Below are 44,512 nucleotides of genomic sequence, written 5' to 3'. Positions count from 1 at the left end.
GGCAGAAGCCCAATCGAATACCGTAAAAGCCTCGGCCTTATGCCGTGAAAACAGTCCAAGTTTTTGTCCGCACCCCCGAAGCCCAATCGAATACCGTAAAAGCCTCGGCCTTATGCTGTGAAAACAGTCCAAGTTTTTGTCCGCACCCCCCATGCAAAACCAACCACCGGCCCTCACTTCGGTTCTATGAAAACGTGATCGCTTGCGGACTCGTGTCGAGCCAATTCTGCGTATGCCGCCCCGGCAGCCGCACTTCTCCGGTCACCCCTGAAAGCGACCGACAGCGGGTCTTTCCGATCCTGCGTTGTTGCGCTTTGCTTTGCAGGGGCCGCTTCCTACGAATTTCTGCCCTTGCTGGAGGACGTTGTAATAGTCTTTCGGCACATAATTTTACCTCTACGGGCGTCCAAATGACCCTCTTTCGTGCGCAAGGATAGCTGGCCCGAAGCGGTGTAGCCACCACACAGCGCAGCTGTATTGGGCCAGCGGCGGCTCGTTTATTCGCGAGTCTTGAAGCACCAGCTTTCGTTGCCGGTTTCGACGATGTGACGGTGATGGGTAAGGCGATCAAGCCGCGCAGTGGTCATCTTGGCGTCGATCAGGATAATTGTTGTGTGGTTCATGTCGTATATGCAACGCTGTTAGTGGGGGAGGCTCACTATGGCGGTTGAGAATGCCGAAGAAAGGAAACAGCTTGACGCAGCAGAGCTTGGGGCGATTGCGCACCTGTATCGCGGCGAGGTCTACAGATCGACACTCTGGCGGACGCGGCTCGACACAACTACGAACTGGGCAGTCGTAACGCTGGGGATCGCACTATCGATTGCCTTTTCGTCGCCTGCCGCATCCCCCCTGCCTTTGATACTTGTGGGCGTATTGATCTTCTTCTTTTTGATGTTGGAGGCGCGTCGGTATCGATATTTCAATGTTTGGCGTGCGCGTTGCAGATGGATGGAAGTTCATTTCTTTGCGCCAATGCTGCACGACGGCAATCTGCATATGGAAGAGGGCTGGCAACGCGTTCTAGCCGAAGATTATTGGAGACCGACGCACCATGTTTCTATGGCCGTCGCAATCGGGCGGCGCATTCGGCGAAATTACTTCTGGATACTGCTCATTCAAAGCATCGCTTATGTCGGAAAACTTTTGGTGCATCCCGAACCTTTGACTTCAGCTTCGCAATTGATAGACCGCGCGACTATCGGGCCCGTGCAAGGGCAATATGTTCTTGGTCTGGGCGCAATGTACTGCCTTACTTGGGGGGCGATATCCCTTTTGAGCTGGCGAGACGATAGAAACCGAGCAAAGACGCACCCTGCTCGCTCAGGTATGGGGTGAAGCATTGCTCGATATAGGCATGTGAATTTCGCTATTCTCCCAGCCAGAACAGATAATCCGAAAACGCCAGTTTCAAACAGTCTAGTGTTCAGGCGGAAGGGGGCTTTCAACGACACCCCATCGATCACAATCGTAAAGTTAGACAGGCGGGCGTTCTTTCTGGCGACAGCGAGTATGGCGCTGTTCGTATCCTGTACCCGTTGCTAAACCGACAGCGTCATTCGTGGCGCAGAAGGAGCCGTCTTCTTCTGAAAGCTGTCAAGCCAATCGCACAGCGCGTCGATGGTTGGCGGGAGTGCTTGTGCGTAACCTTCGGCGAAGCGGGCGAATGCGGCCTCGTTCAGCCCGTTCAGGCCGGTCAAAACCGGAATGCCCAACGCGACCGCCTCGGCCATCACCGTGCGAAATCCGCGGCCCTCGGCCTCCATCTTGCCGAATTTGTTGATGATCAGAAGATCGGCCCCCTCAAGACCATCTGCGACCGCGTGCACGGCTGTTTCCAGCGCCGCCGGATCAAGGCGGCAGCCCCGCGACCCAGCGCCAAGGGCTTGAGATATCCGCAGCACCGGCCCGTCGGGCAGCACTTGGATATCCATATCGCAAGCATGTGATTTTGCGCGCTCAGTATTGACCTGAACCGTGCCACAAACCCGCAACCCGGCAGCTATCGCGCGTTGCGCGAACCGGCCCAGCAACAGATCGGCGTCGCCTCTACCGGGGCAGCTTACGGTTGCGACCGGAAACATCAGCAGTGTCCTTTTCTCTTACGCTTGTCTTGCTCCCGTGCTCCTCCGCCCAAGAGCGGTTGCGTGCAAACGGGTCGCTGATCATCCCTCACCCCGCGCGCAGGTCGGCGCCCGACACCTCGGCTGTAGCCGCAAGTTCCGCGATGAAATCACGCGCGCCTGCGGTCCAAGCCGCTTTTTCCATCGCCTCGGCAATATGCGGGCGCACCGCATCATAGGGCAGCGGTGCCCCTTCGGCCGTGGCATCAAGGCGGATAATATGCCAGCCAAACCGGCTCAGCACCGGCTCGGCAGTGATTTCTCCCTCGCTAAGGCGGCGCAATACGGCCTCAAACTCGGGCACGGTATCGCCCGGCCCGAGTTGCCCTAGAAAACCGCCTTCGCCGCGCGAAGAACAATCGCTGTTTTCCTTGGCCACATGGGCAAAGCTTTTCGGTTTGGCGATGACTTTTGCCGCCAAATCGCGTGAACGTTTCTCGGCTGCGGCGCGCATGTCTTCTTGGCGCGGATCGCAGGCCACCAAGATATGGGCGGCCTCCCACAGCGGAGGGGCGCGAAAGCGCGTTGGGTCGCGCTCCCACTCGGTGCGGATCGCGTCCTCACCGGGGGCGGGCACGTCGATTGCCGTCTCCAGAAGGCCGCGGATCAGCGCCTCATCCTCGGTTTCGGTCTGACCGGGGGCGACTTCTTGAGGCTCGGGTGTAAGCCCGCGCCGCGCCGCCTCTTGCAGCAGAAGCGCGCGCACCGCCAGCGCATTGGCCGCTTTGCGCCACGCGATGCCCGGCTTGTCGCGCGGGCCTTCGTGGTTCTGGGTTTCAGCGGCAATCGCGGTGGATGGAATGATCTGACCATTCACCACGACATCAGGAAACAGGGGCTTGTTCATCGCGTTACTCCGCTGCTGTGGGCCGTTTGGCCGCCGCAATCCGTGCTTTTGCCACATCAGAGTCAGTGCGCGGCGGCAGCGGTTTGCTGCGACGAGACCGCACGAGTTGATACCCCGGACGCAAGAACAAATAGCGCAGCGGTGCAAAGAACCCTGAGGCGATATGAACAAGCCGCGTAAACGGAACCAGCAGGAAGATCGTCAGCCCCAAGAAGATATGCAGCTTGAAGATAATCGAGACGCTTGCGATCTGATCGACAGGAACGGGGCGAAAAATCACGATGCCCTGCGCCCAATGCATGAACTTTACCATTTCTTCGCCATCAAGATGCTGTGCCGAGATGAAGATCGTGAACAGCCCCAATAGCAGCTGCGCGAGCAACAGACCCAAGATGGCGATGTCGGCAAACGAAGAGTTGATGCGAATGCGCGGATCGGTCCAGCGACGGTGAAATAGGATCGCACCGCCGACAATCGCAGCGAGGCCCGCAACGCCCCCAACAACCATCGCGAGGATCTGTTTGGCCTCGTGGCCAATGCCCATTGCGGCAAGCAATGGCAGCGGCGTGAAAAGCCCTACGAGGTGGCCAAAAAAGATCGTCAGGATGCCGACATGGAACAAGATCGAGCCGATCCGGAACTGTGTGGTGCGCAACAACTGGCTGGACGAACTTTTCCAAGTGAAAGGGTCGCGGTCATAGCGCGCGATCGAGCCGAGAAACAGCACCGACAACGCAATATAGGGATAGATCAAGAAGAGAAACGTATTCATCTGAGCCTCCGTTATTCAGCCGCGGTGTCGGCCGGGCGAGAATTGGGTGTGTCCATTTGCGCGAGCATGTCGCGCACCTGTGGGCAGCCGGAATTCGGGTCGGGGCCAAAGGTGACTTCGGTCTCTTCCCAAATCTTGTCGAGCGCCTCCAGATCGGTCGGGTCTGGATCAGGCCGCGCAAGGATTTCCGCGACCGCGTCTTCATCGACCTCGGCCTTGGCGAGTTGCACCAATGCCGCAAAGACTCCGGCATAGATGCTTTGCCGTTGCTCAAGGCGCTGCGCCACCGCGGCTAAGATATGGGCCGCGTCTGCCAGCATATCGCGCGCCTCATCTGCGGGGCGGGTCGCAAGAAATTCCAGCAGCACCGGCAAGTGATCTGGCAGCTCCGTTGTTGCCGGCTCAAATCCAGCGGCGCGGTAGGTCTCAAGCAGATCGACCATCGCGCCGCCGCGATCACGGCTTTCGCCATGGACATGTTCAAAAAGGTTAAGCGACAGGCTTTTCGAGCGATCGAACAGCATGACGAACTCTTCCTCGAGATCAATTAGGGTGCGCGTTCTCAACGCATCCACCAGCGGGCGCAAATCCCGGCGCGCCGCTGCGGTCAGGCGTGTCTCGGCGGCCAGAACGCCGCCGATTTCCGACATCGCGCCCTGCAATTCCGCCGTGGGGTAGCACAGCAGCAGCGACAGCGCCTTGAGTGAGCGATCTTGTAAAACGGCTTCCATCATTGCGCCTCCTGCGGCATTTTGAGCGGTCGTTTCTGGCCACCAAACAGCGAGGCTTTCGACATCCCCGTCGAGCAGCTATTGCAATCGGTAAAGCCCTCGCCGGTGCGAATGTCATAGGCGACCTCGACCTGTTCGCGGTGCGTCGTCGGGATCACGAAACGGTCCTCGTAATCGGCCAGCGCCATGATTTTATACATGTCCTCGATCATCGCCGGAGACAGGCCGACACGTTTGGCGATGCCTTCGTCAATCACCCCGTCCACGGTTTTGGCGCGCATATAAGCCCGCATCGCCAGCATCCGTTCCAGCGCGGTGGCAATCGGCGCCTCATCGCCTGCTGTCAGCATGTTAGCGAGATAACGCAGCGGGATGCGCAGGTTGCGCACATCGGGCATCGCGCCATCCATGCCGATCGCCCCGGCCTCGGCGGCGTTCTGGATCGGCGAGAGCGGCGGGATATACCACACCATCGGCAGCGTCCGGTATTCGGGATGCAGCGGGAAGGCGACCTTCCAGTCCATCGCCATCTTCCAGATCGGGCTGGCTTGGGCGGATTTGATCCAATCCTCGGGCACGCCATCCGCGCGCGCGGCTTCGATCACAACCGGATCGCTGGGATCAAGGAAAACCCCAAGCTGTGCGTTGTAAAGCTGGCTCTCTTCGGGTGCGTTCGCCGCCTCTTCGATCTTGTCGGCGTCATACAGCATCACGCCGATATAGCGGATGCGCCCGACGCAGGTTTCCGAGCACACGGTCGGGTTGCCAGATTCAATGCGCGGATAGCACAGGGTGCATTTCTCAGATTTGCCGGTGGACCAGTTGTAATAGACCTTTTTGTAGGGGCAGCCGGATACGCACATCCGCCAGCCGCGACATTTCTCTTGGTCGATCAGCACGATGCCGTCTTCCTCGCGCTTGTAGATGGCGCCTGAAGGACAGGACGCCGCGCACGCGGGGTTGAGGCAATGCTCGCACAGGCGCGGCAAATACATCATGAAAGTGTTTTCGTATTCGCCGTAGATCTCTTTCTGGATGCCCTCAAAGTTGTAATCCGCCGAGCGTTTCGAGAATTCACCGCCGAGGATTTCCTCCCAGTTCGGGCCCTTCTCGATTTTCTCAATCCGCTCGCCGGTGATCTTGGAGCGCGGACGCGCGGTCGGGAACGCATTCATTTCCGGCGCGTTCGCAAGGTGTTCATGGTCGAAATCGAACGGCTCGTAGTAGTCGTCGATCTGGGGCAGGTCGGGGTTGGCAAAGATATTCGCCACGATCCGCCATTTCGAACCCTGCCGTGGGATCAACTTGCCGCCACGGGTGCGTTTCCAGCCGCCATTCCAGCGTTTCTGGTTCTCCCAATCGGTCGGATAGCCAAGGCCGGGCTTGGTTTCGACGTTGTTGAACCATGCGTATTCAACGCCGTCGCGGCTGGTCCAGACGTTCTTGCAGGTGACGGAACAGGTGTGGCACCCGATGCATTTATCGAGGTTCAGCACCATGCCGATTTGTGCGCGTACTCTCATTGAGCTGCCTCCTGGGTAGCGGGCGTGTCGAGCCAGTCGATCTTTTTCATCTTGCGGATGATGACGAATTCGTCGCGGTTCGCACCGACAGTGCCGTAATAGTTGAAGCCGTAGGCAAGCTGCGCGTAGCCGCCGATCATGTGGGTCGGTTTAAGCACAGTGCGGGTAACCGAGTTGTGGATCCCGCCCCGATTGCCGGTCTTTTCCGAACCGGGCGTGTTTATGATCTTCTCTTGCGCGTGATACATGAAGGTCGTCCCCTCCTTGATCCGCTGCGAGACCACCGCGCGCGCCGTCAGCGCCCCGTTGGCGTTGTAGGCCTCGATCCAGTCGTTATCGACAATCCCGGCTTTCTTTGCATCGACCTCGGAGATCCAGACAACCGGCCCGCCACGGTTGAGCGTGAGCATCAACAGGTTGTCGGTGTAGGTCGAGTGGATGCCCCACTTCTGGTGCGGCGTGATGAAGTTCAGCACGACGTGCTTTTCATCACCGTCGATCACGTCCTTGGTCACCGTTTTCAAATCAACCGGCGGGCGATACGATACAAACCCCTCGCCAAAGGCGCGCATCCACAGGTGATCTTGGTAAAGCTGCTGGCGGCCCGACAGGGTACGCCACGGGATCAGCTCATGGACGTTGGTATAACCCGCATTATAGCAGACTTCCTCACTTTCGATGCCCGACCAAGTCGGTGACGAGATGATCTTACGCGGCTGCGCTGCGATGTCGCGGAACCGGATTTTGACGTGTTCCTGCCCCTCGGCAAGGTGGGCATGTTCGCGCCCCGTCGGCTTTTCAAGTTCATGCCAAGCCTTGACGGCAACGTGGCCGTTGGTCTCGGGCGCGAGCATCAAGATCATCTCGGCGGCATCAATGTCGGTGACGATTTTGGCGCAGCCTTTGGCGGGGCCATCCTCCCAGACGCCGTTGAGTTTACGCAGTTCTTCGACCTCGTGCTTGGTGTCCCAACCGATGCCTTTGCCGCCATTGCCGAGCTTGTCGAGCAATGGACCAACGGCCATGTAGCGATCATAAATTGCGGTGTAGTCGCGCTCGACCGTGACATAGCTTGGCGCCGTTTTGCCGGGCACCAGATCACATTCGCCCTTTTTCCAATCCAGCACATCGGGTTGGGCCAATTCGCCCGCAGTGTCATGCAGGATCGGGGCCTGAACGATGTCGGTTTCAACACCCAGCACACCCTTGGAAACCTCTTGGAATTTCTTTGCGATCGCCTTGAAGATTTCCCAATCCGATTTTGACTCATAAGCTGGGTCTACCGCCGCCTGAAGCGGGTGGATGAACGGGTGCATGTCGCTCGTGTTGAGATCGTTTTTCTCATACCAGCTTGCGGTGGGCAGTACGACATCGGAATAGACCGCCGTAGTGGACATCCGGAAATCGATGCAGACCAGCAGGTCCAGTTTGCCCTCGGGGGCCTTGTCATGCCAGACGACCTCTTTGGGTTTGGCGCGGCCTTCTTCGCCCAGATCCTTGCCCATGACGCCGTTATCGGTGCCCAGCAGGTGTTTCACGAAATACTCGTGCCCTTTCCCCGAAGACCCCAGAAGATTCGAGCGCCAGACATAGAGGTTGCGCATCCAGTTTTCGGGCGCATCCGGGTCTTCGCACGACATCTGCAACTCGCCCGATTTCAGCTTGTCGACCACATAGTCCTTGGGATCGACACCCGCCGCTTTCGCGGCCTTTGCGACCTCTAGCGGGTTGGCGTTGAACTGAGGTGCCGAGGGCAGCCAGCCCATGCGTTCGGCCCGCACGTTGTAGTCGATCAGCGAGATGTTCCAGTCGCCTTCAGGCGCGGTCGGTGACAGGATTTCACTCGCGCTCAGTGTCTCGTAGCGCCACTGATCGGAATGGGCGTAAAACGCCGAGGTGCCGTTCATCTGGCGCGGCGGGCGCGTCCAATCAAGCGCAAAGGTCAGCGGCAACCAACCCGTTTGCGGGCGCAGCTTTTCCTGACCGACATAGTGGCTCCAGCCGCCGCCCTCTTGGCCGACACAGCCGCACATCACCAGCATGTTGATGATGCCGCGATAGGCCATGTCCATGTGATACCAGTGGTTGATACCCGCCCCAAGAATGACCATCGACTTGCCTTTGGTCTTCTCGGCATTGCCCGCGAATTCGCGCGCCACGGCGATGATCTTTTCGGCCTTCACACCGGTGATTTTCTCGGCCCATTTCGGGGTGTAGGGAACGTCGTCATTGAAGTCATGGCTGACCCACTTGCCGCCCAAACCACGGTCCAAGCCGTAATTGGCGCACAGCAGGTCAAACACCGTGGCCACCATCGCCTCGCTGCCATCGGCCAGCGTGACACGACGCACGGGCACATTGCGGGTCAACACCTCGGGGTGTTCGCATTTGACAAAGTTCTCGCTTGCCGCACCGCCGAAATAGGGGAAGTCGACGCCGACAACAGCATCATGCTGGCCCTCAAGAATTTGGCTGAGGCGCAGCTTGACGTCTGCCTTGCCTGCGCGTTCCTCAAGGTTCCACTTGCCTTCTTCGCCCCAGCGGAACCCGACCGAACCATTGGGCGCGACCATCTCGCCGGTGGCCTCGTCATAGGCGACCGTTTTCCATTCGGGGTTGTTCGCCTCGCCCAGAGCATCGCTCAGATCAGAGGCACGCAACTGTTTGCCGGGGATAAGCTGATCGCCTTTTTTATCAAGCACCACCAGCATAGGCATGTCGGAATAGCGCCGGATATAGTCCTCGAAATACTCGGCCTGACGATCAAGGTGATACTCGCGCAAGATGACATGGCCCATCGCCATCGCCATCGCGCTATCTGTGCCCTGTTTCGGGTTCAGCCAGATATCGCCGAATTTCGACGCCTCGGAATAGTCCGGACAGATCACCGCTGACTTGGTGCCGCGATAGCGCGCCTCGGTGTAGAAATGCGCGTCGGGCGTGCGGGTTTGGGGCACGTTCGACCCCCAGATTAGCAAATAGCCCGCGTTGAACCAATCGGCTGATTCCGGCACGTCGGTCTGCTCGCCCCAGGTCTGCGGGCTGGCGGGCGGCAGGTCGCAATACCAGTCATAAAACGACAAGATCGAGCCGCCCATCAGTGAAAGATAGCGCGCGCCTGCGGCGTAAGACACCATCGACATTGCCGGGATCGGCGAGAAGCCAAACACCCGGTCAGGACCGTATTTCTTGGCCGTATAGGCGTTGGCGGCGGCGGCGATCTCGGTCGCCTCGTCCCAGCTGGCGCGCACAAAGCCCCCCTTGCCGCGGGTCTTGGTGTATTCGGCGCGCAGGGCCGGATCAGATTGGATCGCCTCCCACGCTGCGACCGGGGCCAATGTCTTGCGCTTTTCGCGCCACATTCGCATCAGGCGGCCGCGCACCATTGGGTGCTTGAGTCGCGCCGCGCTATAAAGATACCAGCTATAGCTTGCCCCGCGCGAACAACCGCGCGGTTCATGGTTGGGCAGGCCGGGGCGGGTGCGCGGATAATCGGTCTGCTGCGTTTCCCAAGTGACAATCCCGGATTTGACATAGATCTTCCAGCTACACGACCCGGTGCAGTTCACCCCATGCGTCGAGCGCACGATTTTGTCGTGCCGCCAGCGGTTGCGATAGGTCTCCTCCCAGTCCCGGTTTTCGCGGGTGACCTGGCCGTGACCATCGGAAAATTGCTCCAGTTTGTTAGACTGGAAGAAGTTCAATCTATCGAGCAGGTTGCTCATATCTCGTCTCCTTGGGAACAGGGAAGGGCGCGCGCCACCGGGTCGCCGGGGCGCGCGTCACAGGATTTCAGCAGGGAACCGGGGCACCCTTGCGGCTATAAAAGAACCAGGTCACCACCACGCAGATCGCGTAGAAGATCAAAAAGCCCCACAGCGCGGCAGTTGGTGCGCCGGTGAAGTCAATCGAGGTGCCGTAAGCTTTCGGGATGAAGAAGGCCCCATAAGCCGCGATGGCACTTGTAAAGGCGATAATTGCCGCGCTTTCGCGTTCGGCCTGCCGACGGCTGGCTTGCGCGTCGAGGTCCGGCATCAGGCGCGGAATCTCGCGGGCCATGATCGCGGGGATCATCTGGAAGGTAGAAGCATTGCCGACCCCGGTCAGGAAGAACAGCGCCATGAACGAGGCGAAGAAGCCCCAGAACGCGCCCGGCTGTTCCTTGATGCCAAGGAAGAAGATCACCCCGAACACCGCCACGATCATGCCAACGAAGGTCCAGAACGTAACCCGTCCGCCGCCAAAGCGGTCGCTGACCCAGCCGGTTCCGGCGCGACTTAGCGCCCCGACAAGCGGGCCAAGGAACACGAATTGCAGCGCGTTTACTTCTGGGAACATCAGCTTGGTCAGAAGCGGGAAGCCCGCGGAATAGCCGATGAAACTGCCAAACGTGCCGGTGTACAGGATGCACATGATCCAGTTATGCGTGCGCGAGAAGATGATCGCCTGCTCAGAGAAGCTGGCCTTTGCATCAGCAATGTCATCCATGCCGATCCAAGCCGCGATGGTAGAGATCGCAATAAACGGCACCCAGACAAAGCCTGCGTTTTGCATCCACAACTGACTGCCCGCGCTAAGTTCCTGCGGGGCGCCGCCCATCGCGCCAAAGACGCCAGCGGTGATGACGATCGGCACCAAGAACTGCATGACGGACACGCCAAGGTTGCCCAGACCTGCATTCAGTGCCAACGCGTTGCCCTTTTCGGCCTTCGGGAAGAAGAAGGCGATATTGGCCATCGACGAGGCAAAGTTGCCCCCGCCAAGCCCGCAGAGCAGGGCAAGAACAAGGAAGATGAAATAGGGCGTTTCAGGGTTTTGCACCGCATAGCCGATGCCCATTGCAGGCAGCAGCAGCGAAGCGGTCGAAAGCGTTGTCCACAGCCGGCCCCCAAAGATTGGCACCATGAAGCTGTAGAATATCCGCAGAGTCGCGCCCGAAAGCCCCGGGAGTGCTGCGAGCCAGAACAGCTGCTCGGGTGTGAAGTTGAACCCGATCGAGGACAGCTTGGCTACCACGACCGACCACACCATCCAGACCGAGAAGGCCAGAAGCAGTGCGGGGATCGACAGCCAGAGGTTCCTCCGCGCGACTTTGCGCCCCTTGGTCTGCCAGAACTCCTCGTCTTCGGGGTGCCAATCTTGCAGCGTTTTCGGGGACAACACGCCTTCTGGCAACGGCATTCCCTGCATCTCGGGAAGCTCGGGCAAGGTATCAAGCGAGGCGCCATGTGTCGCCCGCTCCATAGAGCGAACCGCCAAGGTCATCCAAAGCAGCGACGCCCCCACCAGCAAGAACAGCAGTGCGAAAGCCGAGGTGAAGATACCGGTTAGATCAAGCACGGCACCGAAGATAATCGGCAAGACAAATCCGCCGAGACCGCCGATCATGCCGACAAGGCCGCCGACCGCGCCGACATGTTTAGGGTAGTAAACCGGGATATGCTTGAACACCGCCGCTTTGCCGAGGCTCATGAAAAAGCCAAGCGCGAACAGGATGATGACGAAGGGCCAGAAATCCAACCGGGTCGAAAAGGCGATCGGGCCGTTCTTGCCTTGAATCACATAGTCGGTCGCCGGATAGGACAGCATGAACAGCAGGATGGTAGAAAATCCCAAGCTCCAATACATCACCAAACGGGCGCCAAAGCGGTCGGAAAGATGGCCGCCATAGGCACGAAACACCGAGGCGGACAGACCGAACGCCGCTGCCGCCATCCCCGCCGTGCGAATGTCGACATGGTAGACATCCATCAGGTAATGCGGCGTCCAAAGCGCGATCGCCACGAACCCGCCAAAGACAAAGAAATAATAGAGAGAAAAGCGCCAAACCTGGAGGTTCTTCAAGGGCGCGAATTGCTCGGCAAGAGAGGGCGCATGAACGCCTTTTTTGCGTCGCTCGATCAATTCGGGGTCGTCCTTGGCAAACAGGAAAAACATCACCGCCATCAGCGCCAACGCCGTTGCCCAAACTTGGGCCACGCCATGCCAGCCATAGGCGACCATTACGAACGGGGCTACAAAGGTCGTTACTGCGGCCCCCACGTTGCCTGCGCCGAAAATGCCAAGCGCAGTGCCCTGCTTGCTTGAATCATACCAGCGCGAAACATAGGCAACGCCGATGATAAACGAACCGCCCGCAAGGCCGATGCCCAACGCCGCAACTAGAAACATTGTGTAGCTAGACACCCAGGTCAGCATCCATGTCGCCGCTGCGGTCAGCAACATTTGCAAGGCGAACACGATCCGACCGCCGTATTTCTCGGTCAAAACGCCCAAGAACAGCCGCGTCAGCGATCCGGTCAAAACCGGGGTCGCGACGAGCAGGCCGAATTGAAATTCGCTCAGGCCGAGTTCCTGTTTGATCCGCACGCCAATGATCGAAAAAATTGTCCAGACGGCGAAGCAGATGGTGAAGGCGAAAGTGCTGAGTCCCAAGGCCCGGTTTTGATCCGAGTGTGTGACGCCATCGAGTGTGTGCATAGTGCCTCTCCAGGAATTGGACCGACCGCAGGCCGGCTAAGTCCCGCCGACATCAACAGGGTTGCCCGACCGAAATAGTTGACGCAAATCAAAAACTCTCGCGAAATTATATAAATAAATCATCGGCTTACATTTATCATCTTATGACGCGCCTTGGATCAAGCTAGCTCAGGTCGTATGTCCATCGCGCGCTTGACATTTGTTTGGTCGGCGGCGTCTAATTTCAACCGGAGGTATAGGATGGTTATTCATACAAGTGATTTCGAATCGGAAGAAATCCGCTCGCTCGCCCTGTTCTCAAGCCTTGATGACGCCCGCTTTTCGATGTTGATGCGTGGGGCTTATGTACAGAATTTACCGCCGATGATCGACTTGATCACTGAGGGCGATAAAAGCGATTTTCTGCATGTTCTGATCTCTGGCTCTGTCGAGCTGTTTGCTAATTGGAATGACCATGAAACGACGATGGCCGTGCTTCGTCCGACCTCGACATTTATCCTTGCTGCGACAATTCGGCAGGCGCGCTACCTCATGTCCGCCCGCACGCTTGAGAAATCCCGCATTGTTCTGGTGCCTTCAGAAGACGTCAGCGCGATGTTCGATCTTGCCCCGGATTTCGCCCGCGCGGTCGTTACGGAACTGGCTATATGCTACCGCGCCAACATTATGACGACGAAGAACCTGAAGCTGCGCAGCTCGCTTGAACGTCTGGCGAACCATCTTTTGGCTGAGCGTAAGCTTGCCGGAGATACCCAAAGCTTCGAACTCGGGATCGAAAAACGCCGCCTTGCCTCAAGCCTTGGAATGACGCCCGAAAACCTGAGCCGCGCGTTCCGACAGCTTAAACCCTACGGTGTCGCTATTGATGGAAGTCGTGTGATTATCGCAGACCCAAGTGACCTGGAAGGTCTGGCCAAGCCCGCGGATTTGATCGACGAACCCTGCCTAAAGTAAGCACCAAACTGTCGTGTTATGTCTCTTGACAGACTCATTTCGTCCCCATAAGTAAGCGATCACTTACTAACTTACGAGGGCGCCAATGCGCAAATCTGCTCAAGATCGCAAAGCCGAGATAGTGACGACCGTCCTTGATCTGGCCGACCGTATCGGACCCGATCGGGTGACGACGGGGGCGGTTGCTTCGGCTGTGGGCGTCACGCAGGCGGCGCTGTTTCGTCACTTCCCAACCAAATCTGAGATGTGGGAAGCTGTCGCCGATCATGTCGCCGATCAGTTGACGACCGCTTGGGAGGCCGCGCTGGCAAATCACCGCGCGCCGCTTGCCCGCTTAACCGCGCTTGTCGGCGCGCAATTTGATAAAATCGCCGAAACCCCTGCGATGCCAATGCTGCTGTTTTCGCGTGAGTTGAACGTCGAGAACGACAAGCTGCGATTGGCCTTTCGCGGACGGCTTGTGGCCTTTCAGGCGCTTTTGGTGGCCGAAATATCCAATGCACAAAACGATGGCGCGCTGCGGCGCGATCTGGAGGCACCAGACATCGCCATTCTGATCACGTCACTGGTGCAGGGGGTGGCGATCCGCTGGTCACTGGGGGCGCGCGATTTCGCATTGCGTGACGAAGGGATGCGCATTTTCAACGTACAGATGCGGCTGTTAACCGCGCAGGAGGTCTAAGCCATGCGGCGAATCTGGATTTATGGGCTGGTGGCGGTTGTCGCGATTGGCGCGGGGGTGGCGTTTCTTCGCACGCGCCCGCTGAGCGTCACGGTCGCACAGCCTGAAAACGATGTAGCGTTGCGGATCTACGGGCTTGGCAGCGTCGAAGCGCGCGTTCTAAGCCGCGTTGGTTTCGAGGTTGGCGCGACGCTGACGACGCTGTCTGCCGATGCGGGCGATCACGTCACGAAGGGTCAGGAGTTGGCGACATTGCACCCCGCCGAGCAAGAGGCCCGCGTCGCGCGTGCCCACGCCGTGCTTGACGCCAATGCTGCCAACCTTGCCAAGGCCGCCGCCGCAGTCGATGCCGCACGCGTCATGCTTGCACAGCGCGCAGCGGCAAATTTACGTCAGCAAAATCTCGCAAAGCAAAACATCGCCTCGGTGCAGCGCGCTGAAGAAACCCAGCGCGACGAAGACGTTGCGCGCGCTGATCTGGCAGTGGCCGAGGCCGAGCAAGCCGTGATCAAAGCGCAGGGCGAGGATGCGGCGGCAGCCTTGCGTCTGGAGCAGACTTTATTGGCCAATCACCGTCTCACCGCGCCCTATGACGCGATTGTCGTGGCACGCCATGCCGAGGTCGGCACCGTGGTCAAGGCGGGCGATACGATTTTCACCCTGATCGACCCGACAACTGTCTGGATTCAGGCCTATATCGACGAAGAGCGCGCGGGCCAGTTGGCGCTTGGCCAACCCGGCACGATCCGGCTGCGCTCCAAACCGGCATCCGAGTTTCACGGCAATATTGCGCGCATCGGTCTGGAAAGCGACCGCGTGAACGAGGAACGCCAAGTTTGGCTGACCTGTTCGGATTGCCCGCAGCCGATGTATCTGGGCGAGCAGGCGGATGTGCGCATCACCACCGGCCATCGCGACACTGCCCTAATGGTGCCAGAGATCGCGATTTCGGGCTTTGACGGCCATCTGGGACAGGTTTGGCTGGTGCAGGATGGCAAGTTGGGCCAAGCTGAGCTGACCTTTGGCGCGCGTGACGATATGGGTCGCGTTGAGGTCACAGGCGGATTGCCGGACGGAGCCGAAATTGTCACCACGCTGCCCAAAGGCGCCAGCGACGGCCGCGCCGTGCGCGTCGAGGATACGAAATGAACCTTGCACTCAAAGACATTCGTCACGGGCTGTTTCGCTTTATCCTGACCTGTTTCGGGCTGGGGTTGCTGATGACCGTCGTGCTGGCGATGATCGGCATCTATAACGGTCTGGTCGCCGATGCTTTGGCTGTGGTCAAAGCCCCCGCCGCCGACGTCTGGGTTGTCGAGGCCGGAACGCAAGGTCCGTTTGCCGAAGCCTCAGCGATCCCCACCAACACGCGCGACGCGGTGGCGCGCATGCCCGGCGTGGCCGAGGCGGGCGCGATCACCTATCAAACCATAGAGGCCACACATGCTGGCAAGACGCTACGACTGTATGTAATCGGCTACGAGACGGGGCGGCCCGGCGGGCCAAGTGAGATCGTCGAAGGTCGCGGTATTGGAACCAGCCATTTCGAACTGGTCGCCGACCGTAAAACCGGCCTCGCAGTTGGCGACACGATCCGTCTTGGGCGCAACCGTTTCACGGTGGTCGGGCTGGTCGAGGATGCGATGAATTCGGGCGGCGATCCGGCGGTGTTCATGACGCTGAGCGATGCGATGACGCTGCAAACGACACTCGACCCCGCCGCCTCGCGGGTGCAGGCGGCGCGCGGCACGGATGCGGTCAAATCCGCCAGTGTTGCCGCTGTCATAACGCGCGTTGAACCGGGGGCGGATGTCGATTTGCTCACCGCGACCGTGCGTCAGTGGAAGCACCTCGCCGCGCTGACCCAAGCAGAGCAAGAGCAGCTTTTGCTCGCCTCCGTCGTGGATCGCGCGCGCCGTCAGATCGGTCTGTTCCTTGGCATTCTGCTCTCGGTCAGCGCCGTCGTGATCGCGCTAATCATTTACACGATGACGATGGAAAAGCTTAAACAGATCGCCACGCTCAAGCTGATCGGCGCGCCCGATCGCACGATCATCGGGCTAATCGTGCAGCAGGCGCTAATCCTTGGTGCCTCGGGCTGGGGGATCGGCCTCGCGCTGATCCTGCTGGTCAAAGACGACTTCCCACGCCGCGTCGTGCTGGAGCCATTCAACGCCTTGGTTCTGGCGGGTATCATCTTTGTGGTGTGTCTCGTGGCCTCGGGCTTGGGCGTGCATGCCGCGCTCAAGGTGGATCCCGCCACCGCATTGGGGAGCTGACAGATGGCTTTGGGCGATATCCTGATCGACGTGCAAGGCGTGGCCAAGCATTATGGCGAGGGCGAGACCCGCGTCGATGCCCTGCGTCATGTGGATCTGCAGGTTCATGCGGGCGAGGTGATTGCGCTGCTTGGGCCTTCGGGCTCGGGCAAGACCACGCTGCTCAATATCATCGGCTGTATCGTGGGCCCCTCATCGGGGCGCGTCGAACTGGATGGGGAGCCGGTCTTTGACACCAAATGGCTGCGCGGCGATCTGCGCAAGCTGCGCCTTGATAAGATCGGGTTCATCTTTCAGGCCCATAACCTGCTGCCCTTCCTTACGGCCGAGGAAAACGTCTCGCTCGTGCTCGACCTTGCGGGTTGGCCGCGTGCCAAGGGGCGCGAACGGGCGCGCGAATTGCTGGACTATCTCGAGGTCGGCCACCGCGCCCCGGTTAAGCCCGCGCTGCTGTCTGGTGGTGAGGCGCAGCGTGTCGCCATCGCGCGTGCGCTTGCCAACAGCCCGCGCATCATTCTGGCCGATGAACCCACCGCGGCGCTGGACAGCAAGCGCGCGCAGCTCGTGATGGATTTGTTACGCAAACTCGCCGCCGAGCAAGAGGCCTGCATCGTGACGGTGACGCATGACGAAAAGATTTTTGACCGCTTTGATCGCCTGATCCATCTGCGCGATGGCCGTCTTTCGGATGAATAGAAAGCCGGAGGGAGCGATGCGCACAAGACCGCGTTCGATAACCATTGCCGCCATCGTGGCGGTGCTGTTTGGAGCAGTGACTATCGTCTCGGGCGGGCGCGCGCTGTTTGGCGGCGTCGATATGGGGGCGGTCGCACCCTTTGTCTTGTGGTTCAATTTCTTGGCGGGATTTGCATACGTGGCAGCGGGCGTCGGGCTATGGCGCGGGGCGCAATGGGGGCGCGCACTTGCCATCGCAATCGCGGCAAGCACAGCCTTGATCTTCTTGGCGTTCCTGTGGCACATCCTGCAAGGGGGCGCTTTTGAAAGACGTACACTCGTAGCGATGATACTGCGCCTAATGACATGGCTCGCAATCGTGGTGGTAAGCCTCAGGCGCAGCGACATCGCTGACTGACCACCTTCGAAATTCCGCAGCGCTATGGTTGCGATGAGGGCGCAGTCAGGATTGTCACTGCCACGTTTCAAGCGCCATATTGGCACCTATTGCGCTGCCCTCGGACCAAAGATCCGCACATGAATGCACACCAGATCCGTGAGGGCGCGATAGCGCATTTTCCGCGCTGTGCCTATTCCTGATCAGGGGCGCTGATCTTGATCACAATCTGTTCGCGCTGCTCGCGAAGGCGCGCTGTCAGGCGCAGCGTGCCAGTTTCGCCCGTCAGTCGCAGCCAACATCCCGTCGCGCCGCCTGCCAGAACCGGGCAGTCCGGGCCGATCAGCCGGGCAGGACCCTCTACGCTTAAAAACACTGGTTCATTCAGGAAATGCAGCTTGTTGCCCGCCTGATCGCGCGCGCGGATCATCACGTGGATCTCGTTATCGGGTTCTGCCGCGGCGCGGGTCACATCAGGTGCCAGCTCAAGCGTCGTCAACAGCGCGTCGGCGGGAAAAATCCGCTCGGCGACGACTTCACCATTTAGGAACCCGGTGACCTTCCCGCCATGCCAGCTTTCGCCCCATTGACCCAGCTCGGTCTCAGAGAAATGGCGGTGATCGATGATGATCGGCGGATGGGGCAGATGCGGAAAGCGTTCGCGATCAGGGCCGACTCGTTTGATCACATCGGCATAGGACAGCTCGACCTCGTCGCAGTTACTCAGCACGATCAAGGGTAGCACGCCGCCGATATTGCGCTCGCCGCGCGCCCAGACGGTGACGGGTTCCATCACGATCTTTTCTTCGGGCGGCATCTGGCTGGCATAGGCATAGGCGGCGAATTTTGGCTCACGGAAGATGCTCATCACGCCGTGATGGCAAATCCGATCCCCCGCACCGAAATCTTTATGCGTGTTGTAGTCAAACATGCACCAGCCAATGCAGCCCGCAATGCCGGCATCGGGGTCATGTGCGGCATTCAGTACCTCAAGATGGCGCAGCACATGTTCGTGCTGGCGATGCTCGGGGTCGCCCGCCTTCGTGGGGAACATATGGCCGTTATACTCGGTCACCAGATAGGGCACGCGGTTGGGCAACCCCGTGACCTCCTGCTGATCGCGCAAGCCTATGCGCGGGCGGTTTGTGCCGGGCAATTCGAACTCGCCCAGAACGAAGTCGTTCATCGTATAGACGTCTTCGAGCAGATGGCTGTCGGGAATACAGCGCACGCCGCCGGTGGGGCGCGTCGGATCGAGACGATGGGCCAGCGCATTGGTGCGCGCGTAGAAATCATCGGCATCCGGACTTTCATTGATGCGCACACCCCAGATGATGATCGAGGGATGGTTCCAGTCGCGCCGGATCATCCGCCCGACATTCTGCACCGATTCATCCTGCCAGCCGGGGCCGCCAATATGCTGCCAGCCGGGAATTTCCTCAAAGACCATCAGGCCGACCTCATCGCAGCGATCAAGGAAATAAGGGCTTTGCGGATAATGCGAGGTGCGCACGATATTGCAGCCCAGATCAAAACGCAAAATCTCGGCGTCGCGTTCTTGGCTGCGCTGGCCCTGTGCATAGCCGGAATAGGGAAAGCTCTGATGGCGATTCAAGCCGCGCAGCACGACCCGTTCGCCGTTGAGAAAAAACACGTCGGGGGTAAATTCGGCGTGGCGAAAACCGAACCGCTGAACCAGCCTGTCGCCGCTATCGGGAAGCGTTATTTCGAGGGAATACAGCGTCGGGGTTTCAGGGGACCAGAGCACTATGTCTGATATATCAGAAATTTCGACATTATCAGAAGTAGCTTGTTCACATCGCCTAATTTCCGCACCTTCGGGATCGCGCAACACCAGCTCCACTGCTCCGGGTTGCGAGGTTTCGAGCTTCGCCACCACGCGCTTCTGCTCTGCCAGCACATCAGGCGTCTCGATCTTGAGGCTCTGGATATGGCGCGCGGGAAGCACCTCCAGCCAGACATCGCGATAAATTCCGGCATAGGTCAGATAATCAATGCGCCCACCAAAAGGTGGGATCTCGGGGTTCTCGCTGCCGTCGATACGCACCGTCACGCGGAGTCTTCCCAATCCAAGCGGATTTTCCAGCGGCACGGTAAACGGCGTGTAGCCATCACGGTGGCGAGCAACCTCAACGCCGTTCACCCAAACCACCGCATCCGTCATCGCCGCGTCAAAGCGCAGCTGCACGATCTGCCCCGCCCAGTCCGGCTGCCAGTCAATCTCACGCTGATAGGTAAAGACGCGCTGAAACGCACGCTCGTCGAAATAGCTCATCTCCAGATCGATGGCGTTATGGGGGAGCGTGACGGGATTGCCGGGCAACGCTGCTTGCGTCCACGCCGGATCGAAGCCTTCAGCAAAACGCCAATCGGTGTTCAGTTTGAGGACGTGACGCATCTTACCACTCCGCAAAGCTGCCATCGGCGTGACGCCAGACGGGATTGCGCCAGCGATGCCCTTCCGCAGCGGCTTGGCGCACCTTTTCCTCGTTCACTTCAATGCCGAGCCCCGGCCCCTGCGGGATCGCGACAAAGCCGTCCTGATAGTCGAACACATTGGGATCTATCAGATAATCCAGCAGATCCGAGCCCTGATTGTAGTGAATGCCCAGCGATTGTTCCTGAATGAACGCGTTGTAGCAGACCGCATCGAGTTGCAGGTTCGCCGCCAGCGCTATCGGCCCCAGCGGGCAATGCAGTGCCAACGCCACATCATGCGCCTCGGCCATTGCCGCTATCTTGAATGTCTCGGTGATACCGCCGGAATGGCTGGGATCGGGTTGCACGATATCGACATAGCCGCCTTGCAGGATCGCCTTGAAATCCCAGCGCGAATACAGCCGCTCGCCCAGTGCAATCGGCGTCGCGCAATGGTTGGAAATCTCGCGCAACGCCTCGGCATGTTCGCTCAGCACCGGCTCTTCGATGAACATCAGGTTGAACGGTTCCAGCTCTTTCGCAAGCTGTTTGGCCATCGGGCGATGCACGCGACCGTGAAAGTCGATCCCGATCCCGAAATCGGGGCCCATCGCCTCACGGATCGCCTGCACGCGCGCCAAAACGGCGTCGATCTTGGCGTGGCTGTCGATGAATTGCAGCTCTTCGGTGGCGTTCATCTTGACGGCTGTAAAGCCGCGCGCGCCGCATTCCCGCGCCATGTTCGCCGTATCGCCGGGCCGGTCGCCGCCGATCCAGCTATAGACCCGGATGCGGTCGCGCTGCTGCCCGCCCAAAAGCGCATGCACCGGCACGCCAAGCGCCTTTCCCTTGATGTCCCAAAGAGCCTGATCAATGCCCGCAATCGCCGACATGTGGATGCCGCCACCACGATAGAATCCGCCGCGATACATCACCGTCCAATGGTCTTGGATATGGCCCGGATCCTTGCCGATCAGATAATCCGAAAGCTCTTCGACGCAGGCCGCAACCGTGGCCGCGCGGCCCTCAAGCACCGGCTCGCCCCAGCCGCTGATCCCTTCATCGGTCGAGATTTTGACAAAGCACCAGCGCGGTGGGACGATAAAGGTTTCGATGGCGGTGATTTTCATTTTGACCTCGTGGTGAATGTCAGCTGCGTTTGGTGATGATAGGTGTCGCCCGGCCTCAGGATCGCATCGGGAAAATCGGGGCGGTTGGGCGCGTCGGGCCAGGCTTGCGGTTCAAGACATAGCGCGTGATGCGCGGGCAAGTCGCCCGAGGGTGTATCGACCGTATAAAGCTGCGATCCCGGCTGGTTTGTCGAAAGCCGCATCTCGCGCCCGGACATGGGATCGTAAAGCGTCGCGGCGGGCTGGTCATTTTGGGCGTTGAGGCAAAAGCAATGGTCCACACCGGGGTCGCCTTCGCGCAAGATCGGGCGCGGTGCGCGATAGTCAATAACTGTGCCAGCCACAGGTTGCGGCGCGCCAAGCGGGAGATTTACGCCATCAACGGGCAGATATTTCGCCGCATTAATGCAGAGCAGATGGTCGTTCACCGGCCCTCTGCCCGCGAGATTGAAGAACCCGTGCGAGGTAATCGACACCGGGCAGGGGCGCGAGACGCGGGCGCGATAGCTCAGGGTCAGTGTACCCGGCTCGGATAGGCTGAACTCAGCCTCGACATCCAGATCGCCCGGAAAACCCTGATCGCCATCGGGGCTATGTAATGCCAGCGTAACCGAGTGTGCGCGCTGATCCAGAATCTGCCACTCGCGCCGATCAAATCCCTCTGCGCCACCGTGCAAACAGGTCGCGCCCTCATTTGCGCTCAACTCAAAGCTCTGCCCATCCAGCGCAAAGCGCGCCCGCGCAATACGATTGGCAAATCGTCCGACAGTCACGCCGCGAAAACTGCGGGTGCGGCGATGATCGCTAGGCTTTGCCAGCCCCATCATCACCTCGCTCAATTGCCCGTTTCGATCCGGCACACGCAGCGAATGTAGCACCGCGCCGAAAGGCAAAATGCTGGCCTGCATCCCCGAGGGCAGTGCGATATGACAAATCGGCTCAGCCATTGCTGTCGTCGACAAAAGGCGCGACGCGCTGCGTGTGCGCACATAAAAAGGCATCCGCCACCAGCCGCAACGGCGTGAAATCGGCATTACTTTCGCCACGCGCCACGAGATCACGAAACTGCGCGTAAAGCGTGGCATATTCCGAGGCTACCGCGACAGGCTGCACCTGCCCATCAATCGCAAACCGTGCCCCGCCCTGATCAAGCGTTGCGGCGCTATCTTGCGTCTCAAAGCGAATGCGCCACAGTTCGTCACCCGTTTCGCGCCAGTCAAAGTCCGCTTGGATAGCCACATCAGCCGCGCGCATTTCAAGCCGGGCGGCAATCGGCGTCTGGCGTCCCTCTGGCACCAGCAAATCGGCAGAGGTGATCCGCACCGGCTCGCGCAGAACTGTCGTCAAGATCGACAGCGCGTTGATGCCCGGGTCAAAGACGCCCAAGCCTCCGGCTTGCCAGATCCAGTCCTGACCGGGGTGCCATTTGCGCACATCTTCACGCCACTCGATCACCACCTTGCGCAGGCGTTGGCCTGCCACCCAAGCGCGCGCAGCATCGACCCCAGCGGCTGCGCGAGAATGCCATGTTGCAAACAGCGACAGGCCTCGGCGTGCGGCTTCCTCGCGTAAGGCTTCGACCTCGGATAGCGTCGCACCCGGGGGCTTTTCGAGCATCAAGTGACGGCCCGCGCGCAGCACCGCCATCGCCTGATCGAACCGCCCCTGCGGCGGGGTACATAGCGAGATCGCGGGGACATCAGGTTCCGCCGCCAAAAGCGCCTTGATATCGGTGTAGCAGGGCAGATCGGGCAGTGTCGCGTTGCGGCTGGCCAGTGCGGCCAGATGCACGCCCGCGACCTGCTCAAGCGCGGGCAGATGTTGCGCGCGCGCAATCGCGCCTAAACCGACAAGACCGATGCGAAGGCTCATCCGCGTACCCGCGCACCGTCATCGGCGCGAAAGACGTAGACATCGGCCGGGTCAAAGTGCAGCCTGACCGTGCCGCCACCTGCCGTCGAAAGGCGTTTGTCAGTTTCCACGATGATGCGTTCGCCGCTTGGGGCGCGCAGATGGGCATAGCTGACTCCGCCAAGGTTTTCTGCCATATCGACCGCGAAAGCGCCCGCATCCGCGACGATCTTGAGCGCATTGGGCCGCAAGCCGACTTCAACTTCGGTGCCTTCGGGCGGCAGGGCAAACGGGAGTTTGATCGTACTTTCCAGACCGGGCACTTCAACCGCCCCCGCCTTGACTGTCCCGGCAAGGAAATTCATCGAAGGCGAGCCGATAAAACCCGCCACGAAACGGTTATCGGGATCATCATACAGATCCATCGGTGCGCCGACCTGCTCGATAATGCCCGCGCGCAGCACGACGATCTTGTCGGCCATCGTCATCGCTTCGACCTGATCATGGGTGACGTAGATCATCGTCGCGCCGATCTCGCGGTGCAGACGCGCGATCTCAGCGCGCATCTCGACGCGCAGCTCGGCATCAAGGTTGGAAAGCGGTTCGTCGAATAGGAACACTTTCGGCCCGCGCGTGATCGCGCGCCCGATAGCGACGCGCTGACGCTGCCCGCCCGAAAGCGCCGCTGGCTTGCGCTTGAGCAGCGGTTCGAGCTTGAGAATATCGGCGGCTTCACGCACTTTTTGAGCGATTTCCTCCTTGGGATGACCGTTCATCTTGAGGCCGAAACCCATGTTTTCCGCCACCGTCATATGCGGGTAAAGCGCGTAGGTCTGAAATACCATCGCGATGCCGCGCTCGGCGGCTTCGGCATGTGTCACATCTGCATCGCCGATCCGGATCGCGCCGTCGCTCGTCTGTTCCAGCCCCGCGATCATGCGCAACAGCGTGGATTTCCCGCAGCCCGAGGGGCCGACGAAAACGCAAAACTCGCCATGATCGACCGTCAGATCGACGCCGTGGATCACCTCTACGTCGCCGAAACGCTTGACGACTTTCTGCAATGCAACTCCGCTCATCGGGTCTCCTCCCTGATTTGCTCGGGAAAGCGCCAGTTTGCGGCAGCTTTCGCGATCTGGTCCGCCGTCTCAAGGATCAGCGGTGCGTAAGATTCTAGTGCGTCATGGCCAGCGCCATGGCCTGCCGTTATCGACAGCGCCCCCAAGACACGCCCGCTTTGCGACAGGATCGGGGCCGCGACACAGCGGATGCCCGGTTCGTGTTCTTCATCGTCCCACGCGTAGCCACGCGTGCGGATCGCGGCCAGTTCGGCGCGCAGGTCGGCCTCATTGGCCAGCGTGGTCTTTGTGAAACGGTGAAAGCTCTGGTGCGCGATTGCCGCCTCTAGCGGCTTGGGCGCCAGATAGGCCAGCATCGCTTTACCGACACCCGTGCAATAGGCCGGCCCGACCTTGCCCGATTGTGAAAACATTTCGACCGGGCGCGCGGCGTTGCGTTTGTCGACATACAGCACCATGCCCTGATCAAGCTGCGCAAGATGCAGCGTCTGCCCGGTCTTGGCCGACAGCGCATCCAAGTAGGGCGCCGCAATTGGCGCGAGCGAGCTTTGCGCCCAAGCGGCATGCGCCAGCCGCACCAACCGAAGCCCCGGCGCATAGCTTTGGCGCTCGTCATCATAGGCCAGCATGCCCTGATTGGTGAGCGTTTGCAGAAAGCGATAGAGCGTGGCCTTGGGTAGCCCTGACACCGGGAGCAGTTCAGCAAACCGCACTGGGCGCCCGAACTCGGCCACAAGATCTAGCACGGTCAAGGTGCGGCCAACCGTGCCGTCCACTTTCGCGGGGTGGGATTCGTGTTTTGTCATAGGCCTCCTCCACAGGGCTGTTGACAGGATGCGCGATTCACGGCAACATTTCAATATGTAAAACAAGGTTTCATTATTTGGAACTAAAATCGAGACCTTGCCTTACGAAAACCGGGAGGAGAACCGATGAAACTTTTGAAAACCGCAGCCGTTGCGGCGCTGTTGGCCGGTATGGCCCTGCCTGCATTGGCGCAGCAACGCACGCTGACGCTGAATACCGACGCGTCCGATCCGGCGCCCAAAGCCGCCTTCGATCAACTGATCGCAGGCTTTGAGGCCGAAAATCCTGACGTTAAAGTCGTTGTGAACATCTTCGATCACGAAGGTTACAAGACAGCGATTCGCAACTTTCTGACCGCTGACAGCCCAGATCTAGCGAATTGGTATGCCGGTAACCGGATGGCACCTTTTGTCAAATCGGGGCAGTTTCTGGATGTCTCGGATGTCTGGGAGGAGAACGGTCTGAAGGACAGCCTCGCACCCGCGCTGTCATCGATGACGATCGACGGCAAGCAATGGGGTGTGCCCTATACCTACTACCAGTGGGGCATTTACTATAACAAGGATCTCTACAAGAAAGCCGATGTCGAAGTGCCCAAGACTTGGGACGAGTTCATCAGCAATTGCGAGAAGTTCAAAGAGATCGGCGCCGACTGCCTGACCACCGGCACCAAGGCCCTTTGGCCCGCTGCGGGGATTTTCGACTATCTCGATCTTCGCACCAATGGCTATGATTTCCACATGCAACTGACCAATGGTGAGATCCCGTGGACGGATGAGCGTGTGCGCAAGGTCTTTGCCGAATGGGCCAAGGTTCTGCCCTACACCACGCCCAATACCGCCGCGATCGACTGGCAGGATGCGGTGTCTAATATCGTTCAGGGCAAGGCCGCGAACTATGTGATGGGCAATTTCGCCGTTGCCAGCTTCAAGGATGGCGGGATGACGAATGACACGCTCGGCTTTATGGATTTTCCCGAAATCACGCCGGGCCTCGCGCGTGCAGAAGAGGCCCCGACCGATACGATCCATATTCCGGCGGGTGCCAAGAACGTGGCCGATGCCAAGAAATTCCTCGCCTATATCGCACGTGCGGATGTGCAGACCAAGATGAACGAGGAACTCGGACAGTTGCCGATCAACAAGGACGCCTCGGTGGGCGATGATCCCTATCTGCAAGCGGGATTCGAGATTCTCTCGACCGCCGACGGTGGCATTGCGCAGTTCTTTGACCGTGACGCGCCCGCTGCAATGGCCAAGGCCGGTATGGAGGGCTTCCAGGAATTCATGGCCAAGCCCGAGCGCGTTGATGCGATCCTTGATCGCCTCGAAAAGACCCGTCAGCGCGTTTACAAGAACTGATCCACGATCATCTGACGGTGCCCTGTCATGGGGCACCGTTCCTGTTTCATCCCGGATTGTTCCCTAAGACTGAGGATAGCGCCGATGAGTGTTTCACCCGCCATTCCCCAAGGCTCTGCAGGCCAACCCGCGCCGCGCAAGCGCCGCCGACTTAGCCGCAAGCTAGCGCCTTGGCTGTTTCTCGCGCCGGGCATGTTCATGTTCCTGATCTATGTACTTATCCCGATCGGGCGCTCGATGTGGATCTCGTTCTATCAGTGGGACGGGCTGAGTCCGGCGCAGTGGATCGGGATGCAAAATTACGTCGAACTTCTTGATGACGAGGCGTTCTATACCAGTCTCAAGAACAACGTAATCTGGCTGGTGCTGTATATGCTGGCGATCCCGCTGGGGCTGTTTATCGCGCTGTTTCTCAACCAGACCGTCCGGGGAATCCGGATCTACAAATCGCTGTTCTTCTTTCCCTTCGTGATCAGTCAGGTCGTCGTCGGCCTAATTTTCTCATGGTTCTACGCCCCCGATTTCGGGCTGTTTTACAAGATATTGGAGTGGTTCAGCGGTTATGGCATCGCGGTGCTGGCCGATGAGAACCTTGTGACCTACGGGATTATCGCCGCCGGGCTGTGGCCGCAGATCGCCTATTGCATGATCTTGTATCTGACGGGGTTGAACTCGGTTGCGCCCGACCAGATTGAGGCCGCGCGGCTGGACGGTGCCAAAGGCATCAAGATGCTGTGGTATGTCGTGTTGCCGCAATTGCGCCCGGCGACCTTCATCGCGCTGGTCGTGACCGTGATCGGGGCGTTGCGCAGCTTTGATCTGGTGTCGATCATGACCTCGGGCGGACCTTATGGCTCGTCGCGGGTGCTGTCCTATTACATGTACGAGCAGGCGCTGTCGGAATACGGCTATCGCATGGGCTACGGCGCGGCGATCGCGGTGGTGCTGTTTGCCATCATGATGATTTTCATCTCGGGCTTCATCTGGAAGATGTGGCGCGACGAAAGGGGGCTTTGATATGTTTCCGCGTCCAGTTCAATCCATGAGTCCCGCCGCACGCACCGCCTATAAGGTGGCGCTGCCGGTCATGCTGATCCTGTGGCTGCTGCCGCTTTTGGGGGTCGCGATGACCTCGCTACGCCCGTCCAGCGATCTTGCGCAGGGCAACTATTTCGGGATGCCGTCCTATCTGGCGTTTTCGAATTATCTTGATGTGTTTCGCAATTCGCCCTTTGCCAGCTATATGCTGAACTCGTTTCGGGTCACGATCCCGACGATGATCGGCGCGGTGGCGCTGTCCTGCCTGACCGGCTATGCGCTGGCGGTCTACAGATTCAAAGGCAATCTGCTGATCTTTTTCCTCTTCGTGGCGGGCAATTTCGTGCCCTTCCAGATCCTCATGGTGCCGGTGCGCGATCTTACGGTGAAGATGGGGCTTTATGACACGATTACGGGGCTCGCGCTATTCCACATCGCGTTTCAAACCGGGTTCTGCACGCTATTCATGCGCAATTTCATCAAGGCATTGCCGCGCGAGCTGATCGAGGCGGCGCGGGTCGAGGGCGTAGGCGAATGGCAGATTTTCTGGCACATCGTGCTGCCGCTGGTGCGCCCGGCGATTGCGGCGCTGTCGGTGCTGATCTTTACCTTCATCTGGAATGATTATTTCTGGGCGATGGTGCTGACCACGGGGGCCGATACGCAGCCGATCACCGCAGGGCTGAATTCGCTCAACGGGCAATGGGTCGCGGCGTGGCAGTTGGTGTCGGCGGGCTCGATTTTGGCTGCGCTACCACCTGTCGCGATGTTCTTTCTGATGCAGAAACACTTCATTGCAGGGCTCACGCTCGGGGCGGTGAAATGATCCGCACTTGGCACTTGCGAGATACGCACCAAAGCCTTGTTCTGGCCAGCCGCGATGACCGGCTGCCAAAGGTGATCTACTGGGGAGCTGCCCTGCCCGAGAGTGAGGATCTGGCGCAGCTTGCCGCCAGCGCCGAGATGGATGTGACGGGCGGGATGCTGGATCGCAATCCCGATCTGTCGATCTGCCCTGAAGCCTCGCAAACCTTCCCCGGTGAGCCGGGTTTGATCGCGCGCGATGCGCAGGGTCGCGTGCTGCGCCCGGCCTTTCGCTTCGCGTCAGAAACGGTTCGCGCGGATCAGCTTGCGCTGGTCTATCGCGATGCGGCGTTGGGTGTGTGCTATCGGGCCGATTTCGCGCTCGACGCCGCCACCGGAATGATCACCGCGCGGGCCGCGCTGGATAGCGAGACGCCAATCACGCTGCATTGGCTGGCTGCCCCGGTCTTTCCTGCATCGCAGCTTTGCGACGAAATGCTGGAGTTTTCGGGCCGCTGGTGTGGTGAATTCCAAGTGACCGCAACGGCTTGGTCACCCGGCCAGCGGGTGCGCGACAATCACAGCGGGCGCACCGGGCATGAACATTTTCCCGGCCTGATCCTGCCCACGCGCGGTGCGAGCAAGACCAGCGGCGAAACCCGCGCCTTTCATTATGGCTGGTCGGGCGGTCATCGAATGGTGGCCGAGGAATTGCCCGATGGGCGGCGCCAAATTCAGTTCGGGCATGCCTCGGGCAGCGAACCTATGCCGGGCACACATTTCGAAACCGCGCCCCTTTACGCGGTCTATTCCGCGGTGGGCTCGAATGGCTGCGCGGTTGCTTTTCAGCGCCATCTGCGCGACCGGATCGTGCAATTTCCAGACCAAGCTCTGCCGCGCCCGGTGCATTACAATTGCTGGGAGGCGGTCTATTTCGACCATGATCTGAGCGAGTTGTTCGAGATCGCGGATCGCGCCTCCAAGCTGGGGGCGGAACGCTTCGTGCTTGATGATGGCTGGTTCGGGCGGCGCGATGACGACACGACCAGCCTTGGCGACTGGCAGGTTGATCCGCGCAAATATCCCGATGGCTTGGGTCCGTTGGTTGCGCATGTGAACGCGCTAAGCATGGGGTTCGGGCTGTGGTTCGAACCTGAAATGGTCAATCGCGACAGCTATTTGGCGCGCGCGCATCCCGATTGGCTGCTTGGGCCGCCCGATCAAATCGAAGGCCGCCAGCAACGGGCGCTTGATATCGCGCGCAAGGACGTTCGCGATTATCTGTTCAGCGCAATCAGCGCGCTGCTTTCGCTACATCCGATCGAGTATGTAAAATGGGATCATAACCGCGTCCTACCCCATGCCGATGCCGCCCAGACGCGCGGGATCTATGCGCTTTTGGATCAGCTTCACGCCGCACATCCGGGGGTGGAGTTCGAAAGCTGCGCCTCGGGGGGTGGGCGGATTGATTTTGGTATTCTTGAACGCACGACGCGGGTGTGGTTGTCAGACAGCAATGACGCGATTGAACGGCTGCGTATTCAGCATGACGCGGCGCTGTTTCTGCCGATGGTTGTCACCGGTTCGCATGTCGGGCCACGGCGGTGCCATACGTCGGGTCGCGTGATCGACATGGAAATGCGCGCGTGGGTGGCGGCCCAGCGTCACATGGGCTTCGAAATGGACCCGCGCGAGTTGACCGAAGAAGAGGCCAAAGTCTTGTCCGATGTCACGACATGGTGGAAAGCCAATCGCGATTGGCGCGCACGTGCCGACATTCTTCGTCTCGAGGTCGCCGACCCCGCTGTGATCGCAGAAATACAACTGGCCGAAGATGGCGCGCGTTTCGTAGTTTTTGTGGGCCAAGGCGAAACCTCTGCGCAGATCCTGCCGCGTCCTCTGCAGCTGAGCGGGCTGGACCCGCAGGCGCGGTATCGGCTGAACCTGCGCAACCGTGCGCAAGCGCCGGGGCTTTCACGCGGAGCGCCTGCGCTGAAAAAGGGCGCGCTGGAGTTGAGCGGGCAGGCTCTGATGGGGCACGGCGTGAGCTTGCCTTGTAGCTTCGCGCAAACCATGTGGGTGATCGAAGGGGAAAAGCTATGACTGCGCTGAACACCGACGCCGCCCCTAACTGGATCGCTGCCGACTGGGGCACCACTCATCTGCGCCTTTGGGCAATGCGTGGCAATGAGGTGCTGTCAAAGCGCAGCTGTGATCAAGGAATGGGGCGGCTGAAACCTGCGCAATTCGGCTCCGTGCTCGAAGCGGAAATCGCGCAATGGGGCACCGATTGGGGCGGTATTCCAGTGGTCGCTTGCGGCATGGTCGGCTCACGTCAGGGCTGGACGGAGGCGCCCTATCGTGCGACCCCAACCGATCCGCGCGCGCAGCTGATCCGGGTGCCAGATCACGCCGCCCGCCCGGTCTATATCGCGTGCGGCATTCGCCAAGATGATCCGCCCGATGTGATGCGCGGCGAAGAAACCCAGATCGCAGGTTTGCTTGCCCAGTCCCCTGATTTTGACGGTATCGTCTGTCTGCCCGGCACACATACGAAATGGGTGCGGCTGCGCGCAGGCCAGATTGAGCGATTTCAAAGCTGCATGACGGGTGAACTATTCGAGTTGCTCGCAAAGCATTCGGTGCTGCGCCATACGCTGGACACTGATGGCTCGGATCTGCCCGCTTTTGACGCGGCCTGCGTTGAAGCACTGGCCGACCCTGCGCGTGCCTATGGCGAGCTGTTCGCCTTGCGCGCCGGCGCATTGCTCAACGGTTTTGATCCGAATAGCGCCGCCTCGCGTCTCTCGGGGATGCTGATCGGCTGGGAGCTGGCGGCGACGCGCGATCTATGGACGGGGCATACCGTCGCTCTGATCGGCAGTCCAAAACTCGCTGCGCTTTATGCCCGCGCGCTGGGCGCGAATGGCGTGGAGACGCAAGATTATCCGACCGAACCCACAACCCTCGCCGGGCTGCACGCTGCCTGGCAAACCATCGGAGCCTGCCCATGAGCCGCCCCCTGATAGCCATCCTGCGCGGGATCACCCCGCCCGAGGCGCTGCCCGTTACCGAAGCGTTGATCGACGCTGGGATCACTCGCATCGAGGTGCCGCTTAACTCGCCTGATCCTCTTGTCAGCATCAAGGCCATGGTGGAGCGCTTTGGCACGCAGGCAGATATCGGCGCGGGCACCGTCCTGACCCCTGAACACGTGCGCGCTGTTGCGGCGACTGGTGCGCGACTGATCGTGTCGCCTAATTGCGACCCGGCGGTGATTGGGGAAACCAAGACTGCAGGGCTGCAAAGCTATCCCGGCGTAATGACCCCGACCGAGGCTTTCGCTGCAATTGCGGCGGGGGCAGATGCGCTCAAGCTGTTTCCCGGTGATCTGATCGGGCCAGTGGGGTTGCGCGCGATGGCCGCCGTCTTGCCGCGCGACGTGGCGCTTTATGCCGTGGGTGGTGTGTCGGTTGAAAACATGGCCGACTGGCAGCGCGCCGGGGCGGCGGGTTTCGGCATTGGCAGCGCGATTTATCGCCCCGGCGACAGTGCCGAAACCGTTTCGCAAAAGGCGCACGCCTTGGTCGCCCGCTTTGACGAGGTGTTCACGCAATGACCGCCACGATCTACGACGACCGCGCCTGTTCCCTCGGCGAGGGCGCGTTCTGGCACCCCGAGCGCGGCCAGCTTTTCTGGTTCGACATCTTGCGCGGACGCTTGCTAAGCCGCGCGGGCGATCAGGCGCTGGAGTGGCAAATTGGCGAGATGGCCTCGGCGGCGGGCTGGATCGACCGCGACACGTTGCTGATCTCGACCGAGACGGGGTTGCGCCGGTTCGACATCACAAGCGGCGCTCATGAACCCATCGCCGCGATCGAGGCCACGCACGCCGACACCCGCTGCAATGACGGGCGGGCCGATCCGATGGGCGGGTTTTGGACGTCCACCATGGGCAAGGCAGCAGAACCGAAAGCCGGCACGATTTATCGCTATTTCAACGGCGCTGTGGAACCGGTGCTGCGCGATCTCACGATCCCGAATGCGATATGCTTTTCCCCCGATGGGCGGCGCGCCTATTTCGCCGACACGCCGACGCGAAAAATCATGATGCTGGCGCTGGATGCACAGGGCTGGCCCGAAGGCACGGCCGAGGTCTTTGTCGATCTTGCACCAGAGGGGCTCAACCCCGACGGAGCGGTGACCGATACCGAAGGCGCGCTATGGAACGCGCAATGGGGGGCGGGGCGCGTTGCGCGTTACCTGCCCGATGGCCGCTTTGACTACGCGCTTGCTGTGGCAGGACGGCACAGTTCTTGCCCCGCGTTCGGTGGCCCCGATTTACGGCTGCTTTTTGTGACCACTGCGCAAGAAGGAATCGCCACGCCAGATAGCGCGCAAGGCTGCGTGTTTTCGCTCAACGCCCCGGTAGCTGGACGCGCAGAGCCACGCGTCCAGCTGTAACGCCCCGATTGTTTTACTCGACTATCTGCATCCCGTTCGGGCACGATGCGTGCATATGAATCGAACGCCTCCTGACGCATGGCCGCTCGTGCAGATCGACGAGCGGCTTATGCTAGTGAGATGGGCTACCGCATCCGAGATTGGGGGGCGCAGGATCGAGATCTACCACACATTCGGGTCGATGCCCTGCGCCTGAAGCGCTGCGAACTTGTCTTGCAGGAACCGCTGGAACGGCTGATCGCGATAGGCACCGCTGGCGACGTATTCGAGACCCGAGAGATGGTGGAACGGCTTGAAATAGCCCGGCATGCGAAACGCCTCGGCTTGGCGCAGATCTTCGGCACCGGCGTTTTGGGCCGGAATCAAGATCTGCGTCGGCGTGAAATTCACGAACCATTTTTGCGCCAGCGCGCGTTCTTCCAGCGCCTCGCCGTCAAAATCGACGCTCTCTCGCGCGCCCCACAGATCAAGTTGCACGACGGTGAAATTGGCCTCGATCAGCTCGATGATTTCGCGGCGTTGGAAATTGACCAGATGCATCTCGCGGCAATAGGGGCAGCCGCGTTGCTCAAACAGAACGAGCAGGCCCTTGCCCGCTGCGGCGGCTTCGTTCAGGTCATCACCGAAATCAAGAAAGCTGTCGTGAAAGAACGGCTGCTGGTAAAGACCACCGTCGCCCATCACCGCCTCGGCCCGCGCGCGCCTTGGCACCAAACCTGCGGCGGCGGCCCCTGCCATCAGGGTGAAAATCTCGCGTCGGTTCATCGCAGGTTCCTCCCTTGCCTGCCAAGCATGTTAGCACAAATCGTCCGATCCGCGAAAAATGCGCGCGCTGTTTTTGCCTAAGCGCGTTCAATATCGACAAGGCTCTGGCACAAACCGCAGGATATTGTCCGCAAACATGATAAAGCCCCCGGTGCCTGTCAGGCCTGCCGGGGGGCTATCATCCGCGCGCCGGAGTTCAAGCCGCGCGGGTGGTCTTAATCGCATCGCGCAAAGTGGCCGCATCGACCGCACCCGGATACACATCGCGCCCGATGATATAGGCGGGCGTGCCCTGCAACCCGATTGCCACCGCCTGCTGGTCATTGCGTATCAACAGCGCGTCGATCTGTTTGCGGTTGGCTTTGTAGCCCGCCATGGCTTGTTTCGGATCAACTCCCGCCGCGCTGAGCACCGTCTCGATCTGCGCGTTGGACAGCTTGCCTTTGGTCGCCATCAGCGCCTCGAGCGCGGTTTCATACTTGCCCATGCTCTGCGCGCCCAGCGCCAGTTGCGAGGCATAGACCGAAGGTGCGCCAAAGATCGGCCAATCCTTCATGACAACGCGCAAATTGCCGTCTTCCTTCATCACCTGCTCAATGACGGGATGGTTCGATTTGCAATAGGGGCATTGGTAGTCAAAGAACTCGACAAGGGTCACGTCGCCCTTAGGATTGCCCATCGCGGGGGCGTTGGGGTCGTGAAAGACAGCCTCGGGGGTGATGTCGGCGGCAAGGCTTGCGCGGGGCAAGATCAGCGCGGTGCCGGTTAGTGCAAGAAAGGTTCTGCGGTCGATCATGTCTGGTCTCCTACGGATGTTTCGGGATTGGGAAAATCATCGGCGCTATAGGGCACTGGCGGCAGGGGCTGGCCCGGCGGCACCGTGCCCTGGCCGCTTTGAGCGCGGGTCAGCACGACAACATCCGTGCCCGAGCGCACCCGGTCGGCCAAGTCGATGATGTCTTGGTTGAACAGCCGGATGCAGCCTGCCGAGGTCGCCTTGCCGATGCTGGAATCGTCCATCGTGCCGTGGATGCGGTAAAACGTGTCCTTGTTGCCGCGATGCAGATACAGCGCGCGTGCGCCCAGCGGATTATCAAGCCCGCCCTTAAGCCCGTCTTTGACAGGGCCGTAAAGCGCGGGGTCGTCCTTGATCATGTTCTGCGTCGGCGTCCAGCTTGGCCAATCGCGCTGATAGGGAATGTGACCCTCACCCGCAAATCCGCGCCCGTCCTCACCCACAGCCACGGTGTATCGCAGCGCGCGGTTGTCCTTTTGCACAAAGTAAAGTTTGCGCGCCCAAGGATCGACGACAATCGTGCCGGGCGGCTTATCCGTCCAGTATTCGACCTCCTGACGGGCCTTATCCTCGCTGAGATATTTCGGATTGACCGCCGGGATCAAGCGGCCGTCATCCTCGGTCGCGCTATAGATCTCACGCAGATGCGCGCTAAGCTGTGGCGTGGCCGGGGCGGGCGCTGTCTGGGGCGGTTCGGGTGCGCAAGCGGCAAGCACGACGAGGGCGAGCATGGCGATTTTTGCATGCATCATTGCGCGATCTCCTTGAGTGATGCGGTTAGGGTGGGGGCTGTGACGTCTCCGACTAATCGGCTGCCCTGCGCCTCTTGATGGTTAGGGCCAAGAAAGATCAGCGTCGGCGGGCCGATCACCCCAAGCGATTTCAAAAGCGCTTGTTGCGATGCGCCCGTTTTCGTCACATCGACGGCAATTGGCGTGACCTGTTTCAGCGCGGCCTGCACCTGCGGATCGGGCAGCACCTTGCGCTTGATCGTGGCGCATTCGGTGCACCAATCTGCCGTGACCATCAGCATCACTGGCTTGTCTTTGGCACTGGCGAGCGCGGCGGTTAACGCCTCGGGCGTCTCGACATGGGTGAAATCAGCTTCGGTCAATGTGGCCGTTGCCTGCGGTGCTGCACCTGCGCGGGCGGTAAACCGATCAAGCGGGCGCAGCGGGTCGCTTGCGCCGCTGGCCGCGCCGATGGCCTCAAGCGCGCCGGCCAGCAATGCGGCGATTCCAAGCGCGCCACCAACGCGGCGGATCGCGGGCGTCGCTGCGTCAAAGCGATCGCGTCCGCCAAGCCAGACGCCCACGCCGATCAACCACAGCGCCCAAAGCGCAAGCAGCGCAGTTCCCGGCAGCACGCGCCCCAACAGCCAGATCGCCATGCCGAGAAAGACAAATCCGAAGGCGCGGTTGATTCCGGTCATCCAGCTGCCCATGCGCGGCAGAACAGCCGAGCCAAACAGCCCCACTGCAAGCAGCGGTACGCCCTGTCCCAGCCCCAGTGCAAACAGCGCCGCAGCCCCGAGCGTCGCATCGCCAGTTTGCGCGATATACAGGAACGCACCCGCCAGCGGCGCGGTCACGCAAGGCCCCACGATCAGCGTCGAGGTAAAGCCCAGCAGCGCCGCCCCGGCAAGCGTGCCGCGCGGTCCTTTGAGCGAGCTGACCTTGTTGGTCAAGCCTTGCGGCAAGCGCAGATCGAACAGCCCGAAAGAGGCCAGCGCCAGCAGCGCAAAAAGCGCGGCCAATGCGGCAATCACCGCCGGGGCCTGCAGCAGGAATTGCAGGTTTTGCCCCGACCACGCGGCGACGATACCCAACAGTCCGAAAGCCGACGCCATCGCAAGCACATAGGTGCCAGTCAGCGCCAAACCGCGCGCAGGTGTCAGCCCCTTGCCTTGCGCGCCCAACATCGCGGCAACAATCGGCACCATCGGCAGTACGCAAGGCGTAAAGGCCAGCAATAGACCAAAGCCAAAGAAACTTAGCACCACAAACGCCGCGCCCCCCTTTGCCGCGATCCCGGCGACAAGTCCGCCATCCGAGGACAGGCTCAGGGTTTGCGGCGATGCTTGTGCCGCCATGCTTGTAGTCTGGGGCGCGCTGCTTGGCGCGCTCTGGTCGGTCTGCGACATCGCATTCCCCGAGGTCGCGCCGATCCCCGCGGGCGGCGTGATCTCTCGGCTTTGCGGCGGATAGCACAGCCCCTTTTCCTCGCAGCCCTGCCAGTGCAGTGTGAACGGCCCGGTGATCCCGCTCACCGTTGCCTGCGTGTGATCGTGCCAGATTTCAACGGTGCCGAAATTGGGATCATCCTTCATTACGCCCGGCGTGCTGTGCAGCACGGGCGCAGCGCCGTCCTTGGCGCTGACCGTCAAGTGGTCGCGATATAGGTAGTAGCCCGGCGCAATATCAATCGACACATCCAGCGTGCCGTCATCCACCCAACGCGTCTGAACCTGAAACGCCTGCTCCGGGCTAAGCGGCCCGCCGCCCTTGGGTTTGAGCAACTCAAAACCCTGTGCTTGCGCAAGGCCCGACATGGCGAGAAAGAAAGCGATCCCCAAAGCGATCAGGGCGCGAAGAAAAACGGGAGGTTGGGTATAAGTGTTCATGCTCGCCAAATCGCGGGCGAATCTTAAGTCAGTCTTAAGGTTCGTGCGCTTCAAGCACGGCGAAGGAGAAAATATGCGTCTACTCGTCGTCGAAGATGACCACATTCTGGCAGATGGGCTCAAGGTGGGGTTGGGCATGACGGGTTTTACACCCGATGTGGTCGGTACGCTTGAGGATGCGCGCGCCGCCCTTGCAGGCACGCGCTATGCAGCACTCGTGTTGGACCTGATGCTGCCCGACGGGTCGGGGCTTGATTTGCTACGCGAGTTACGCGCGCGGCGCGCCGACATGCCCGTGCTGCTGCTGACCGCGCGCGACGATGTCGAGGACCGCGTGGCGGGGCTGGATGCGGGCGCAGATGACTATCTTGGCAAGCCCTTTGATCTTGACGAATTGGCTGCCCGTCTGCGCGCCTTGACTCGTCGTGCCGATGGGCGCGCCTCGGCAAGCATTTCCCATGACGGTCTGGTGCTTGACCTCAGCGCGCGATCGGCGACATTCGACGGCCAGCCGCTAAGACTCTCGCGGCGCGAATTCGCCGTGCTTCAGGCGCTGGCCGAGCGCCCCGGTCGCGTGCTGGCGAAATCCGATCTTGAAGAGCGTCTTTACGGCTGGGACGCGGAAGTCGAAAGCAACGCCGTCGAGGTTCACATTCACCATCTTCGCGCCAAGCTCGGGCGCGAGTTCATCGAAACCCTGCGCGGTATCGGCTACCGCATCCGCCCCGAGGAGCAAACGCCATCTCCCTCCGCCTCCGCCTTTTCCTGATCCTGACCGGCGCGACGCTCGCGGTCTGGCTTTCGGCTGTGCTCTGGATCGAGCATTCGACCCGCGCCGAAGTGCAAAGGGTTCTTGATGCGCGTCTGGTCGAGGCGGCGCGGATGGTTTCCTCGCTGGTGTCAAAAAACCAGATGGCGCTCAACCGTGACGCGCCGGGGCAAATATCACTGCCCGAGAGCACGAGCTATGAGCATCAGCAATTCTGCCAGATATGGTCCTTTTCGGGCGGGCTGGTGGGGCGTTCTGATGGCGCACCAAGCGAGCAACTGGTGCCCGCAAGCGCGACCGGATTTCGCAACGTCACCCAAGGCGGCAAGGCGTTGCGCGTCTACACAATCGTTGATCGCAACATTGGCGGGCAGGTCACTGTCGGCGACAGCCTTGAGTTGCGCGACCGGCTGGTGCGCGATGTGATTGCAGGCTTTCTTTGGCCTGCGCTGGTGATTTTGCCGATAATGTGGGCGTTGATCTGGCTGTCCATCGCCAGAGGGCTTGCGCCGCTCGATCGTTTCGCGCGGGACTTGGCAACGCGGCAGGTCAGTGACCTCGGCGCGCTGCCCGACACCGACCGGAGACCGCGCGAAATTCGCCCTGTCGCGAGCGCGCTCAACGATCTGCTTGCCCGTTTGGGCATCGCGCGTGATCGCGAGCGCGACTTTATTTCCTACGCGGCCCATGAGCTGAAGACCCCGCTTGCCGGGCTAAAGACGCAAGCCCATATTGCGCGGCGAGCGCCTGATGCCAAAACCCGCGATCATGCGCTTTCGGCCATTGAGACCTCGGTTGGCCGAACGGATCGGATGGTGCACCAGTTGCTTGATCTTGCACGGGTCGAAAGCAGAAAAGAGCGCGGCGAACCGGTCAACCTGATAGCGATTTTGCAGCAGGTGCTCAGCGCTCTCGCCGAGTTCGCGGATCACAAGGGGGTGCCGCTTGAATTTGAGGAAACCGCCATCAGCCCTGCTCTGCTCGCCGATCCGTTCCTGCTCACCATCGCGCTGCGCAACCTGATCGAGAACGCGATTCAGGCAAGTCCGACGGGTGAGACAGTCGCCGTGACCTTGGCGGCGACAGGCCCGGATCTGAGCATCGATATTCGTGATAAAGGCCCCGGTTTGCCCCCGGAAATTGCCACGCAAGCCCATCAGAAATTCATCAAGGGGAGCGACAGCGACCAGACGGGCAGCGGCCTTGGTCTGTCCATCGCAACAGATGCGATTGAGGCGCTTGGCGGCGTGATCCGGTTTGAGCGACGCGCGGACGGTCATCACACGATCATCGTTCTTTCAAAGGGGAACGCAATCTTAAGGCCTGCGTAGAGCGCGTCGCTTCGCTGGCAGCGCCGCAGGACTGTCATATCCGCGCACTCAGTTTTCACCGCTGCCATGCCCTGATCTTGCGCGGCATCGTGCAAGAGTCGCTTGCCAATAGGACCCCTCATGCCTGAGAATATTTGGAGCATTGCCCGGAGTGCGATCTGCTTGGCGGGAAGGGGGAGGACCAATGAGTAAGAACAAACCGACGCCGGGCAGCTATGCTTCGCCGCCCTGTCTGGCCCACGAAATCGACCCGACTTATTTCGATCCGCTTGGCGTTGACGCACAACAGGCACGTGATGTGGCGCGCTGGCGCAAGGCGGAACGGGCGCGGCTTTTGACAGAGCGCACGGCGCTTTCAGTAGACACGCGCAAAGCCGCCGCGATCGCCATTGCCGATCATCTTGAGCATCTGCTTGCACAGCGCTTTGACACCCTCAACGGGTTGACGATTTCGGCTTGGTGGCCAATCAAGGCCGAGATTGATTTGCGCTTCTGGCTTGCCAAATTAGCCAAGCGTGGGGCACGGGCCGCCTTGCCGCTGGTCACCACCAAGAATGCACCTCTGACCTTTCGCGAATGGACGCCGCAGACGCGGATGACGCGCGGGTTCTGGAATATCCCCGTGCCCGCCGAGGGGGCCGACATTGTCCCTGACATCACCCTGTCCCCGGTCGTTGGCTGGGATGGTGCGGGGTTTCGGCTGGGCTACGGCGGGGGCTATTTCGACCGCACGCTTGCCGCGATTGCGCCGCCTCCCATGGCTATCGGGATCGGGTTGGACGCAGCACGGATCACCACAATTTTCCCCCAGCCCCATGACATAGCGATGCACGCTATCATAACGCAAAGCGGCATCGCCAAACAGGAGCAGATCTGATGGCGGGGCGGTGTGTCGAAAGGGTGAAGCTGGTAGCCCACTGAGAGAACCGAGCGGGCGGGTGTCTAAAGCAAAGTTGTCGTTGAAAACACTGACGACTGTGAACCACTCTGGAGCGTGAGGGGCACGGAGCACTTGCCCGACCCGTCAAGATAACGCTTACCCTGCGCATCGATGATGTAGGCACCTTCGCCCTTTGTGGCTATGGGCAAAGTCGCTTTGGTGTGGCGCGGAAATACATGGGTCAGGTCGGTCCCCCCTTCGGGACAGGAAAGCGTGAAACTCGCCGGTACAGAGATAAAACACATGGATCATACGTTGGCGAGAAATTCCAAACTGGCCCCTGCAAAGGTCTCGCGGCTGGCCCAAGCGCTGCAGTATCAAAACTTCGAGGCTCTGCGCGACGTCATGCGCAACCAGTTCGGGTGTCGAGTGCTCGCCTTTGCAGACCTCCTCTTCAAAGAGCAAGAATTACAGGAATAGGGTGCAAAGCTCCGATAGCGGAGCACACAACCCGCGCGGCTGGGTTGTCTTCATGGTCACCGTTGTTGCGCTGAGTTGGTTGATCTTGCTGGTCCTGCTGGCGTGACCAATCGGACCTTACGTCTTGCCGGGCAACATGATCAATAACGCCTGCCAGATCCATCTGACCTATGCCATTTTTTTGTTGTCGACGATGGCCTATCCGTTGTTCAAGTTAGTCCCCAATGACTACGTGCCTTGTTATGATTGGGCGATGGTGCAGTTTCGCAACCGTAGAATCCGGTCTTCAATGGCATGCAGTCCTCATGACGGTCTTCGGGGGCCGCCGCCGTCACGCGCTTAAAATACTGGTTCATAACCGCCGCGCGGCGATGTTGCGTGCATGATTGAAAAATTCACGCAACCCGCCCTGACCTAAATACAGACAGTAGGGCCAGAATGGATTTATTTTGACGCTTATTGGTGTTTCATGACTCCTAAAACGGAGCGTTAAAATGCGTGATTTCAATGGATTAAACGAGGATGAGATGGCCTAGCTTGAGCCTTTCTTCCCGAAATCCCAAGGCAGGCCACGCGCTGATTGGCGTTGTTGGCGGCTCCTTCCGTTTTTCTTTTGATTTGGGGCGTTGGAACAAATGCCGCGCGCTGCGAGTTCATCTCGCAGAACATAAACGGAAAGGGAGAGTGTTCATGTTTAGCATGATTGGGGCCGCCATCGTCTTCATTTTGGATATTTGGGCCATTGTGTCGATCTTGGGATCAGGCGCGTCGACGGGGGGCAAAATTTTGTGGATATTGCTGATCCTCATCTTGCCGGTGCTGGGTTTCATCATCTGGCTGGTAGCTGGGCCGAAAAGCGGCAAACAAATCGCCTGATGCTTCGCGCACAGAGCATTTAAACGACACACGGACGCGCTCTTAGGTGGAGCGCGTCCGTTTTTTGTAGTTTGTCCTGCGTAACCCGTAGGATCAATCAGGCAGAATACGCACGCCACCCTTGGCAGCTGAACTCGCCAGCAACGCATAAGCCTTGAGCGCGGTAGACACGGCGCGTTTGCGCGGTGCGGCAGGTTTCCATGGCAGCGGACCTTTGGCGGCACGGCGCGCCTCAAGCGTGGCATCATCGACGGCAAGATTTATCGTGCGACCGGGGATGTCGATCTCGATCAGATCGCCGGTTTCCACCAGTCCGATCAGTCCACCCTCTTCGGCCTCGGGGCTGACATGGCCGATCGACAGGCCCGAAGTGCCGCCCGAAAACCGTCCATCCGTCAGCAGCGCGCATTTCGCGCCCAAGCCCTTGGATTTCAGGTAAGAGGTCGGATACAGCATCTCTTGCATGCCCGGCCCGCCACGCGGCCCCTCATATCGGATGACGACAACTTCGCCCTCGACAACTTTACCCGTCAAGATCGCTGAAACTGCATCATCCTGACTTTCAAACACCTTGGCCGGACCCGAAAATTTCAGGATCGAGTCATCCACCCCGGCGGTTTTCACGATGCAGCCCTGCGTCGCGATATTGCCCGACAGAACCGCCAGCCCGCCATCTTGCGAAAACGCATGCTCAGCCGTGCGGATTACGCCCGTCTTGCGGTCGCGATCAGTCTCTTTGTAGCGGTTCTGGGTGGAAAATGCTTGCGTGGTGCGCACTCCGCCCGGCGCTGCGCGGTAAAACGCGTCAACGGCCGCATCATTGGCGACCATCACGTCCCATTTCGCCAGCGCCTCGCCCATGGTTTCGGAATGCACCGTGCGGGCCCCGGAATGGATCAGCCCGGCCCGGTTCATCTCACCCAGAATTCCCATAATGCCGCCAGCGCGATGCACGTCTTCCATATGCACGTCCTGTTTCGCAGGCGCGACCTTACACAGCACCGGCACTTTGCGCGAGAGCCGGTCTATATCGTCCATCGTGAAATCTACCTCGCCCTCATGGGCAATCGCCAGCAAGTGCAGCACCGTGTTGGTCGAACCGCCCATCGCGATATCAAGGCTCATCGCGTTTTCAAACGCCTCGACGGTGGCGATTTCACGGGGTAGCAGGCCCTTGTCTTCCAGCTCGTAGTGACGACGAGTGATCTCGACGATCTTGCGACCGGCTTCAAGGAACAGCTCCTTGCGGTCGGCATGGGTCGCCAGCATCGAGCCATTGCCCGGCAGCGCCAGACCCAGCGCCTCGGCCAGACAGTTCATCGAGTTGGCCGTGAACATCCCCGAGCAAGACCCGCAAGTCGGGCAGGCGTTGGCCTCCATCTCGGCGACCTGAGCGTCGGTGTAATTGTCATCCGCCGCGATCACCATCGCATCGACCAGATCAACTGCGCGTTCCAAATCATCAATCGTGACCTTGCCCGCTTCCATCGGCCCGCCGGAGACGAAGATGACCGGAATATTCAGCCGCATCGCCGCCATCATCATGCCGGGCGTGATCTTGTCGCAGTTCGAAATACACACCATCGCATCGGCGCAATGCGCGTTGACCATATATTCAACCGAATCCGCGATGATCTCGCGCGACGGCAGCGAATAGAGCATCCCATCATGGCCCATCGCGATGCCATCATCGACTGCGATCGTGTTAAATTCCTTGGCAACTCCACCGGCGTTTTCAATCTCGCGCGCGACCATCTGGCCCAGATCCTTAAGGTGGACATGGCCGGGCACGAATTGCGTGAACGAGTTCACAACGGCGATGATCGGCTTGCCAAAATCATCATCGGTCATGCCGGTGGCGCGCCAGAGGCCGCGCGCGCCTGCCATATTGCGCCCATGGGTGGATTTGCGAGAACGATAAAAGGCCATGGATTTTTCCGTTTCTGTCGCGCCCGCGTGAGTGTGGGCAATTTCCTGTCGTGGCCTCTTCATTATAGCATGGGAAAAGCGTTGAACAGACCCCGACAGATCAGAGCGCTCTGCGCCAATCTGCATAGCTCGCATGCTCGCTCAAAGGTTGGGCGATTGGCCGACTGCCCCCGGATTTTGGTGCAGCAGGCGAGGTGCAGGATCAGATTCCATGCCGTTGCTGTACCGATGAACAACCGAGTGAGGGCAGATTTTGGATGAAGAGAATTGAAACGCAGCGGAGGTCGTGGTGACATATGTGCCAGACAGGAATGGGTCGGCATCCAACCCCAGAAATAGATTTCAATGGCAGTCAGGGATAACTATCGGCGCCGCTATGCTGTCGTTAGCTAGCTCCGAGTGCCTCTTGTTCGTGGCGTTCGGCACGCCACACGTTGGCACATTGTGAGGCCCTCCGGAGCTTGGGTGACGCGAGCGAGAGAGTGTTTCTCACTCGGAAATAGGGCGGATTCAAATTGCAAGCGCAACGGTTGATTTGAAGGCCTCGATTTCTTCGGCCATAGCTTCGGCGGGGGGGCTCCAGCCGAGGGTTTTTCTCGGGCGGTTGTTCATCAGGGCTGCGACGTCGTTCAGCCAGGTTTGAGTGGTGTCGCTGAGGTCGGTTCCCTTGGGCATGAACTGGCGCAGCAGACCGTTGGTGTTTTCGTTCGATCCGCGCTGCTAGGGCGCGTGTGGATCGCAAAACCAGATGTCGATCTTCAGGCGACGGGCCAATTCCGGGTGCAGGCCATCCCTTGCCCGGCAATGGTTTGCTCGCAAACCATGAGAGGGTCCGATCCACGGTCATAGGTCATGCTTTTGCGCAGTGCGAGGGGCAGACGTTTCATCTGTCGGGTGAAGCTGTCGAGAACCGCCTCGGCTCCGTTTCCGTTCATTTTGCATAGAACGACGAAGCGGGTCTTGCGCTCGAGCAAGGTTCCCACCGACGAGCGGTTGAACGCGCCCTTGATCAGATCGCCCTCCCAGTGGCCAGGCACCAGCCGCGCCTCAATCTCCTCGGGGCGATTGATAATTCGCAATGCTTCCGGGACCATGTCACTGCCCGCAATCGTCGTGCGTTTCAGCCCACGCCTGGGCTTGGCCTGCCGCAGCGCTTCAATCATTGCAGCCTTCAGGCCGCCGCGTGGCTGCGCATAGATCGCTGCATAGATGGTTTCATGGCTGACGCGATCCGAAGGGTCATCGGGCTTCATGAGCCGCAGTCTGTGCGCAATCTGCTCGGGTGACCAGCGGCGATGAACGAGGTGAGTGTGAACGAACCGTTGGAGTTCACTGCCCTCGACCAGCTTTCGCGGGCGGCGGCATCGCGTGCGGCGGACATCATAGACAAGCCGCGCCGATTGCGGGCAATAGCTGCCGTCATCCTGCCGACCCCGCGCCAATTCGCGACAGATCGTGCTTGCCGGGCGGCGCAAAAGCTGCCCGATCCACCGCTGATTGCTGCCCCGATTATGTTCGGCGAATATCACGCCTCGTTCCTCGCTGCTGAGGTGCTTGCATCGTCTGTCCATCGCAACATCCTATGCCCTCAGGGCTTTGGGTGTTGCACTTGAAACTTGAGCCTAAG

The 44,512-nt window shown here is 60.0% G+C and carries 39 protein-coding genes and 1 pseudogene; 19 read left to right on the top strand and 21 right to left on the bottom strand.

The features are described 5' to 3' along the window. Positions 1 to 497: 497 nt before the first annotated feature. Positions 498 to 599: pseudogene (locus ACN0SD_RS15670) on the bottom strand (ATP-binding protein); the annotation flags it as partial. Between the two features lie 61 nt (positions 600 to 660). Here ACN0SD_RS15670 and ACN0SD_RS15665 point away from each other — a divergent pair. Then, a complete protein-coding gene (locus ACN0SD_RS15665; RefSeq protein ID WP_417809163.1) occupies positions 661 to 1,338 on the top strand; it encodes a DUF2270 domain-containing protein in 678 nt (225 codons plus the stop codon). 203 nt (positions 1,339 to 1,541) lie between these two features. On the opposite strand, the gene ACN0SD_RS15660 is transcribed toward ACN0SD_RS15665, so the two are convergent. From ACN0SD_RS15660 to ACN0SD_RS15630, 7 genes are all read right to left on the bottom strand, one after another. Then, the gene (locus ACN0SD_RS15660; protein WP_417809162.1) at positions 1,542 to 2,084 is read right to left on the bottom strand and encodes a DUF2478 domain-containing protein; all 543 of its coding nucleotides are present in this window, start codon (positions 2,082 to 2,084) and stop codon (positions 1,542 to 1,544) included. A gap of 88 nt (positions 2,085 to 2,172) precedes the next feature. Continuing rightward, the gene (locus ACN0SD_RS15655) at positions 2,173 to 2,970 is read right to left on the bottom strand and encodes a peptidylprolyl isomerase (protein WP_417809161.1); all 798 of its coding nucleotides are present in this window, start codon (positions 2,968 to 2,970) and stop codon (positions 2,173 to 2,175) included. 4 nt (positions 2,971 to 2,974) lie between these two features. Continuing rightward, the gene (narI, locus tag ACN0SD_RS15650) at positions 2,975 to 3,742 is read right to left on the bottom strand and encodes a respiratory nitrate reductase subunit gamma (RefSeq protein WP_417809160.1); all 768 of its coding nucleotides are present in this window, start codon (positions 3,740 to 3,742) and stop codon (positions 2,975 to 2,977) included. Positions 3,743 to 3,753: 11 nt separating this feature from the next. Then, complete coding sequence (narJ, locus tag ACN0SD_RS15645; RefSeq protein ID WP_417809159.1) at positions 3,754 to 4,476, bottom strand: nitrate reductase molybdenum cofactor assembly chaperone; 723 nt, start codon at positions 4,474 to 4,476, stop codon at positions 3,754 to 3,756. Beyond that, positions 4,473 to 5,996: a nitrate reductase subunit beta gene (gene narH / locus ACN0SD_RS15640; RefSeq protein WP_417809158.1), complete on the bottom strand. Its 1,524-nt coding sequence runs from the start codon at positions 5,994 to 5,996 to the stop codon at positions 4,473 to 4,475. The genes narJ and narH overlap by 4 nt, the downstream gene beginning before the upstream one ends. Continuing rightward, positions 5,993 to 9,721 (bottom strand): nitrate reductase subunit alpha, encoded by a 3,729-nt coding sequence (locus ACN0SD_RS15635; protein WP_417809157.1) that lies wholly within the window; start codon positions 9,719 to 9,721, stop codon positions 5,993 to 5,995. Before ACN0SD_RS15635 ends, narH begins: the two co-directional genes overlap by 4 nt. 67 nt (positions 9,722 to 9,788) lie before the next feature. Next, complete coding sequence (locus tag ACN0SD_RS15630; protein ID WP_417809156.1) at positions 9,789 to 12,476, bottom strand: nitrate/nitrite transporter; 2,688 nt, start codon at positions 12,474 to 12,476, stop codon at positions 9,789 to 9,791. A gap of 177 nt (positions 12,477 to 12,653) precedes the next feature. On the opposite strand from ACN0SD_RS15630, the gene ACN0SD_RS15625 reads away from it, so the two are divergent. From ACN0SD_RS15625 to ACN0SD_RS15600, 6 genes are all read left to right on the top strand, one after another. Continuing rightward, positions 12,654 to 13,430, top strand: coding sequence for a helix-turn-helix domain-containing protein (locus ACN0SD_RS15625; protein WP_417809155.1), 777 nt, complete (start codon positions 12,654 to 12,656; stop codon positions 13,428 to 13,430). Between the two features lie 85 nt (positions 13,431 to 13,515). Beyond that, entirely contained in the window at positions 13,516 to 14,112 is a 597-nt protein-coding gene (locus tag ACN0SD_RS15620; protein WP_417809154.1) for a TetR/AcrR family transcriptional regulator, read from the top strand. Between the two features lie 3 nt (positions 14,113 to 14,115). Next, positions 14,116 to 15,261, top strand: coding sequence for an efflux RND transporter periplasmic adaptor subunit (locus ACN0SD_RS15615; RefSeq protein WP_417809153.1), 1,146 nt, complete (start codon positions 14,116 to 14,118; stop codon positions 15,259 to 15,261). Further along, positions 15,258 to 16,391 carry an ABC transporter permease gene (locus ACN0SD_RS15610; protein WP_417809152.1) on the top strand — a complete coding sequence of 378 codons (1,134 nt, stop codon included), beginning with the start codon at positions 15,258 to 15,260 and terminating at the stop codon, positions 16,389 to 16,391. The genes ACN0SD_RS15615 and ACN0SD_RS15610 overlap by 4 nt, the downstream gene beginning before the upstream one ends. 3 nt (positions 16,392 to 16,394) lie before the next feature. Continuing rightward, positions 16,395 to 17,087 carry an ABC transporter ATP-binding protein gene (locus ACN0SD_RS15605; protein WP_417809151.1) on the top strand — a complete coding sequence of 231 codons (693 nt, stop codon included), beginning with the start codon at positions 16,395 to 16,397 and terminating at the stop codon, positions 17,085 to 17,087. Between the two features lie 16 nt (positions 17,088 to 17,103). After that, positions 17,104 to 17,484: a hypothetical protein gene (locus ACN0SD_RS15600; protein WP_417809150.1), complete on the top strand. Its 381-nt coding sequence runs from the start codon at positions 17,104 to 17,106 to the stop codon at positions 17,482 to 17,484. Between the two features lie 172 nt (positions 17,485 to 17,656). Here the strand turns inward: ACN0SD_RS15600 and ACN0SD_RS15595 are convergent, their stop codons facing one another. From ACN0SD_RS15595 to ACN0SD_RS15570, 6 genes are read right to left on the bottom strand one after another with little or no spacing between them, the layout of a single operon-like run. Then, complete coding sequence (locus ACN0SD_RS15595) at positions 17,657 to 19,882, bottom strand: glycoside hydrolase family 2 TIM barrel-domain containing protein (RefSeq protein WP_417809149.1); 2,226 nt, start codon at positions 19,880 to 19,882, stop codon at positions 17,657 to 17,659. Position 19,883: 1 nt separating this feature from the next. Beyond that, positions 19,884 to 21,032, bottom strand: a complete 1,149-nt coding sequence (gene dgoD / locus ACN0SD_RS15590) for a galactonate dehydratase (protein WP_417809148.1) — start codon at positions 21,030 to 21,032, stop codon at positions 19,884 to 19,886. Beyond that, complete coding sequence (locus ACN0SD_RS15585; RefSeq protein ID WP_417809147.1) at positions 21,029 to 21,979, bottom strand: aldose epimerase family protein; 951 nt, start codon at positions 21,977 to 21,979, stop codon at positions 21,029 to 21,031. Before ACN0SD_RS15585 ends, dgoD begins: the two co-directional genes overlap by 4 nt. Beyond that, a complete protein-coding gene (locus ACN0SD_RS15580) occupies positions 21,972 to 22,904 on the bottom strand; it encodes a Gfo/Idh/MocA family protein (protein ID WP_417809146.1) in 933 nt (310 codons plus the stop codon). Before ACN0SD_RS15580 ends, ACN0SD_RS15585 begins: the two co-directional genes overlap by 8 nt. After that, the gene (locus ACN0SD_RS15575; RefSeq protein WP_417809145.1) at positions 22,901 to 23,962 is read right to left on the bottom strand and encodes an ABC transporter ATP-binding protein; all 1,062 of its coding nucleotides are present in this window, start codon (positions 23,960 to 23,962) and stop codon (positions 22,901 to 22,903) included. Before ACN0SD_RS15575 ends, ACN0SD_RS15580 begins: the two co-directional genes overlap by 4 nt. Next, positions 23,959 to 24,768, bottom strand: coding sequence for an IclR family transcriptional regulator (locus tag ACN0SD_RS15570; protein WP_417809144.1), 810 nt, complete (start codon positions 24,766 to 24,768; stop codon positions 23,959 to 23,961). Before ACN0SD_RS15570 ends, ACN0SD_RS15575 begins: the two co-directional genes overlap by 4 nt. Before the next feature lie 126 nt (positions 24,769 to 24,894). On the opposite strand from ACN0SD_RS15570, the gene ACN0SD_RS15565 reads away from it, so the two are divergent. From ACN0SD_RS15565 to ACN0SD_RS15535, 7 genes are all read left to right on the top strand, one after another. Beyond that, positions 24,895 to 26,130, top strand: coding sequence for an ABC transporter substrate-binding protein (locus tag ACN0SD_RS15565; RefSeq protein ID WP_417809143.1), 1,236 nt, complete (start codon positions 24,895 to 24,897; stop codon positions 26,128 to 26,130). 84 nt (positions 26,131 to 26,214) lie between these two features. Next, positions 26,215 to 27,147: a carbohydrate ABC transporter permease gene (locus ACN0SD_RS15560; protein ID WP_417809142.1), complete on the top strand. Its 933-nt coding sequence runs from the start codon at positions 26,215 to 26,217 to the stop codon at positions 27,145 to 27,147. 1 nt (position 27,148) lies between these two features. Continuing rightward, a complete protein-coding gene (locus ACN0SD_RS15555; RefSeq protein WP_417809141.1) occupies positions 27,149 to 27,994 on the top strand; it encodes a carbohydrate ABC transporter permease in 846 nt (281 codons plus the stop codon). Further along, positions 27,991 to 30,075, top strand: a complete 2,085-nt coding sequence (locus tag ACN0SD_RS15550; protein ID WP_417809140.1) for an alpha-galactosidase — start codon at positions 27,991 to 27,993, stop codon at positions 30,073 to 30,075. The genes ACN0SD_RS15555 and ACN0SD_RS15550 overlap by 4 nt, the downstream gene beginning before the upstream one ends. Beyond that, positions 30,072 to 30,986, top strand: coding sequence for a 2-dehydro-3-deoxygalactonokinase (locus ACN0SD_RS15545; RefSeq protein WP_417809139.1), 915 nt, complete (start codon positions 30,072 to 30,074; stop codon positions 30,984 to 30,986). Before ACN0SD_RS15550 ends, ACN0SD_RS15545 begins: the two co-directional genes overlap by 4 nt. Then, positions 30,983 to 31,591, top strand: a complete 609-nt coding sequence (locus ACN0SD_RS15540; RefSeq protein ID WP_417809138.1) for a 2-dehydro-3-deoxy-6-phosphogalactonate aldolase — start codon at positions 30,983 to 30,985, stop codon at positions 31,589 to 31,591. Before ACN0SD_RS15545 ends, ACN0SD_RS15540 begins: the two co-directional genes overlap by 4 nt. Next, on the top strand, positions 31,588 to 32,436 hold the full coding sequence (locus ACN0SD_RS15535; protein WP_417809137.1) for an SMP-30/gluconolactonase/LRE family protein: 849 nt from the start codon (positions 31,588 to 31,590) through the stop codon (positions 32,434 to 32,436). Before ACN0SD_RS15540 ends, ACN0SD_RS15535 begins: the two co-directional genes overlap by 4 nt. Before the next feature lie 162 nt (positions 32,437 to 32,598). Here the strand turns inward: ACN0SD_RS15535 and ACN0SD_RS15530 are convergent, their stop codons facing one another. The 4 genes from ACN0SD_RS15530 to dsbD all read right to left on the bottom strand — a co-directional run bounded on the left by ACN0SD_RS15530 (position 32,599) and on the right by dsbD (position 36,620). Then, positions 32,599 to 33,201 (bottom strand): thioredoxin family protein, encoded by a 603-nt coding sequence (locus ACN0SD_RS15530; protein ID WP_417809136.1) that lies wholly within the window; start codon positions 33,199 to 33,201, stop codon positions 32,599 to 32,601. A 196-nt stretch (positions 33,202 to 33,397) separates the two neighbouring features. Continuing rightward, a complete protein-coding gene (locus ACN0SD_RS15525; protein ID WP_417809135.1) occupies positions 33,398 to 33,997 on the bottom strand; it encodes a DsbA family protein in 600 nt (199 codons plus the stop codon). Continuing rightward, on the bottom strand, positions 33,994 to 34,749 hold the full coding sequence (locus tag ACN0SD_RS15520) for a L,D-transpeptidase (RefSeq protein WP_417809134.1): 756 nt from the start codon (positions 34,747 to 34,749) through the stop codon (positions 33,994 to 33,996). Before ACN0SD_RS15520 ends, ACN0SD_RS15525 begins: the two co-directional genes overlap by 4 nt. Then, entirely contained in the window at positions 34,746 to 36,620 is a 1,875-nt protein-coding gene (gene dsbD / locus ACN0SD_RS15515) for a protein-disulfide reductase DsbD (RefSeq protein WP_417809133.1), read from the bottom strand. Before dsbD ends, ACN0SD_RS15520 begins: the two co-directional genes overlap by 4 nt. Positions 36,621 to 36,693: 73 nt before the next feature. Between dsbD and ACN0SD_RS15510 the strand changes: the two genes are divergently transcribed. The 5 genes from ACN0SD_RS15510 to ACN0SD_RS15490 all read left to right on the top strand — a co-directional run bounded on the left by ACN0SD_RS15510 (position 36,694) and on the right by ACN0SD_RS15490 (position 40,956). Further along, a complete protein-coding gene (locus tag ACN0SD_RS15510) occupies positions 36,694 to 37,389 on the top strand; it encodes a response regulator (RefSeq protein WP_417809131.1) in 696 nt (231 codons plus the stop codon). After that, positions 37,362 to 38,720 carry an ATP-binding protein gene (locus ACN0SD_RS15505; RefSeq protein WP_417809164.1) on the top strand — a complete coding sequence of 453 codons (1,359 nt, stop codon included), beginning with the start codon at positions 37,362 to 37,364 and terminating at the stop codon, positions 38,718 to 38,720. The genes ACN0SD_RS15510 and ACN0SD_RS15505 overlap by 28 nt, the downstream gene beginning before the upstream one ends. Positions 38,721 to 38,904: 184 nt before the next feature. Continuing rightward, positions 38,905 to 39,597: a 5-formyltetrahydrofolate cyclo-ligase gene (locus ACN0SD_RS15500; protein WP_417809130.1), complete on the top strand. Its 693-nt coding sequence runs from the start codon at positions 38,905 to 38,907 to the stop codon at positions 39,595 to 39,597. Between the two features lie 276 nt (positions 39,598 to 39,873). After that, positions 39,874 to 40,080: a hypothetical protein gene (locus ACN0SD_RS15495; protein WP_417809165.1), complete on the top strand. Its 207-nt coding sequence runs from the start codon at positions 39,874 to 39,876 to the stop codon at positions 40,078 to 40,080. A gap of 690 nt (positions 40,081 to 40,770) precedes the next feature. Further along, positions 40,771 to 40,956: a PLDc N-terminal domain-containing protein gene (locus tag ACN0SD_RS15490; RefSeq protein WP_417809129.1), complete on the top strand. Its 186-nt coding sequence runs from the start codon at positions 40,771 to 40,773 to the stop codon at positions 40,954 to 40,956. A gap of 93 nt (positions 40,957 to 41,049) precedes the next feature. On the opposite strand, the gene ilvD is transcribed toward ACN0SD_RS15490, so the two are convergent. The 3 genes from ilvD to ACN0SD_RS15475 form a co-directional block, all read right to left on the bottom strand. Then, positions 41,050 to 42,885, bottom strand: coding sequence for a dihydroxy-acid dehydratase (ilvD, locus tag ACN0SD_RS15485; RefSeq protein WP_417809128.1), 1,836 nt, complete (start codon positions 42,883 to 42,885; stop codon positions 41,050 to 41,052). Positions 42,886 to 43,395: 510 nt separating this feature from the next. Continuing rightward, positions 43,396 to 43,560 (bottom strand): hypothetical protein, encoded by a 165-nt coding sequence (locus ACN0SD_RS15480; RefSeq protein ID WP_417809127.1) that lies wholly within the window; start codon positions 43,558 to 43,560, stop codon positions 43,396 to 43,398. A gap of 83 nt (positions 43,561 to 43,643) precedes the next feature. Continuing rightward, entirely contained in the window at positions 43,644 to 44,456 is an 813-nt protein-coding gene (locus ACN0SD_RS15475; RefSeq protein ID WP_417809126.1) for an IS30 family transposase, read from the bottom strand. Positions 44,457 to 44,512 lie beyond the last annotated feature (56 nt).

The organism is Thioclava sp., from assembly GCF_048263065.1.
In the GTDB taxonomy this organism is placed as follows: domain Bacteria; phylum Pseudomonadota; class Alphaproteobacteria; order Rhodobacterales; family Rhodobacteraceae; genus Thioclava.
This window is presented reverse-complemented; position numbering and strand designations above follow the sequence as displayed.

What these genes read in the sequence shown, in the direction of transcription:
- narJ (WP_417809159.1), bottom strand. Translation starts at nt 4,476, where the DNA reads ATGATGGAAGCCGTTTTACAAGATCGCTCACTCAAGGCGCTGTCGCTG.
- ACN0SD_RS15530 (WP_417809136.1), bottom strand. Translation starts at nt 33,201, where the DNA reads ATGAACCGACGCGAGATTTTCACCCTGATGGCAGGGGCCGCCGCCGCA.
- narH (WP_417809158.1), bottom strand. Translation starts at nt 5,996, where the DNA reads ATGAGAGTACGCGCACAAATCGGCATGGTGCTGAACCTCGATAAATGC.
- dgoD (WP_417809148.1), bottom strand. Translation starts at nt 21,032, where the DNA reads ATGAAAATCACCGCCATCGAAACCTTTATCGTCCCACCGCGCTGGTGC.
- ACN0SD_RS15540 (WP_417809138.1), top strand. Translation starts at nt 30,983, where the DNA reads ATGAGCCGCCCCCTGATAGCCATCCTGCGCGGGATCACCCCGCCCGAG.
- ACN0SD_RS15610 (WP_417809152.1), top strand. Translation starts at nt 15,258, where the DNA reads ATGAACCTTGCACTCAAAGACATTCGTCACGGGCTGTTTCGCTTTATC.
- ACN0SD_RS15500 (WP_417809130.1), top strand. Translation starts at nt 38,905, where the DNA reads ATGAGTAAGAACAAACCGACGCCGGGCAGCTATGCTTCGCCGCCCTGT.
- ACN0SD_RS15635 (WP_417809157.1), bottom strand. Translation starts at nt 9,721, where the DNA reads ATGAGCAACCTGCTCGATAGATTGAACTTCTTCCAGTCTAACAAACTG.
- ACN0SD_RS15595 (WP_417809149.1), bottom strand. Translation starts at nt 19,882, where the DNA reads ATGCGTCACGTCCTCAAACTGAACACCGATTGGCGTTTTGCTGAAGGC.
- ACN0SD_RS15550 (WP_417809140.1), top strand. Translation starts at nt 27,991, where the DNA reads ATGATCCGCACTTGGCACTTGCGAGATACGCACCAAAGCCTTGTTCTG.
- ACN0SD_RS15655 (WP_417809161.1), bottom strand. Translation starts at nt 2,970, where the DNA reads ATGAACAAGCCCCTGTTTCCTGATGTCGTGGTGAATGGTCAGATCATT.
- ACN0SD_RS15630 (WP_417809156.1), bottom strand. Translation starts at nt 12,476, where the DNA reads ATGCACACACTCGATGGCGTCACACACTCGGATCAAAACCGGGCCTTG.
- narI (WP_417809160.1), bottom strand. Translation starts at nt 3,742, where the DNA reads ATGAATACGTTTCTCTTCTTGATCTATCCCTATATTGCGTTGTCGGTG.
- ACN0SD_RS15665 (WP_417809163.1), top strand. Translation starts at nt 661, where the DNA reads ATGGCGGTTGAGAATGCCGAAGAAAGGAAACAGCTTGACGCAGCAGAG.
- ilvD (WP_417809128.1), bottom strand. Translation starts at nt 42,885, where the DNA reads ATGGCCTTTTATCGTTCTCGCAAATCCACCCATGGGCGCAATATGGCA.
- ACN0SD_RS15480 (WP_417809127.1), bottom strand. Translation starts at nt 43,560, where the DNA reads ATGCCCAAGGGAACCGACCTCAGCGACACCACTCAAACCTGGCTGAAC.
- ACN0SD_RS15545 (WP_417809139.1), top strand. Translation starts at nt 30,072, where the DNA reads ATGACTGCGCTGAACACCGACGCCGCCCCTAACTGGATCGCTGCCGAC.
- ACN0SD_RS15580 (WP_417809146.1), bottom strand. Translation starts at nt 22,904, where the DNA reads ATGAGCCTTCGCATCGGTCTTGTCGGTTTAGGCGCGATTGCGCGCGCG.
- ACN0SD_RS15605 (WP_417809151.1), top strand. Translation starts at nt 16,395, where the DNA reads ATGGCTTTGGGCGATATCCTGATCGACGTGCAAGGCGTGGCCAAGCAT.
- ACN0SD_RS15525 (WP_417809135.1), bottom strand. Translation starts at nt 33,997, where the DNA reads ATGATCGACCGCAGAACCTTTCTTGCACTAACCGGCACCGCGCTGATC.
- ACN0SD_RS15535 (WP_417809137.1), top strand. Translation starts at nt 31,588, where the DNA reads ATGACCGCCACGATCTACGACGACCGCGCCTGTTCCCTCGGCGAGGGC.
- ACN0SD_RS15615 (WP_417809153.1), top strand. Translation starts at nt 14,116, where the DNA reads ATGCGGCGAATCTGGATTTATGGGCTGGTGGCGGTTGTCGCGATTGGC.
- ACN0SD_RS15475 (WP_417809126.1), bottom strand. Translation starts at nt 44,456, where the DNA reads ATGGACAGACGATGCAAGCACCTCAGCAGCGAGGAACGAGGCGTGATA.
- ACN0SD_RS15520 (WP_417809134.1), bottom strand. Translation starts at nt 34,749, where the DNA reads ATGATGCATGCAAAAATCGCCATGCTCGCCCTCGTCGTGCTTGCCGCT.
- ACN0SD_RS15600 (WP_417809150.1), top strand. Translation starts at nt 17,104, where the DNA reads ATGCGCACAAGACCGCGTTCGATAACCATTGCCGCCATCGTGGCGGTG.
- ACN0SD_RS15570 (WP_417809144.1), bottom strand. Translation starts at nt 24,768, where the DNA reads ATGACAAAACACGAATCCCACCCCGCGAAAGTGGACGGCACGGTTGGC.
- ACN0SD_RS15565 (WP_417809143.1), top strand. Translation starts at nt 24,895, where the DNA reads ATGAAACTTTTGAAAACCGCAGCCGTTGCGGCGCTGTTGGCCGGTATG.
- ACN0SD_RS15660 (WP_417809162.1), bottom strand. Translation starts at nt 2,084, where the DNA reads ATGTTTCCGGTCGCAACCGTAAGCTGCCCCGGTAGAGGCGACGCCGAT.
- ACN0SD_RS15620 (WP_417809154.1), top strand. Translation starts at nt 13,516, where the DNA reads ATGCGCAAATCTGCTCAAGATCGCAAAGCCGAGATAGTGACGACCGTC.
- ACN0SD_RS15625 (WP_417809155.1), top strand. Translation starts at nt 12,654, where the DNA reads ATGTCCATCGCGCGCTTGACATTTGTTTGGTCGGCGGCGTCTAATTTC.
- dsbD (WP_417809133.1), bottom strand. Translation starts at nt 36,620, where the DNA reads ATGAACACTTATACCCAACCTCCCGTTTTTCTTCGCGCCCTGATCGCT.
- ACN0SD_RS15585 (WP_417809147.1), bottom strand. Translation starts at nt 21,979, where the DNA reads ATGGCTGAGCCGATTTGTCATATCGCACTGCCCTCGGGGATGCAGGCC.
- ACN0SD_RS15575 (WP_417809145.1), bottom strand. Translation starts at nt 23,962, where the DNA reads ATGAGCGGAGTTGCATTGCAGAAAGTCGTCAAGCGTTTCGGCGACGTA.
- ACN0SD_RS15490 (WP_417809129.1), top strand. Translation starts at nt 40,771, where the DNA reads ATGTTTAGCATGATTGGGGCCGCCATCGTCTTCATTTTGGATATTTGG.
- ACN0SD_RS15560 (WP_417809142.1), top strand. Translation starts at nt 26,215, where the DNA reads ATGAGTGTTTCACCCGCCATTCCCCAAGGCTCTGCAGGCCAACCCGCG.
- ACN0SD_RS15510 (WP_417809131.1), top strand. Translation starts at nt 36,694, where the DNA reads ATGCGTCTACTCGTCGTCGAAGATGACCACATTCTGGCAGATGGGCTC.
- ACN0SD_RS15555 (WP_417809141.1), top strand. Translation starts at nt 27,149, where the DNA reads ATGTTTCCGCGTCCAGTTCAATCCATGAGTCCCGCCGCACGCACCGCC.